This window comes from Streptomyces sp. NPDC006923 (assembly GCF_040635655.1).
Taxonomy (GTDB): Bacteria; Actinomycetota; Actinomycetes; order Streptomycetales; family Streptomycetaceae; genus Streptomyces.
In genome coordinates, this window is the sequence record NZ_JBEYIF010000002.1 from 1 (window position 1) to 57,671 (window position 57,671).

The 57,671-nt window shown below is 70.5% G+C and carries 48 protein-coding genes and 1 pseudogene (1 of these 49 running past the window's edge); 17 read left to right on the forward strand and 32 right to left on the reverse strand.

Annotation, left to right across the window (positions count from 1 at the left end; all coding sequences use genetic code 11):
• From ABZ707_RS03425 to ABZ707_RS03495, 15 genes are all read right to left on the reverse strand, one after another.
• On the reverse strand, positions 1-176 hold a 176-nt coding region (locus ABZ707_RS03425), incomplete at its 3' end, for a flavodoxin-dependent (E)-4-hydroxy-3-methylbut-2-enyl-diphosphate synthase (protein ID WP_360168390.1).
• A gap of 4 nt (positions 177-180) precedes the next feature.
• The gene (hpnH, locus tag ABZ707_RS03430; RefSeq protein ID WP_360167014.1) at positions 181-1,200 is read right to left on the reverse strand and encodes an adenosyl-hopene transferase HpnH; all 1,020 of its coding nucleotides are present in this window, start codon (positions 1,198-1,200) and stop codon (positions 181-183) included.
• A gap of 5 nt (positions 1,201-1,205) precedes the next feature.
• Positions 1,206-1,859 (reverse strand): 1-hydroxy-2-methyl-2-butenyl 4-diphosphate reductase, encoded by a 654-nt coding sequence (locus ABZ707_RS03435; RefSeq protein ID WP_360167017.1) that lies wholly within the window; start codon positions 1,857-1,859, stop codon positions 1,206-1,208.
• Positions 1,859-3,862 carry a squalene--hopene cyclase gene (gene shc, locus ABZ707_RS03440; protein ID WP_360167020.1) on the reverse strand — a complete coding sequence of 668 codons (2,004 nt, stop codon included), beginning with the start codon at positions 3,860-3,862 and terminating at the stop codon, positions 1,859-1,861. Before shc ends, ABZ707_RS03435 begins: the two co-directional genes overlap by 1 nt.
• A gap of 130 nt (positions 3,863-3,992) precedes the next feature.
• A complete protein-coding gene (locus tag ABZ707_RS03445; RefSeq protein WP_360167023.1) occupies positions 3,993-5,108 on the reverse strand; it encodes a polyprenyl synthetase family protein in 1,116 nt (371 codons plus the stop codon).
• On the reverse strand, positions 5,105-6,493 hold the full coding sequence (gene hpnE, locus ABZ707_RS03450; protein WP_360167026.1) for a hydroxysqualene dehydroxylase HpnE: 1,389 nt from the start codon (positions 6,491-6,493) through the stop codon (positions 5,105-5,107). Before hpnE ends, ABZ707_RS03445 begins: the two co-directional genes overlap by 4 nt.
• Before the next feature lie 184 nt (positions 6,494-6,677).
• Positions 6,678-7,598: a presqualene diphosphate synthase HpnD gene (gene hpnD / locus ABZ707_RS03455; RefSeq protein ID WP_360167029.1), complete on the reverse strand. Its 921-nt coding sequence runs from the start codon at positions 7,596-7,598 to the stop codon at positions 6,678-6,680.
• A 26-nt stretch (positions 7,599-7,624) separates the two neighbouring features.
• Positions 7,625-8,545: a squalene synthase HpnC gene (gene hpnC, locus ABZ707_RS03460; RefSeq protein ID WP_360167032.1), complete on the reverse strand. Its 921-nt coding sequence runs from the start codon at positions 8,543-8,545 to the stop codon at positions 7,625-7,627.
• 414 nt (positions 8,546-8,959) lie between these two features.
• The gene (locus ABZ707_RS03465; protein WP_360167035.1) at positions 8,960-9,745 is read right to left on the reverse strand and encodes an ABC transporter ATP-binding protein; all 786 of its coding nucleotides are present in this window, start codon (positions 9,743-9,745) and stop codon (positions 8,960-8,962) included.
• A complete protein-coding gene (locus ABZ707_RS03470) occupies positions 9,738-10,667 on the reverse strand; it encodes an ABC transporter permease (protein WP_360167038.1) in 930 nt (309 codons plus the stop codon). The genes ABZ707_RS03465 and ABZ707_RS03470 overlap by 8 nt, the downstream gene beginning before the upstream one ends.
• Before the next feature lie 98 nt (positions 10,668-10,765).
• Positions 10,766-11,638 carry a glycosyltransferase gene (locus ABZ707_RS03475; protein ID WP_360167041.1) on the reverse strand — a complete coding sequence of 291 codons (873 nt, stop codon included), beginning with the start codon at positions 11,636-11,638 and terminating at the stop codon, positions 10,766-10,768.
• Between the two features lie 5 nt (positions 11,639-11,643).
• Positions 11,644-12,429: a CDP-alcohol phosphatidyltransferase family protein gene (locus ABZ707_RS03480; protein WP_360167044.1), complete on the reverse strand. Its 786-nt coding sequence runs from the start codon at positions 12,427-12,429 to the stop codon at positions 11,644-11,646.
• A complete protein-coding gene (locus ABZ707_RS03485) occupies positions 12,407-13,468 on the reverse strand; it encodes an iron-containing alcohol dehydrogenase family protein (protein ID WP_360167047.1) in 1,062 nt (353 codons plus the stop codon). The genes ABZ707_RS03480 and ABZ707_RS03485 overlap by 23 nt, the downstream gene beginning before the upstream one ends.
• Entirely contained in the window at positions 13,456-14,205 is a 750-nt protein-coding gene (locus ABZ707_RS03490; RefSeq protein ID WP_360167050.1) for a phosphocholine cytidylyltransferase family protein, read from the reverse strand. The genes ABZ707_RS03485 and ABZ707_RS03490 overlap by 13 nt, the downstream gene beginning before the upstream one ends.
• Positions 14,202-16,112 (reverse strand): DUF5941 domain-containing protein, encoded by a 1,911-nt coding sequence (locus ABZ707_RS03495; RefSeq protein ID WP_360168393.1) that lies wholly within the window; start codon positions 16,110-16,112, stop codon positions 14,202-14,204. Before ABZ707_RS03495 ends, ABZ707_RS03490 begins: the two co-directional genes overlap by 4 nt.
• Before the next feature lie 222 nt (positions 16,113-16,334).
• On the opposite strand from ABZ707_RS03495, the gene galE reads away from it, so the two are divergent.
• The 3 genes from galE (at position 16,335) to idi (ending at position 19,098) form a co-directional block, all read left to right on the forward strand.
• Complete coding sequence (gene galE / locus ABZ707_RS03500; protein ID WP_360167053.1) at positions 16,335-17,315, forward strand: UDP-glucose 4-epimerase GalE; 981 nt, start codon at positions 16,335-16,337, stop codon at positions 17,313-17,315.
• A 144-nt stretch (positions 17,316-17,459) separates the two neighbouring features.
• Positions 17,460-18,398, forward strand: a complete 939-nt coding sequence (locus ABZ707_RS03505; protein ID WP_360167056.1) for a cation diffusion facilitator family transporter — start codon at positions 17,460-17,462, stop codon at positions 18,396-18,398.
• Between the two features lie 106 nt (positions 18,399-18,504).
• Positions 18,505-19,098, forward strand: coding sequence for an isopentenyl-diphosphate Delta-isomerase (idi, locus tag ABZ707_RS03510; RefSeq protein WP_360167059.1), 594 nt, complete (start codon positions 18,505-18,507; stop codon positions 19,096-19,098).
• Here idi and ABZ707_RS03515 read toward each other — a convergent pair.
• Positions 19,073-19,579: an ATP-binding protein gene (locus ABZ707_RS03515; protein WP_360168396.1), complete on the reverse strand. Its 507-nt coding sequence runs from the start codon at positions 19,577-19,579 to the stop codon at positions 19,073-19,075. The genes idi and ABZ707_RS03515 overlap by 26 nt on opposite strands.
• A gap of 268 nt (positions 19,580-19,847) precedes the next feature.
• On the opposite strand from ABZ707_RS03515, the gene ABZ707_RS03520 reads away from it, so the two are divergent.
• Positions 19,848-20,597, forward strand: a complete 750-nt coding sequence (locus ABZ707_RS03520; RefSeq protein WP_360167062.1) for an enoyl-CoA hydratase/isomerase family protein — start codon at positions 19,848-19,850, stop codon at positions 20,595-20,597.
• Here the strand turns inward: ABZ707_RS03520 and ABZ707_RS03525 are convergent.
• Both ABZ707_RS03525 and ABZ707_RS03530 read right to left on the reverse strand, forming a co-directional pair.
• Positions 20,575-21,219, reverse strand: a complete 645-nt coding sequence (locus ABZ707_RS03525; RefSeq protein ID WP_360167065.1) for a DJ-1/PfpI family protein — start codon at positions 21,217-21,219, stop codon at positions 20,575-20,577. The genes ABZ707_RS03520 and ABZ707_RS03525 overlap by 23 nt on opposite strands.
• A 79-nt stretch (positions 21,220-21,298) precedes the next feature.
• Positions 21,299-22,282, reverse strand: coding sequence for a GlxA family transcriptional regulator (locus ABZ707_RS03530; protein WP_360167068.1), 984 nt, complete (start codon positions 22,280-22,282; stop codon positions 21,299-21,301).
• Between the two features lie 98 nt (positions 22,283-22,380).
• Here ABZ707_RS03530 and ABZ707_RS03535 point away from each other — a divergent pair, with 98 nt between their 5' ends.
• From ABZ707_RS03535 to ABZ707_RS03550, 4 genes are all read left to right on the forward strand, one after another.
• Positions 22,381-23,244, forward strand: coding sequence for a hypothetical protein (locus ABZ707_RS03535; RefSeq protein WP_360167071.1), 864 nt, complete (start codon positions 22,381-22,383; stop codon positions 23,242-23,244).
• Between the two features lie 202 nt (positions 23,245-23,446).
• Positions 23,447-23,560: an LPFR motif small protein gene (locus tag ABZ707_RS03540; RefSeq protein ID WP_360167074.1), complete on the forward strand. Its 114-nt coding sequence runs from the start codon at positions 23,447-23,449 to the stop codon at positions 23,558-23,560.
• Positions 23,561-23,803: 243 nt separating this feature from the next.
• A complete protein-coding gene (locus ABZ707_RS03545) occupies positions 23,804-26,182 on the forward strand; it encodes a Tex family protein (protein WP_360167077.1) in 2,379 nt (792 codons plus the stop codon).
• A gap of 199 nt (positions 26,183-26,381) precedes the next feature.
• Entirely contained in the window at positions 26,382-27,581 is a 1,200-nt protein-coding gene (locus ABZ707_RS03550) for a phospholipase D-like domain-containing protein (protein ID WP_360167080.1), read from the forward strand.
• Between the two features lie 9 nt (positions 27,582-27,590).
• Here the strand turns inward: ABZ707_RS03550 and ABZ707_RS03555 are convergent, their stop codons facing one another.
• From ABZ707_RS03555 to ABZ707_RS03565, 3 genes are all read right to left on the reverse strand, one after another.
• Positions 27,591-29,228, reverse strand: coding sequence for an ABC-F family ATP-binding cassette domain-containing protein (locus ABZ707_RS03555; protein WP_360167083.1), 1,638 nt, complete (start codon positions 29,226-29,228; stop codon positions 27,591-27,593).
• A 394-nt stretch (positions 29,229-29,622) separates the two neighbouring features.
• Entirely contained in the window at positions 29,623-30,948 is a 1,326-nt protein-coding gene (locus tag ABZ707_RS03560; RefSeq protein ID WP_360167086.1) for a M14 family metallocarboxypeptidase, read from the reverse strand.
• Complete coding sequence (locus ABZ707_RS03565; protein WP_360167089.1) at positions 30,945-32,945, reverse strand: Xaa-Pro dipeptidyl-peptidase; 2,001 nt, start codon at positions 32,943-32,945, stop codon at positions 30,945-30,947. Before ABZ707_RS03565 ends, ABZ707_RS03560 begins: the two co-directional genes overlap by 4 nt.
• A 250-nt stretch (positions 32,946-33,195) precedes the next feature.
• Between ABZ707_RS03565 and ABZ707_RS03570 the strand changes: the two genes are divergently transcribed.
• Together ABZ707_RS03570 and ABZ707_RS03575 are read left to right on the forward strand one after the other, a co-directional pair.
• Positions 33,196-34,236, forward strand: coding sequence for a LacI family DNA-binding transcriptional regulator (locus ABZ707_RS03570; RefSeq protein WP_360167092.1), 1,041 nt, complete (start codon positions 33,196-33,198; stop codon positions 34,234-34,236).
• A gap of 101 nt (positions 34,237-34,337) precedes the next feature.
• Positions 34,338-35,066, forward strand: a pseudogene (locus ABZ707_RS03575) (MerR family transcriptional regulator).
• A gap of 47 nt (positions 35,067-35,113) precedes the next feature.
• On the opposite strand, the gene ABZ707_RS03580 reads toward ABZ707_RS03575, so the two are convergent.
• The 4 genes from ABZ707_RS03580 to ABZ707_RS03595 form a co-directional block, all read right to left on the reverse strand.
• Positions 35,114-37,294: a 3-hydroxyacyl-CoA dehydrogenase NAD-binding domain-containing protein gene (locus tag ABZ707_RS03580; RefSeq protein ID WP_360167095.1), complete on the reverse strand. Its 2,181-nt coding sequence runs from the start codon at positions 37,292-37,294 to the stop codon at positions 35,114-35,116.
• Positions 37,295-37,342: 48 nt separating this feature from the next.
• Positions 37,343-38,557 (reverse strand): acetyl-CoA C-acetyltransferase, encoded by a 1,215-nt coding sequence (locus ABZ707_RS03585; RefSeq protein ID WP_360167098.1) that lies wholly within the window; start codon positions 38,555-38,557, stop codon positions 37,343-37,345.
• A 76-nt stretch (positions 38,558-38,633) separates the two neighbouring features.
• Complete coding sequence (locus ABZ707_RS03590; protein ID WP_360167101.1) at positions 38,634-39,788, reverse strand: CaiB/BaiF CoA-transferase family protein; 1,155 nt, start codon at positions 39,786-39,788, stop codon at positions 38,634-38,636.
• Positions 39,789-40,121: 333 nt separating this feature from the next.
• Positions 40,122-40,808, reverse strand: a complete 687-nt coding sequence (locus ABZ707_RS03595; protein ID WP_360167104.1) for an endonuclease V — start codon at positions 40,806-40,808, stop codon at positions 40,122-40,124.
• An 83-nt stretch (positions 40,809-40,891) separates the two neighbouring features.
• Between ABZ707_RS03595 and ABZ707_RS03600 the strand changes: the two genes are divergently transcribed.
• The 4 genes from ABZ707_RS03600 to ABZ707_RS03615 all read left to right on the forward strand — a co-directional run bounded on the left by ABZ707_RS03600 (position 40,892) and on the right by ABZ707_RS03615 (position 44,150).
• On the forward strand, positions 40,892-41,191 hold the full coding sequence (locus tag ABZ707_RS03600; RefSeq protein WP_360167107.1) for a YciI family protein: 300 nt from the start codon (positions 40,892-40,894) through the stop codon (positions 41,189-41,191).
• Positions 41,192-41,452: 261 nt separating this feature from the next.
• Positions 41,453-41,872 (forward strand): SsgA family sporulation/cell division regulator, encoded by a 420-nt coding sequence (locus tag ABZ707_RS03605; protein WP_360167110.1) that lies wholly within the window; start codon positions 41,453-41,455, stop codon positions 41,870-41,872.
• Positions 41,873-42,150: 278 nt separating this feature from the next.
• On the forward strand, positions 42,151-43,125 hold the full coding sequence (locus tag ABZ707_RS03610) for an acyl-ACP desaturase (protein ID WP_360167113.1): 975 nt from the start codon (positions 42,151-42,153) through the stop codon (positions 43,123-43,125).
• A gap of 107 nt (positions 43,126-43,232) precedes the next feature.
• The gene (locus ABZ707_RS03615; protein WP_360167116.1) at positions 43,233-44,150 is read left to right on the forward strand and encodes a chitosanase; all 918 of its coding nucleotides are present in this window, start codon (positions 43,233-43,235) and stop codon (positions 44,148-44,150) included.
• A gap of 46 nt (positions 44,151-44,196) precedes the next feature.
• On the opposite strand, the gene ABZ707_RS03620 is transcribed toward ABZ707_RS03615, so the two are convergent.
• From ABZ707_RS03620 to ABZ707_RS03635, 4 genes are all read right to left on the reverse strand, one after another.
• Positions 44,197-44,478: a WhiB family transcriptional regulator gene (locus tag ABZ707_RS03620; RefSeq protein WP_360167119.1), complete on the reverse strand. Its 282-nt coding sequence runs from the start codon at positions 44,476-44,478 to the stop codon at positions 44,197-44,199.
• Positions 44,479-44,568: 90 nt separating this feature from the next.
• Entirely contained in the window at positions 44,569-45,369 is an 801-nt protein-coding gene (locus ABZ707_RS03625; protein ID WP_360167122.1) for a VOC family protein, read from the reverse strand.
• A gap of 319 nt (positions 45,370-45,688) precedes the next feature.
• On the reverse strand, positions 45,689-47,851 hold the full coding sequence (locus ABZ707_RS03630) for a discoidin domain-containing protein (RefSeq protein WP_360167125.1): 2,163 nt from the start codon (positions 47,849-47,851) through the stop codon (positions 45,689-45,691).
• A gap of 254 nt (positions 47,852-48,105) precedes the next feature.
• Entirely contained in the window at positions 48,106-49,149 is a 1,044-nt protein-coding gene (locus ABZ707_RS03635) for a multicopper oxidase domain-containing protein (RefSeq protein ID WP_360168399.1), read from the reverse strand.
• A 217-nt stretch (positions 49,150-49,366) separates the two neighbouring features.
• On the opposite strand from ABZ707_RS03635, the gene ABZ707_RS03640 reads away from it, so the two are divergent.
• Positions 49,367-51,847: a ThuA domain-containing protein gene (locus ABZ707_RS03640; protein ID WP_360167128.1), complete on the forward strand. Its 2,481-nt coding sequence runs from the start codon at positions 49,367-49,369 to the stop codon at positions 51,845-51,847.
• A gap of 47 nt (positions 51,848-51,894) precedes the next feature.
• Complete coding sequence (locus ABZ707_RS03645) at positions 51,895-54,057, forward strand: family 16 glycoside hydrolase (RefSeq protein ID WP_360168402.1); 2,163 nt, start codon at positions 51,895-51,897, stop codon at positions 54,055-54,057.
• A gap of 88 nt (positions 54,058-54,145) precedes the next feature.
• Here the strand turns inward: ABZ707_RS03645 and ligD are convergent, their stop codons facing one another.
• Positions 54,146-55,162, reverse strand: coding sequence for a non-homologous end-joining DNA ligase (gene ligD, locus ABZ707_RS03650; RefSeq protein ID WP_360167131.1), 1,017 nt, complete (start codon positions 55,160-55,162; stop codon positions 54,146-54,148).
• A gap of 74 nt (positions 55,163-55,236) precedes the next feature.
• Between ligD and ABZ707_RS03655 the strand changes: the two genes are divergently transcribed.
• Positions 55,237-56,319: an ATP-dependent DNA ligase gene (locus ABZ707_RS03655; RefSeq protein WP_360167134.1), complete on the forward strand. Its 1,083-nt coding sequence runs from the start codon at positions 55,237-55,239 to the stop codon at positions 56,317-56,319.
• Positions 56,320-56,386: 67 nt separating this feature from the next.
• Here ABZ707_RS03655 and ABZ707_RS03660 read toward each other — a convergent pair whose 3' ends face one another.
• Both ABZ707_RS03660 and ABZ707_RS03665 read right to left on the reverse strand, forming a co-directional pair.
• Complete coding sequence (locus tag ABZ707_RS03660; protein ID WP_360167137.1) at positions 56,387-56,830, reverse strand: YchJ family protein; 444 nt, start codon at positions 56,828-56,830, stop codon at positions 56,387-56,389.
• A 237-nt stretch (positions 56,831-57,067) separates the two neighbouring features.
• Positions 57,068-57,671, reverse strand: the 3' portion of a protein-coding gene (locus tag ABZ707_RS03665; protein WP_360167140.1) for a helix-turn-helix domain-containing protein. Its footprint extends 329 nt past the window's final position; the window shows 604 of its 933 coding nt (coding positions 330-933); its start codon lies beyond the right edge, outside the window; the stop codon is at positions 57,068-57,070.

Genomic DNA, 57,671 nt, shown 5'->3' on the forward strand with positions numbered 1-57,671 from the left:
TGCAACGTCGCCCCGATGTCCGACGTACGCGTCGTCGTCATCGACTGCACCGACACCGGCGCATCCCCACCAACCGCCACCGACCCGACCTGGATACGCCGCGAAACGCGGCGCGTCGCGATCGGCCGGGCCGGCAGCTCGGGGAGCCCCAGTGCGACAGGCTCTCCAGTGGTCATACCGTCACCGCGTCCCGGCGACGGTCTCGCGCACGGCGCGCAGCGACTCCTTGAGGGAGCCCATGGTCGCGAGGACGGCGGTCGGTTCGTAACCGCAGTGCGCCATGCAGTTGGCGCAGCGCGCGTCCTTGCCCCGGCCGTACTTGTCCCAGTCGGTCTCCTCGATGAGCTGCCGGTACGTGGGTACGTATCCGTCACTCATCAGATAGCAGGGCCGCTGCCAGCCGAACAGGGAGTAGTTCGGAATGGCCCACGCCGTGCACGGGAAGTCGGCCTTCCCTTCGAGGAAGTCCAGGAAGAGCGGCGAGTGATTGAGGCGCCAGCGGGCCCGGTTGCCTCCGGAAAACGCCTTCTTGAACAGCTCCCGCGTCTGCTCCACACCCAGGAAGTGCTCCTGGTCGGGGGCCTTCTCATAGGCATAGGCCGGCGAGATCATCATCTCGTCCACCTTCAGGTCGTCATTGAGGTAATTGAGCACCTCGACGATGGTCTGCGGGGTGTCCGTGTTGAAGAAGGTGGAATTGGTGGTCACCCGGAAGCCGCGCCTCTTGGCCTCCTTGATGGCCTCCACGGCCTCGTCGAACACTCCCTCCTTCGCCACGGACTCGTCGTGGCGCTCACGCAGCCCGTCGATGTGTACGGCGAAGGCGAAATACGGCGAAGGGGTGAATTTCTCGATCTTCTTGCGCAGCAGCATCGCGTTGGTGCACAGGAAGACGTACTTCCTCTTGGCCACAAGCTGCCGGACGATCTCATCGATCTGCGGATGCATCAGCGGCTCACCGCCGGCGATGGAGACCATCGGCGCCCCGGACTCCAGCACCGCTCCGACCGCCTGGGCAACGGGCATGCGCTGCTTCAGGACACCCGCCGGATGCTGGATCTTGCCGCAGCCCTCACATTTCAGATTGCAGGCGAAGAGGGGTTCCAGCTCGACGATGAGTGGAAACTTCTCTCGCTTCCGGAGCTTCTGTTCAAAGAGGTACGTCCCGACCCTGATGGTCTGACGAAGCGGCATGGCCATCTAGCTCACCTCCTGGGGAGCAGCAAAGAACGGTGCCATTCATAGAAAGCTGGAAGGACGGCACGGAGAACGCGGAAGGCCGATATTCCACCGCGCACTGTGCCAATACGGACGAGCTCATGCTCTGGAGCGTCCACGACCACCCGGACAGCCGCAACCGGGCGGGGCCCGGCGCTCAGCGCACTTCGGAGCGTGGCGGCGGACTCCATGTCCACCGCGACCGCCCCCGTGGCGCGCAGCTCGGCCCGCTCGTGGCCGCGCACCACATGGCCGGAGCCGGTGAGCGGACCCGTGTGGACCGTGTGGCCGGGCACGGCCCGGTTCAGCGCGTCGACAAGCAGCCCGGTACCCGTACAGCGGGTGGAGCCGTACGGGTCACGGGTCTCGTCGGCGACAATCAGATCACCCGGGTTCATCCCCGGGACGAGCCCCGCACAGAAGCCGGACGCGATGACGGCCGCCTCCCTGGTGCGGGGCTCTCCGAGCGCGCGTGTCATGGCGCGCTCGGCGTTCTTGGGCCCCATGCCGGTACGGAGGACGTTCACCGGCCCCGGTGCCTCGTCGTGGCCCGCGCCTCGCAGAGCGAATCGCTCGATGCCGAGCGCGCAGGCGATCAGCATCGGCACCGGCGGACCGGCCGGCTCCGGGGACCGATTCATCAGCCCCCCTTGCGGCTGCCCGCGCGGGCCGCCGCGGGCTCTCCGTGGACATAGCGGCCGAGCGCCGTGAGCGGGAACACCGCCCGATAGAGGTGGTAGTTGATGGAGAAGTCCCAGGGGAAACCGGTACCGGTGAAGTGCGGCTCGTCCCAGGAGCCGTCCGGCCGCTGGGTCTCGGTGAGCCAGGTGACGCCCCGCTCGGCGGCCTTGCTCTCCCGTCCCCCGGCCGCCAGGAGTGCGAGCAGCGCCCAGGCGGTCTGGGAGGCGGTCGACACGCCGTGGCCGATCCACTCCTCCTGGCGGTAGGAGCGGAGGTCCTCGCCCCAGCCGCCGTCCTCGTTCTGTACGGATTCGAGCCAGGAGACCGCGCGGCGGATCGCGGGGTGTGAGGGGGACAGCCCGGCGGCGGTCAGGGCCGGCACCACCGAGCCAGTGCCGTACACGTAGTTGACCCCCCACCGTCCGAACCAGGCTCCGTTGGTCTCCTGTTCGGCGAGAAGCCACTCCACAGCGCGCCGGGCGCCCGGGAGATGGGCCTTTCCCTCGTAGGCGAGCATCTCCAGCACATGCGCGGTGACGTCCGCGGACGGCGGGTCGATGACCTCGCCGAAGTCGCAGAAGGGCAGCCGGTTGGGGAGCGGACTGGTGTTGTCGGCGTCGAAGGCGGCCCAGGCGCCGTTCCTCGACTGCATGCCCATGTTCCACCGGGCACCGCGTTCGACGGCCGCGTCGAGCCGCTCGGGGTCGGGGTGGCTGACCCGGCGCAGCGCGAGGACCACCTCGGCGGTGTCGTCGATGTCGGGGTAGTTGTCGTTGTGGAACTCGAACGCCCAGCCGCCCGGGGTCAGTCCGGGCCTGCGTACGGACCAGTCGCCGGGGCGGACGATCTGCTCGCCGATCATCCAGTCGGCGGCCTTGACGAGCGCCGGATGGTCCGGGCTCAGGCCCGCGTCGGCCAGCGCGATGGTGGCGAGGCAGGTGTCCCAGACCGGCGACTGGCATGCCTCGATCATCCGGGCGCCGTCCTCGCGCCGGACGGCGAACCGGTCGAGCGATTCGAGACCGGCGCGCATGACCGGGTGGTCGAGGTCGTAACCGAGCAGATGGAGCGCGATCAGCGAGTAGACGGCGGGCGGCTGGATCCCGCCCCAGCAGCCGTCGCTCTCCTGCCGCTCAATGATCCAGCGCGCGGCCGCGTTCATCGCGGTGCGGCGCAGCGCGCGGGGCGCGACCTTGTGGTAAGCGTGCAGGAACTTGTCGAGGCGCTGGAACACTCCGTCCCAACTGGCCACCGGCGCGAGGGACTTGACCGGATTCGGATGGGCCGGGTCGGAGTGCAGCTCGTCCAGAGCGAAGGGGGCGGGCCGTACGGGCCGCTTCGCGGAGACGATGGTGAGCGGCACGATCGTCTGCCGTGCCCAGCAGCCGAAGTCATAGATGTTGAGCGGGAACCACCTGGGAAGAAACACCATTTCGGGAGGGAGTTCGGGGAGGTCGTCCCACTTCCACCAGCCGAAGAGCGCGAGCCAGATCCGGGTGAAGACCCGGCTCCCGGCGATACCGCCGTTCTCCCGGACCCACTGGGAGGCGCGTGCCATGTGCGGGTCTTCGGGACGGTCTCCGGCGAGCCGGAGGGCGACATACGCCTCGATGGTGGCGGAGAGTTCGGCGGGGCCGCCGAAGAAGGTGGCCCAGGTGCCGTCCGCGCGCTGTTCGCCGCGGATGAAGAGGGCGGCGGCCTCGGTGGTGTCCGCGTCCTGGACACCAAGGAACTGACGGAGCATCAGGTCTTCGGCGTCCATGGTCACATTGGTTTCCAGGTCGCCCTTCCACCAGCCCTGGGCGTCCTGCAGGCCGAGCAGATGCTCGACGGATCGTGCGGTGGCCCGCTCGGCGGCGGCCAGGAGGTCACCGTCCGCGGCGGACGTGGTATCGGTCGGTTCGCTGGCCGAGGCTGCGCGGGGTCCCACGGCCCCGGGGCTTCCGTCGGTCGTCGCTGTCATGGCTTCCCCTTCGTGCAGTGGTCTTCTGCTGTGCTGGGGTCTCCGTCGTCCGGCGCCGTGCGGCGCCGGACGGCGACTGCTTCTGGGGTCCGGGGCTATCCCCCGGATGGGGCGGATATGGGAATGGTGATCATCTCTTCCGTACGACGACGAAGTCCGCCAGCGCGATGAGCTGCGCCCGGACCTCTTCCGGCATGTCCACACCATCCAGGGCCTCGATGGCGACCGTGTGCTGCCGGCGGGCCTCCTGAGAGGTCCACTCCCGGCCGCCCGCCTCCTCGATCAGCGCCGCCCTGGTGGCGAATTCCGCCTCCGAGAAACTCTCGAAGTCATTGCTCTTGGCATCGGCGGCGAGCAGCTCCGCGAGCCGTCCCGACGCCGGGCCGCCGGCCGCGAGCGCGGCGACCACCGGCAGGGACTTCTTGCGCTGGCGCAGATCGCTCCAGGTCTGCTTGCCCGTGGCCCCCGGGTCGCCCCAGATACCGAGCAGATCGTCAACGGCCTGGAAGGCGAGCCCGAGGTGGTAGCCGTACGCCTCCAGCGTGTCGGCCGTCCTGTCGTCGGCGCCGCCGAGCACCGCGCCGATGGAGACGGCGCAGGCCAGCAGCGCGCCGGTCTTGTTGCCCTCCATCTCCAGACACTCCTCGACGGTGACCCGTTCGCGGTGCTCGTAGGAGATGTCCTGCGCCTGACCGTCGATCAGCTTGCGGGTGGCGGTGGTCAGCCGGCGGGTCGCGCGGCCCGCCTCCACGGTGCCGATCTCCAGCAGCACCTCATTGGCGAGTGCGAAGAGAGCGTCGCCGACGAGGATCGCCTGGGCCGGACCGTGCACCTTCCAGACCGTGTCCCGGTGGCGTCGCTGCTCGTCGCCGTCCATCAGATCGTCGTGCAGCAGCGAGAAGTTGTGGACCAGCTCGACGGCGACCGCGCCGGGAATGCCCGTCTCGGGAGCCGCGCCGGCCGCCTCGGCGGAGAGCAGCGCGAGCGCCGGCCGCACCGCCTTGCCGCCGTCACCGTCGGCGGGCCGGCCCTCGGCGTCGATCCAGCCGAAGTGGTAGGCGGCGACAGTGTCCATCGGTGCGGCGAGCCTGTCGACCGCGGCGCGCAGCACCGGCGTCGACATCTGCCGCCCGCGCTCCAGCAGCGCGAAGACGCCCGCTGTGTCGGCAGCCGAATTCGCCGGGGGCACAGTCGGCACGGTCTCTCCTCTTGTTCCAGTACTCGTAGGTGCGGTGCTCGGGCTCATGCCGCCTCCTGCAGGGGGTGTTCATGGCGGCGGCCGAGCTCGGAGAGTACGGCGCCGGCGGCGTTGAAGCCGCTCCGCACCGCGCTCTCCATGGTCGCGGGCCAGCCGGTGGCGGTCCACGCGCCGGCCAGGAAGAGACCGGGCACGCGCGTACGGGCCGCGGGGCGCAGCCGTCCCACGCCGGGTGTCGGCGCGAAGGTCGCCGTCCGCTCCCGGGTGACGAAGAAGTCCCGCACCTCCGCGCCCCGGCTCGCGGGCAGCAGGCGCTCCAGCTCGGGGAGGTAGCGCGCGCGCAGCTCGGAGACGGGCGTGTCGATCTCGTCCTCGGCGGCCGACTGGGACACCGCCAGATACTGGCCCTCCTTGAGACCCGAACTCTCGGTGCGGTCGAAGACCCACTGGACCGGGCTGCCGAGTGCCGCGAAGAACGGGCGGCGCAGCACGGCGCGGTCGTACACGACATGCATGTTGAGGATCGGCGCGGTGCCGATGTCCAGCAGCCGGTCGGGGGCGTCGAGCGCGCCGTCCGGCAGCAGGCCATGGGCCTCCTGCTGGGCCACGGCGAGGACGACGGCGTCCGCGTCGAGCCGCTCACCGTCCACCTCGACGTGCCAGCCGCCCTCCGCCACGCGGGAGACCGCGCTCACGCGGACGCGGGTCTCGGTCCGCACACCGGCGGAGTCGAGGGCCTTGCGCGCCAGTGTGTCGTGCAGCTCACCGAGCGGGACACGGGCCCAGCCGATGTCGGCGGCGCCCGCCTCGGACAGCAGACCGGTCTTGAAGACCATCGCGGCGAGCCCCATGGAGGCGTGCGCCGCGGTGGCGTTGAGCGTGGCCACACCGACCAGGTCCCAGAGGGCCTCGATGGTCCGGTCCGACTGCCCGTGCAGGCCCAGCCAGGTGGCGAAGTCGATGCCGTCCAGCGCGGGATCGGCCGGGTCCAGCCGCTTGAGGGCGAGCGCGGCACGCCCGACCGAGAGGCGCTCGGCGACGGAGAGATGCGGATACGCCGCCAGTCCGGCGGCGAGATGCAGCGGTACGGGCAGGGCGTTGCGGCGCAGCCGTCCGAGCCGCGGCCCGCCCGCGCGCCCGACATCGAGAACCGGCACGTCCAGCCGGTCCTGCAGCGGCGCGAGCGCCGCGCCGTCCACCCGGTCGAGGAACCACCGGTACGCCGTGCAGCAGCGCAGATACACATGCTGGCCGTTGTCGACGGTGAGGTCGCCGCGCCGGAACGAGAAGGCGAGACCGCCGAGGCGCGGACGCCCCTCGAGAAGGGTCACCCGCACCCCCGCGTCGGCGAGCTGAAGAGCGGCGGTGATCCCGGCGAGTCCCGCGCCGACCACAACGGCGTGGCGGGGGCGCGAGTCGTCGGCAGTCGTCATGCGTGCCCTCCTTGGACCGTTGCAGTCAGGGACGCGTCAAACGGGTGCGGGGTTGCGAGCAGCCGGCGCGTGGGCGTGTGCGGAGAAAAGGGCGCGTGCGCGACCGTCCCCCGCAGACCTCGCGGACTCACGCCACCCGGCACCACACCCCGCCCGCGCACCCCTCCTGGGCCGCCGGGCCGCATCAGCCCCGCCTCCTGACGGTCTGCCGGGAGATGTTCCGGGCGTCGAGCCCGGAGAGCCCGCGCACCGCGACATACGCCTTCTCGCGTCCGGGCAGCGAGACCCGGCCGCGCAGGACGGCCTCGGGGTCGCGTTCGATGCGGTCGAGGAGACGGCGGTAGATGCCGGCCATGGCGGCGACACACGCGCCGCTGCGCCGGTCGAGCATGGGCAGCAGACGGTAGCCCTCGGCGAACAGCGCGCGGGCCCGCCGGACCTCGAAGTGCACCAGGCCCGCGAAGTCGGACCCGGCGGGCGGGGTCGCGCTGTCGAAGCCGGTGGAGCAGCCGAACTTGGCGAGGTCGTCGGCCGGGAGATACGTACGGCCGTCGCCGGCGTCCTCGCGTACATCGCGGAGGATGTTGGTGAGCTGCAGAGCGAGCCCCAGGGTGTCGGCGTACTCGGAGGCACGCTCGGCCCCGGGCGCGCCCGGCCCGGTGCCGAACACACCGAGCGAGAGCCGCCCAATGGCACCCGCGACACACCGGCAGTACACCTTGAGGTCGTCCCAGGTCTCGTACGTGTCGCCGCGGACGTCCATCAGGACACCGTCGATCAGCTCGTCGAGCCCGCCGAGCGGGATGGGGAAACGGCGGGCCGCGTCCGTCAGCGCCACCGCGACCGGGTCGGTGTCGTCCTCCTCCACAGCGCCCTCGCGGATCCGGCCCAGCAGGGCACGTGTCTCCTCGAGCCGCGCCTGCTTGGTCTCCGGCGCGAGCGCGCCGTCACCGATGTCGTCCACCCGGCGGGAGAAGGCGTACAGCGCGGACATGGCCTGCCGCTTGTCGGTCGGCAGCAGCCTGATGCCATAGGCGAAATTACGGGCCTGCTGCCCGGTGACGGCCTCGCAATAGCTGTAGGCCGCCAGTACCGGCGCGGACATGGGCGTCTGTCCCTCCACGTTCCGGCTCACCCCTCTCTGTGCGCTCTTCGCAAGACAGCTCCCACTTCGCGCAGCAGACGCGGCTTGGTGGGCTTGGGCGGTCCGGGGAGCACATCGTGCCCGGCGGCCGCGATCGAAGCGAGGGCGGCGCGCCCTCCGGCCACGAATCCGGCGAGCAGCAGCCGGAGCCTGCCATGGACGCTACCCACCAAGGGGGTGCCTTCATTCAGCAGCTCACGGGCGCGCTCGGCTTCGTACGCGATCAGCGCGCGCACCGAGGCGTTCCCGGTGGGCGCGGCCAGATCCGCTGCGGAGACATGGAACCGCTTCATGTCCTCGGCGGGCAGATAGATACGGTCGCGGCCCAGGTCCTCGGTCACGTCCTGGAGGTGTTCGATGATCTGCAGTGCCGTGCACACGGCGTCGGAGTGACGGACGCGCTCCGGGCTCGCGGTGCCGGTGATGCCGAGAACGAGACGGCCGACCGGATTCGCGGAGAGCTCGCAGTAGGCGAGGAGATCGTCATAGGTCTCGTAACGGCGGACCTGCTGGTCCTGGCGGTTGGCCGCGATCAGGCCGAGAAACGGCTCGGGCGTGAGCGAGCCGCGCCGTACAGTCGGTCCGAGGGCGCGCAGCAGCGGGTGGCCCGGGGCCCGGCCGGCGGGCTCGAAGACACGCCGCAGATCGGCCTCGAAGGCGTCCAGCACGGCCAGTCTGTCCTCGGCGCGCGCCGGGTCGACTCCCAGATGCCGGGCGTCCGCCCCGCCGGGAGCGAGATCGCCGTCGCCGATGTCGTCGACGAGCCTGGCGTAGCCGTACACGGCCATCAGGTCGTCGCGCCAGGCGCGTGGCAGAAAGAAGGGGGCCACGGGGAAGTTCTCGTCCGAGGCCTTGTCCAGAGTCGCGCGCGCGGAGGCGTCGGAGCGCACCTGCGGTGTGCCCGTCACCGTGGACTTCCTGGTACAGGGACGGCGGAATCCACGCGGAGCTGGAGATTTTCCGTCATTGCCGTCACATCTCCCGTTCTACACTGCCGACCCAATACATCCTATTTCGGACACGCCGCCCGTCTTCTTGAGTACATAAGGCTGCTTGGCAGGTGGGACGCCCAGGGGGTATCACCCCACTTGCCGTGAATCAGCACCAGCACAGCTTACGTTGTACAACCATGAGAATCGCGCCGGGGTACAACGCACATGACAAGAACACTGCGATACCGGCCAACCTTCCCCGGCGCCACGGTACTTGACTGATCTTTGACGATCCGCGGACGCCGGTGGACCCGGCGCACGGCGCGGCCCCCACCGGATCGTCCGGCGGGGGCCGCGTCGAGAGGCGACGACCGCGAGCGGTGGACCGGGCTACTTGCCGGTCTCCTTCTCGTACGCCTTGATGACCTCGTCGGTCGGACCGTCCATCAGCAGCTCACCCTTCTCCAGCCACAGCACCCGGTCGCAGGTGTCCCTGATCGACTTGTTGCTGTGGCTGACGAGGAACACCGTGCCCGCTTCCTTACGCAGCTCCCGGATCCGCTGCTCGGAACGGATCTGGAACTTGCGGTCCCCGGTCGCCAGCGCCTCGTCGATCATCAGGACGTCGTGGTCCTTGGCGGCGGCGATGGAGAACCGGAGCCTGGCCGCCATGCCCGAGGAGTAGGTCCGCATCGGGAGGGTGATGAAGTCGCCCTTCTCGTTGATGCCGGAGAAGTCGACGATCGACTGGTACCGGTCGCGGATCTGCTCGCGTGTCATTCCCATGGCCAGGCCGCCGAGGATGACGTTCCGCTCGCCGGTCAGGTCGTTCATCAGCGCGGCGTTGACGCCCAGCAGGGAGGGCTGGCCGTCGGTGTAGACCTTGCCGCTCTCCGTCGGCAGCAGACCGGCGATGGCACGGAGCAGTGTCGACTTGCCGGAGCCGTTGGTACCGATCAGGCCGATGGCCTCGCCGCGGTACGCGGTGAAGGTGACCCCGCGGACGGCGTGGACCTTGCGGACGCCCCGCGCCTCTCCCTTGCCGCGGCGGAGCATACGGCTCAGAGCCGCGGTGGCGCTGCCCTTGCCTCCGCCGCCGCCGTTGACGCGGTACACGATGTGCACCTCGTCGGCGATGACGGTCGGAACACGTCCCTGCTTGTTGTCGTCAGCCACGGCCGTACCGTTCCTCAGCCTTCCAGAAGTACACGAAGCCGACGACGCCCAGGATCACGGCCCACAGCAGCGCGGCGAACCAGACGTGCGCGGGCAGATTCGACGCGCCGTAGCCGTCGATCAGCGCGTACCGGACGAGGTCCATGTAGATGGCCGCCGGGTTGTACTGGAGGACGTCGGCGATCCAGGACGGCTTGTCCTTGAGCATCAGCGGGATGGAGAACATCACGCCCGACGCGTACATCCAGGTACGCATCACGAACGGCATGAGCTGGGCCAGGTCGGGCGTCTTGCTGCCCAGCCTGGCCATGATCAGCGCGAGACCGGTGTTGAACAGGAACTGGAGCGCCAGCGCGGGCACCACCAGCAGCCAGCTCAGCCTCGGGTAGCTGCCGAAGGCCACCGCCACCGCGACCAGCACGATCATGGAGAACAGCAGTTGCTGGAGCTGCTGGAGCGAGAACGAGACCGGCAGCGACGCCCGGGGGAAGTGCAGGGCCCGGACGAGCCCCAGATTCCCGGAGATGGCGCGGACACCGGCCATCACCGAACTCTGGGTGAAGGTAAAGACAAACACCCCGGTGACCAGGAACGGGACGAAGACCTCCTGCGGGATGCCCTTCTTGGTGCCCAGGATCAGGCCGAAGATCAAGTAGTAGACAAAAGCGTTCAGCAGGGGCGTCGCGACCTGCCAGAGCTGGCCGAGCTTCGCCTGGCTGTACTGGGCCGTGAGCTTCGCCTGGGAAAAGGCCAGGATGAAGTGGCGCCGGCCCCACAGCTGCCGGACGTAGTCGGCCAGGCCGGGCCTGGCACCGCTCACCGCCAGGCCGTATTTGGCGGCGAGAGCCGCGGGGGTCAGACCGTCGTCGGGCGACGGCGGGGCGCTCACAGCGATCGCGCCCTCATGGGTTGTGTCACTCACAAGTTGAAACTTTCGTGTTCAAGATGCGCAGCCGGTCGGGCGCAGGCGCGGACGGCCAGGACCCGGAAGTATGCCCGATGCTCTCAGAACCGAGCTTGTCAGATGACAGGCGGTCGGCCCAGCCGGGTCAGCCGCCATACCGTACGCCACTTCATGGGACGGCGCGGACCGCACGGTGTCGCCCAGCCCTCGCGGAATCCGCCGAGCCAGGCCCGGAGAGCCGCCGGGTGGGGGCGCCGCACAAGGGTGAGCAGCAGCCACACCCCGAGATAGAGCGGGACGACGGGCGCGGGCAGATTGCGGCGGGCCAGCCAGACCCGGTTGCGTGCCACCATGCGGTGGTAGACCGCGTGCCGGGACGGCGCCGTCGTCGGATGGTTGAGCACCATGTCCGCGCGGTAGTCGATCATCCAGCCGGCGTCCAGCGCCCGCCAGGCGAGATCGGTCTCCTCGTGGGCGTAGAAGAATTCGCCCGGCAGGGCGCCGACCTCGGCGAGGACCTTCGTCCGTACCGCGCTGGCGCCGCCGAGGAAGGTCGTCACCCGGGACGAGCGCAGCGGATCCGAGGCGCGCAGCCTCGGGACGTGCCGGCGCTGGGTGAGGCCGGTCTCGGGATCGGCGATCCGGAAGCTGACGATGCCGAGCTCGGGATCGGCGCCGAACGCCTCCCGGATCAGCTCGGCGGTGTCGGTGTTCGGCAGCAGTCCGTCGTCGTCCAGGAAAAGCAGGGCGTCCACGTCCGAGCCGGCCGGCCCGAACGCCTCGATGCCGACATTGCGGCCGCCCGGGATGCCGAGATTCGCGGGCAGCTCGACCGTCCGTACGCCGGCGGGAACGGCGCCCACCGGGGCGCCGTTCCCCACCACGACGACCTCGACCGGGTCGCCCTTCTGCCGGGCGACCGAGTCGAGAAGCGCACGCAGCTCGTCGGGGCGTTCGCCCATGGTGATGATCACCGCGCCGAGCCGCATGCGGCTCACCTCAGCCTGCTGGACGCCAGGATGGAGACCAGGTGGAGCAGTGTCTGGACCAGGGCGATACCGGCGAGGACCACGATACCGAGCCGGGTGAAGAAGAGATCGCCGCGTACCGTGTCGAGGACGGCCACCACCAGGATGAAGAGGCTGGCCTCGATGCCGCCGACGAGCCGGTGGAACTTGAGCGCGGCAGCCGCCCGGCGGGCCAGTGCCAGCCCGGAGGAGCGCGGCGCGGACGCCTCGTCCTTGACCGCGGGCAGGCCACTGCGCTGCCTGGCCACATCGACCAGGTCCGTCTCGGCCTTGATCAGGATGGCGCCGAGCGCGGCGAGCGTGCCGAGGAAGGCCCACAGCCAGTTCGAGGAATGGCCGTTCTGGTGGAAGACGTCGGCGCCACGTATGCCGAAGCCGACCAGCAGCGCGGCCTCGCAGAGATAGTGGCCGATCCGGTCGAGGTAGACCCCGGTGATGGAGGTCTGCTTGCGCCAGCGGGCCACCTCGCCGTCGACACAGTCGAGCAGCAGGTAGATCTGGAACAGCACGACGGCGAGGATGGCGCCGGTGAGTCCGGGCAGCAGGAGCGCGGCACCGCCGACGACACCCACCACCACCATGAGGTAGGTGAGCTGGTTGGGCGAGATCCTGGTGTTCACCAGGTACGGGTCGATGTGCAGCGAGATCTCCCGCATGTACAGGCGCCCGGCCCAGTGCTCTCCGCTGCGTCGGTCCTTCACTCCCTCCGGGTGGACGACCGGACGGAGTTCAGCTACTGATGGTCTTGGCATAGTCGGCGTACGCGTCCCTGATCTGGTCGGTGGACAGGTCGAGGTGCTCGAGAACGGTGAAGCGGCCCGGCCGGGTCTGTGGCGCGTAGGCCACGGCCCGGACGAATTCGTCCGCGGTGAAGCCGATCTCCTCGGGCAGCACGGGCAGTCCGTGCCGGCGCAGCACCTCGGTGAAAAGCTCTGACTGCTCGTGGGCGCCGCGCAGATGCATGGCGAAGGCGGCGCCGAGGCCGACCTGCTCGCCGTGGAGCGCGGAGCGCCTGGGATGGAGCAGGTCGAAGGCGTGGCTGATCTCGTGGCAGGCGCCGGACGAGGGTCGGGTGTCCCCGCTGATCGACATGGCGACGCCGGAGAGCACCAGGGCCTCGGCGAGTACGGTGAGGAACTCGTCGTCACCGACCCCGCCGGGGTGGCGCAGCACGGCCTCGCCCGCCGTGCGGGCCATGGCGGCGGCCAGGCCGTCGACCGGCTCACCGGTGATCTGGTGGGACAGCTCCCAGTCCGCGATGGCGGAGATGTTGGAGACGGCGTCACCGATGCCGGAGCGCACGAAGCGGATCGGCGCGTCCCTGATGACATCGAGGTCGACGACGATCGCGATGGGTGTCGGGACGCCGTAGGAACCGCGGCCGTTGTCGTTGTCCAGGGTGGACACCGGCGAGCAGATCCCGTCGTGCGCGAGATTGGTGGCGACGGCCACCATCGGCAGCCCGACCCGGGCCGCCGCGTACTTCGTGACATCGATGATCTTGCCGCCGCCGAGCCCCACCACCGCGTCGTAGCGCTTGCCCTTGATGTCGTCCGCCAGTTTCACGGCGGAGTCGATCGTGCCGTCGGCGACGGCGTACCAGTCGGCCTCGGGCAGTACCGGCGAGAGCTTCTCGCGCAGCGCCTGTCCCGAGCCGCCGCTGACGGCGACGGACAGCCTGCCGGAGCTGGAGATCCGCTGGTCGGCGAGGAGACCGGCGAGATCGTCCATGGCGCCCCGGCTGATGTCGACGACGACCGGGGACGGGATGAGCCGGGTCAGTACTGGCACGCGATCTCACGGCCCTTCGCGAGGTCGTCGTGGTTGTCGATCTCCACCCAGGGGATGTCGCCGATCGGGGCCACGTCGATGACCAGGCCGCGGTCGACCATCTCCTGGTAGCCGTCCTCGTAGTAGAGGTCGGGGTCGCGCTCGAAGGTGGTCCTGAGCGCGTCGGCGAGGTCGCCGGCCGCCTCCGGCTCGATCAGTGTGACGCCGATGTACTCGCCGGTGGCCAGGGCCGGATCCATCAGCTTCGTGATCCGGCGTACGCCTTTGGCGCCGTCCGTGACGACCTTCATCTCCTCGTCCGCCAGCCGCTTCACCGTGTCGAGGGCGAGGATGATCCGCCGGCCCTCGCCACGCGCGGCGAGCAGGGTCTTCTCGACGGAGACCGGGTGCACGGTGTCGCCGTTGGCGAGGATCACGCCCTGGGCCAGGACGTCACGGGCGCACCAGAGGGAGTAGGCGTTGTTCCACTCCTCGGCCTTGTCGTTGTCGATGAGGGTGAGCTTGAGACCGTACGCCGCCTCCAGGGCCGCCTTGCGTGCGTACAGGGCCTCCTTGCGGTAGCCGACGACGATGGCGGCCTCGGTCAGGCCGACCTCGGCGAAGTTGCCCAGCGTGAGGTCGAGGACCGTGCTGGTCCCCTCGCCCGCCGGGTCCACGGGCACGAGGGCCTTCGGAAGCGTGTCGGTGTAGGGACGCAGACGCCGTCCGGCACCGGCGGCGAGTACGAGGCCGATCATGCGGCTTCTCCTTCGTCATGTACGGCGGGGGCACCGGAGGACACCCAGAACCGGATGGACTCCGTGAGCACGACGAGCGCCACGGCGACCGCCAGTACCGTGAGGGCCAGGGGGAAAGCGGTGTCCCGCGTCACGAGGACGGCGGCGAGCGCCGTCACCACCAGCGTGCGGCCCTCGTGGCCGCCCGCCGTCCGGACGAGCCAGCGGGGCGGCGCACCGGTGCCGCCGCGAATGCGGTAGACCGTGTCGTAGTGATGGTAGGCGACGGCCGCCACCAGCCCGAAAGCCGCGGGCAAGGCTCCGTTCACCTCGGAGCGGGCCGCGAGGAGCAGCACGGTGCCGTACTCGGCCGCTCTGAACACCGGCGGTACGAGCCAGTCGAGCGCGCCGCTCAGCGGGCGGGCGACCGCGAGTCCCGAGGTCAGGACGTACACCAGGGCCGCGACGACGGGCCAGGGGCCGTCCAGGGGAGCGAAGGCGGCCGTGGCGACGACCGCGGCGCCGCCGGCGAACGCCGCCGCGAACGGCAGGAGGCCGGGAAGCCTCCGGGCGGGCCGGCGCAGCAGCGCGGCGACGCCTTCCGCTGCCGGTCCCGAGTCGGTGAGGTCCGCCAGGGCCCGGGCGGCCCGTTCGGTGCGGTTGGCCCGGCGGGTCACCGAGCGCAGGACCCGGCCCGCGGTGGTGTAGCAGGCGGCGAAGGCGCAGCCGATGAGCAGCGCGTAGAAGACGATCCGGGGCGTGGTCAGCGCCGTCAGTACGGCGATCATGGCCCAGCGTTCACCGATGGGGAGCACGATCATCCGGCGCGCCCACACCGTCCAGCCGACACTGTCGAGCCGGCTGGAGAGCGCGGCCGTGGGGGTGCCGACGACGGTCTTTCCGGTGGCCGTCGCCGCCGTGGCGTCCGCGTTGGCCTCGTTGAAGGAGAAGTCGACGACATGGCGGCAGGTCTGGAGGACCATCGCGCCGAGGGCCAGCGCCCACACGTCGTCACCGCCGCGGGCGGCGCCGAGCGCGAGACCCGCGTAGTAGGCGTACTCCTTGGCCCGGTCGAAGGTGGCGTCGAGCCACGCGCCCATCGTGGAGTACTGGAGGGAGTAGCGGGCGAGCTGCCCGTCGGTGCAGTCCAGGACGAAGGAGAAGAGCAGCAGCACACCCGCGGCGACATAGCCGCCGCGGGTGCCGGTGGCCGCGCACGCCGCCGCGATCAGCGCGGTGAGCAGCGAGGCGGTGGTGACCTGGTTCGGGGTCAGGCCGCGGCGCGCGCACCAGCGGGCGAGATAGCGGGAGTAGGGGCTGACGCAGAAGGTCGTGAAGAAACCGTCGCGGGCCTTGACCGCGGAGCGCAGCCGTACGGCCTCGTCGTCGACGGCCGCGACGGCGGCCTCGGCCCGCTGCCGGGCGCCGGGGTCCGCCGGTACGGCGGCGACGAGCGAGCCCAGCTCGGGCCGCTGGACGGCGTCGCCGTCGGCGTCGAGCGCGGCGGCGGCCCGGTCGGCGAGGGGTTCGCCGGCGGCCACGGCGGTGGCGGAGGCGGGACGGGGCACGGCCGCCCCGGGACCGGAGAGCTCGCCGGCCGCCGGTGTCCCGGCATCCGCACCGGGGGCCCCGGCGACGGCGGTCACGGCGCGCACCAGCGCGGCGCGGGCGCCGGGCTGGGCCGTGAGCGCTCCGGGCACCGCGGCCGCCGGGAACCGCGGGTCGGTCAGCGCCAGACGCAGCGCGTGGACATGGCCGACGAAGCGGGAGTCGACGAGGGCGACCCGGTCCGCCGCCGGGGCCGAGGCGAGGAGGCGTGCGGCCGCCACGTCGTCGGAGACGGTATGTACGTCAAAACCCAGCGCCCGCAGATGGCCTTCGAGTGGCGATCCGGGTACCGCGGGACCGGTGAGGATGGCGGTCGGCAGACGAACTCACTCCTTGGCACTTACAGGGCTGGGTGCGCGGCGGCATGACCCGGGATCCGGGTGGCGGCACGTCGGCAGAGGCTATCGGATGAACGGAAGGTTGAGTTCACCGACCGTTTACGTCCCGGACGCCACGGTCTGAGTCGGGAACGGTTCACCTGGAGATCATCGTTGTCGATCGCCGCCCCGGCGCCGGACACATGCGGTCAGTAGGGTGTCCGCATGACATGGCTGATCACGGGCGGGGCGGGCTATATCGGGGCGCATGTGGTGCGGTCCATGACCGGGGCGGGTGAACGGGTCGTCGTCCTGGACGATCTGTCGACCGGCGTCGCCGAGCGGCTGCCCGAAGGGGTTCCGCTGGTGCGGGGCTCGCTGCTGGACCGGGATCTCGTCGACCGTACGCTCGGCGGGTACCAGGTCACCGGTGTGGTGCATCTCGCCGCGAAGAAGCAGGTGGGCGAGTCCGTGGAGCGGCCGCTGACGTACTACCGGGAGAATCTGCACGGGCTCACCGTGCTGCTGGACGCCGTGGTCGCCGCCGGGGTGCGGCGCTTCCTCTTCTCCTCCTCGGCCGCCGTGTACGGGGTGCCGGATGTGGAGTTGATCACGGAGCGGACCCCGGCCGTGCCGATCAGTCCGTACGGCGAGACAAAGCTCGCGGGTGAGTGGCTGGTGCGGGCGACCGGACGGGCGCATTCGATCGCCACGGGCTGTCTGCGCTACTTCAATGTCGCGGGGGCGGCGCGGCCCGAGCTGTCCGACACCGGGGTGTTCAACATCATCCCGATGTTCTTCGACCGGATCAGCCGGGGTGAGGCGCCCCGGATCTTCGGCGCCGACTATCCGACGCCCGACGGCACCTGTGTCCGTGACTACATCCATGTCTCCGACCTCGCCGACGCCCATCTCGCGGCGGCACGCCGGCTGGCGGCCCAGGGGAGCGGCGGGGATCTGACGGTCAACCTCGGGCGGGGGGAAGGCGTCTCGGTCCGTGAGCTGGCCGATCTGGTCGCGGAGGTGACCGGGTACCGCGCGGCTCCGGTGATCGAGGCACGCCGCCCGGGTGACGCGGTGAGAGCGGTGGCCTCGGTGGAGCTGGCCACCGGCGAACTGGGCTGGACGGCCCGCCACGGCATGCGCGAGATGGTCGAGTCGGCCTGGGAGGGCTGGCAGCGGCACCACGCGGCGGCCCCGGCCTGATCGCCTTGCCACCATCTGACCTGTGATTATTTCCCCAGGTCAGAGCTGCTGACAACGGTGTTCAGTCCCGTGTTGCCGGGTACCCCCCACCCGTAGTTCACTGGCGTGGTCGGCAGGTCATCGAAACGATCGGGAGGCGTCCCCATGGGGGCAGGGCACGATCACGGACATACGCACGGAGCGCCCCCGCCGGGGACCGCGACCGCCGCCTACCGGGGCCGGCTGAGGATCGCGCTGTGCATCACGCTGTCCGTGATGGTGGTGGAGGTCATCGGCGGTCTCGCCGCCGACTCCCTGGCCCTGATCGCGGACGCGGCGCACATGGCGACGGACGCGGTCGGCCTCGGGATGGCCCTGCTGGCCATCCATTTCTCGGCCCGTCCGGCTGACGCGAGCCGCACCTTCGGCTACGCCCGCGCCGAGATCCTCGCCGCGCTGGCCAACTGTCTGCTGCTGCTCGGGGTCGGCGGCTATCTGCTGTACGAGGCGATCGAGCGCTTTGTCGCGCCGCCGGAGACCAGGGGCGGGCTGACCATCATCTTCGCCCTCATCGGTATGTTCGCGAACCTGGTCTCCCTCTCCCTGCTGGTGCGGGGCCAGAAGGACAGTCTCAATGTGCGCGGGGCGTATCTGGAGGTCCTGGCCGACACGCTGGGCTCGCTCGCGGTGCTGGTCTCCGCCGGGATCATCCTGGCCACGGGCTGGCAGACGGCCGACCCGATCGCGGGCCTGGTGATCGGGCTCATGATCGTCCCGCGTACGGTGAAACTGCTGCGGGAGACGCTGAACGTACTGCTGGAGTCGGCCCCCAAGGGCGTGGACATGACTGAGGTGCGGACACATATGCTCGCGCTGCCCGGAGTGGCCGACGTACATGACCTCCATGCCTGGACGATCACTTCCGGTATGCCGGTGCTCTCCGCACATGTGGTGGTGGACCAGTACGCGCTCGACGCGGTGGGCCACGAGAAGATGCTGCATGATCTGCAGGCATGCCTGGGGCACCATTTCGATGTGGAGCACTGCACCTTCCAGCTCGAACCCAGGGGCCATGCCGAGCACGAGGCGAAGCTCTGCAGGTGACCCGGGCGGGCGCCGAGGGGAACGGACATGCCCACACTCCCGAAGTGCGGACACGGGGCTTTTGTACGGCAGACTTGGGGGTCGAGGCCCGAAGCGAAGGATGGTTATGCCGACCACACCAGTCACCGCGGCGAACAGCTCGTCGAACAGCGCGCAAGAAGCGATCATGCTGGAGCTGGTCGACGAGAACGGCAATACCGTCGGCACCGCCGAAAAGCTCTCCGCCCATCAGGCGCCCGGTCGGCTGCACCGGGCGTTCTCCGTTTTCCTCTTCGACGAAAAGGGCCGTCTGCTGATCCAGCGCCGGGCGCTGGGCAAGTACCACTCCCCCGGTGTCTGGTCGAACACCTGCTGCGGGCATCCGTACCCGGGCGAGGCGCCGTTCGCCGCGGCCGCCCGCCGCACCCATGAGGAGCTGGGTATCTCGCCCTCGCTGCTCGCGGAGGCGGGCACGGTGCGCTACAACCACCCGGACCCGGATTCGGGGCTCGTCGAGCAGGAGTACAACCACCTCTATGTGGGACTGGCGCAGTCCCCGCCGGACCCGGACCCGGCGGAGGTCGGGGAGACGGTCTTCGTCACTCCGGCGGAGCTGAGCAGGCGGCACGGCGAGGCGCAGTTCTCCGTCTGGTTCACGACCGTGCTGGACGCCGCGCGCCCGGCGATCAGGGAGCTCACCGGACCGGCCGGGGGCTGGTGACACCTTCCCGCTGCGGCGGCCCGCCGAGCGGGGTGACGAACGGCAGTTCAGCCCAGACGATCTTCCCCCCGCCGGCGGTGTGGTCGACATCGCAGCCGCCGCCGGCCTCGCGGAGGATCTCCCGCACCAGCAGCAGCCCGCGTCCGCCCGTCTGTCCGGCGTCCGGCGTCTCCAGCGCCTTGGGCCGGTACGGATGGCCGTCCTCGACCGACACCCGGATCCGCTCCGCTCCGACGGCGACCTCGACGGCCACCTCGGGCGAGAGCACCGCGGCGTGCAGCACGGCATTGGTGACCAGCTCGGAGATGATCAGAAGCACCGCCTGGGCGGCCTCCTCCCTGATCGGTACGCGCTGACGTGCGAGCAAGTCACGTACGGCGTGTCTGATCTGCGGCACCGACACCTCGACGGCGGGAGCGGTGAACCGCCAGACCCCCTCGTACCACCGTGGCCGGTCCGGAAGACTCCCGCTGCTCTCCATCACTGAGGCACCCACCTTGACTCGACCGTCGTTGTCCATCGGCTGTCGAGTCTGGGAACGGACCGGCCCCTACCGGGCCGCTGGACATAAGTCAGCCGTTATTGGCGGAACGCGACCGCGATCGAGCAGCACCGCAAGGGAAAAGACCGTGCTTGATCGCCCGTTGACCATCAAAGATCGGTTCGGTGCACCCGGCATATGCGGGCGGCGTAGCCGGCCGGCAGCTCCCGCCCCGTTCCTCGCGTCGCCGCCCGGATAGCATCCGGCCATGGAGCCGCAGTTGCTGCACACCGTCGCGGACGGCATCGCGACCGTTGTCATCCACCATCCGGCCAAGCGCAACGCGATGACGGCGCGGATGTGGCGGGAACTGCCGCCGCTGCTGGAGCGGCTCGGCGCCGACCCCGCCGTCCGGGCTCTGGTGCTGACCGGCGAGGGCGCCACCTTCTGCGCAGGCGCCGACATCTCCTCACTGCGGGAGCCGGACGAGGATCCGGGGACCCTGGCGGTGGCGGCCGAGGAGGCGCTGGCCGCCTTCCCCCGGCCGACGCTCGCCGCCGTACGCGGTCACTGTGTGGGCGGCGGCTGCCAGTTGGCGGCGGCGTGCGATCTGCGGTTCGCGGAGGAGGGCGCGCTGTTCGGGGTCACTCCGGCGCGGCTCGGGATCGTCTATCCGGCGTCGTCCACCCGGCGGCTGGTCGCTCTGGTGGGGCCCGCGACCGCCAAATACCTGCTGTTCTCGGCCGAGTTGATCGGTACGGACCGGGCGCTGCGGACCGGGCTGGTGGACGAGGTGCTCCCGGCCGGGGAGCTGGCCGGCCGGGTGGCGGAGTTCGGGCGCGTCCTGGTCTCCCGCGCGTGGCTGACCCAGGCGGCCGCCAAGGAGTTCGCCTCGGGCCGTACCGACCGGGCCGCGTACTGGGCGGAACGGGCGACCGCCACCGGCGACACCGCCGAGGGGGTCGCCGCCTTCCTGGAGCGCCGCGAGCCGAGGTTCAGCCGGCCCCGCGGAGAATGAAGCGGCTCTTGTCCCGCAGTTCCTCGACGAGATCCGAGGGCGCCTTGTCCGGCGATCCGGCGTCGTAGGGAGGCTGCGGGTCGTACTCGGTCAGAAGCTGTACGGACTGGGCGAACCGCTCCCCCGCGAGCCTCCCGGCCAGGGTGAGACCCATGTCGATGCCGGAGGAGACGCCGGCCGCGGTGATGTATTTGCCGTCGGTCACGACCCGCTCGCCGGTCGGCTCGACGCCGAACTCCCGGAGCGTGTCCAGCGCCAGCCAGTGGGACGTGGCGCGCCGTCCCGTGAGCAGACCGGCGGCGGCGAGCAGCAGCGACCCGGTGCAGACGGAGGCGGTCCAGAGGGTCGTCGCGTCCACCGCGCGCAGCCAGTCGAGAAGCACCTCGTTCTCCATCTGGCGGCTCTGCCCCGGACCGCCGGGCACCACCACGATGCCCGGCTCGGTGACCTGGCCGAGCGTCTTCTCCGCCAGGAGCGAGAGACTCCCGCGGTCGTCGAGGACGGGGCCGGTCCGTTCCGCGACGAAGAAGGTCTCCGCGCCGGGAAGGCGGGAGAGGACCTGGTAGGGGCCTACGGCGTCGAGCGCGGTGAAGCCTTCGAAGAGCGGGATCGCGATCCGCATGGCGGGCCTTTCCATCGGTGTGTCGGTGTGCGGGGCGGGTCGGTGTGCAGGGCGGACCGTGTTCAGGCCGGACCGGTGTTCAGGCCGGACCGGGAGATGGCACGGCCGGCGGCCGGAAGCGGCGCCGGTACTCGGCGGGCGCCGTCCCGAGGGCTTTGACAAAGGCGCGGCGCATCGCCTCCGGTGTGCCGTACCCGGAGGCACGCGAGATCTCCTCGATCCCGTCGGCGCTGTCCTCCAGCAACCGCCTGGCGTGTTCGAGCCGCACCCGCTCCACATAACGGCCCGGGGTGATGCCGGTCTCCGAGCGGAAGGCGCGGGCGAAGTGGCGCGGCGACAGACAGGCGCGGCCGGCCAGGGACTCGACCGAGAGATCACCGCCGGGATGCTCGCTGATCCAGCTCTGCACCTCACGCAGCGGTTCGCGCTCCGCCGTCTGAGCGGCGAGCTGAGCGCTGAACTGCGCCTGGTTGCCGGGACGTCGCAGGAAGACCACGAGATGGCGGGCGACGGCGAGGGCCACCTCCCGGCCGAGGTCCTCCTCGACCAGCGTGAGGGCGAGATCGATCCCGGAGGTGACGCCGGCGGAGGTGGCGACATCACCGTCCCTCACGAAGATCGGATCCGGGTCGACATCGACGGCCGGATGGTCCCTGGCCAGCAGGTCCGCGGCCACCCAGTGTGTCGTCGCCCGGCGGCCGTCGAGCAGTCCGGCCTCGGCGAGCAGCAGGGCACCGGTGCAGATCGAGACCAGCCGCCCGGCGGCGGGCGCGCACGCGCGGAGCCAGTCGACCAGCCGGGGGTCGGGGGCACGGGTGCCGGCGCCGCCGGGCACAAGAAGCGTGTGCGGGGCCGGCGGAGCGTCGGTGAGCGCGATGTCCGGGACGATGGTGAGCCCGCTGGTGGTCCGTACGGGACCGCCGTCGAGCGAGGCGGTGCGGATCCGGTAGGCGTCCGGGTCGCCGGCCTGGCGGGCGGCTCCGGCGAACACCTCCACCGGGCCCGTCACATCGAGGCTCTGCAGCTCGTCGAAGAGGACAACCAGGACGGATCGCACTGTCATGGTCCTCATCCTTCGGCCACCGGCCGATGGCCGCAATGACGAACACCCCTCCTTTCCTGCCACAACAGCTGTACCGACCAGTCGGTAACATGGCGCTCATGACCAGTCTGCCCGAGCGCGCCGCGCGACGCTGTTACTCCGCCGTCAACCCGATCCACTCCGCCCTCTACTTCTCGCCCGACCTCGAACGCGAGTTCGCGCGCGCAGGGCTGGACCACCCGAGAGCGGCCTATTTCGCGGCTCGCTCGGCGCCGCTCGGCCGGGTCGGTCCAGGCGCCGTGACGGCGACCTTCTTCAACTTCAAGCACGAGCTCGTGGCCCGGCACATCCCCCAGGCGTGGGACAGCGTGTCGCCCGAGGGCGCGCTCGACGCCCGGCTGCGCGCGACCGACACGCTGCTGCGGCGGCTGCTGGGCGAGGAGACGGTGGCCTCGAAGGAACTCGCCGAGGCCGCGGAACTGGCGCTGCGCGCAGCCGAGGCGTGCACCCGCCCGGGGCGTCCGCTCTACGCGGCCAACGCCGATCTGCCCGTGCCGGACGCGCCGCATCTCGCCTACTGGCACGCCTCGACCCTGCTGCGCGAACACCGGGGCGACGGTCATCTCGTCGCTCTCATGGCCATCGGCCTGGACCCGGTGGAGTCACTGGTCAGCCACACCGCCGGCGGCCGGGGCATGACACCGAAGTGGAACCTCGCCAGCCGGGGCTGGACGGCCGAGGAGTGGGAGGCGGCCAAGGAGCGGCTGCGCGCTCGCGGACTTCTGGACGCCGAGGGCGAGTTGACCCCGGCCGGTACGGAACTGCGCACCGGCTTGGAGGACGAGACCGACCGGCTGGACAGGGCACCGTACGAGCATCTCGGGGCGGCGGGCGTCGCCCGGCTGACCGAGCTGGCCGGCGGATTCACCCGGGCGGCGCAGGCGGCCGGGGCGTTTCCCGCCGACCTCATCGGCAAGCGGTGACCCCCCGGCGAGCACGGCGGATGTCCGGCGGCGGTTTACGGACGGGCTGACCGGATACTCGACTGTGTAGGTGGTAGGCCACGGTTCCCACAGTTCGAAGGGCGCCACAGCGCGTGCCGTGTACGCAGGCACCGGCCCGTGCGCCGTGTGCGTGGAGCGCCCGACGCGGCCGAAGACCCGACAGCCACCTCTGGGAGGTTCCGTGTTCCGTGCCATCGCCGATGTGCTGCGCGCCATCGGCTCGACGCTCGCCTCCGTGGTGACCCTGCCGTTCCGTGCGCTGGCCCGCCTCTTCGGCGGGGCCGCGCACAGTTAGGGCCTACACGCGCGGGCCTCTCGTCTGGATCTTGCCGGGCTCGTGTGCTCCGGCCGGATCCGGGCGAAAGCCCCGGGGTCACCCGTAGCGAGCAGTCCGGTCAGTCCACCGGCCCGGTCCCCGATCCGCTCGGGACCGGGCCGACGGCTGCCGTGTCCGAGGAGCCCAGCCGGTCGCACCCGCTGATGTCGGCGCCACCTGCCACAATGCAGACGGCGGACCACAGAACAGCGGAGCGTGATCGTGACGACGTCCATCGAAGGCAGGATCGCCGGGGAACTCGGCGTACGGGAGCGGCAGGTGAAGGCAGCCGTCGAGCTGCTCGACGGCGGATCGACCGTGCCGTTCATCGCGCGCTACCGCAAGGAAGCGACCGAGATGCTCGACGACGCGCAGCTACGCACCCTGGAGGAGCGGCTGCGCTATCTGAGGGAGCTCGAGGACAGGCGGACCGCGATCCTGGAGTCCGTCCGTGAGCAGGGCAAGCTCGACGACGCCCTGGAGACGCAGATCCGGGCCGCCGACACCAAGGCGCGGCTGGAGGACATCTATCTGCCGTTCAAGCCGAAGCGGCGAACCAAGGCGCAGATCGCCCGCGAGGCCGGTCTGGAGCCGCTCGCCGAAGGGCTGCTGAACGACCCGTCGGTGGAGCCGCTCGCGGCGGCCTCGGCGTTCGTGGACACGGACAGGGGCGTGGCGGATCCCGCCGCGGCGCTGGAAGGCGCGCGCGCCATCCTCACCGAGCGGTTCTCCGAGGACGCCGACCTCATCGGCGAGTTGCGCGAACGGATGTGGACGAAGGGCCGGCTGGCCGCGAAGGTACGGGACGGCAAGGAGGAGACCGGCGCCAAATTCGCCGACTACTTCGACTTCGCGGAGGCGTTCCCCGCGCTGCCCTCGCACCGTGTGCTCGCCATCCTGCGCGGTGAGAAGGAGGACGTTCTCGATCTGGTCCTGGAGCCCGAGGAGCCGTCGGAGCAGCCGGGGCCGACGATGTACGAGAACATGATCGCGCGGCGCTTCGGGGTCGCCGACCGCGGCCGTCCCGGCGACACATGGCTCGCGGACACGGTCCGATGGGCATGGCGGACCCGGATCCTGGTCCATCTCGGGATCGATCTGCGGCTGCGGCTGCGCACGGCCGCCGAGGACGAGGCGGTGCGGGTCTTCGCGACGAACCTGCGCGACCTGCTGCTGGCCGCGCCGGCCGGCACCCGCGCCACGCTGGGGCTCGACCCCGGATTCCGTACGGGCGTGAAGGTCGCCGTGGTCGACGCGACCGGCAAGGTCGTCGCCACCGACACGATCTATCCGCATGTCCCCGCCAACAAGTGGGACGAGTCGCTCGCGAAGCTGGCGCGGCTCGCCAAGGAACACGCCGTCGATCTGATCGCCATCGGCAACGGCACGGCCTCCCGCGAGACCGACAAGCTCGCCGGTGAGCTGTGCGAGAAGCACCCGGAGCTGAAGCTCACCAAGGTGATGGTCTCGGAGGCGGGCGCCTCCGTGTACTCGGCCTCGGCCTTCGCCTCCCAGGAACTGCCCGGACTGGACGTGTCGATCCGGGGCGCGGTCTCGATCGCCCGCAGGCTTCAGGACCCGCTCGCCGAACTGGTGAAGATCGACCCGAAGTCGATCGGCGTGGGCCAGTACCAGCACGACCTGTCCGAGGTGAAGCTGTCCCGCTCGCTGGACGCGGTGGTCGAGGACTGTGTGAACGGCGTAGGGGTCGACGTCAACACCGCGTCCGCGCCGCTGCTGTCGCGCGTGTCGGGCATCGGTGCGGGACTCGCCGAGAACATCGTCGCGCACCGCGACACCAACGGTCCCTTCCGTTCGCGCAAGGCGCTCAAGGCTGTGGCCCGGCTCGGCCCGAAGGCGTACGAACAGTGCGCGGGCTTCCTCCGTATCCGTGGCGGGGACGACCCGCTGGACGCGTCGAGCGTGCACCCCGAGGCGTATCCGGTGGTGCGGGCCATGGTGAAGACGACCGGCACCGAGGTCGCGTCGCTCATCGGTAACTCATCGGTGCTGCGCTCGCTGAAGCCCGGTGACTTCGTCAGTGACTCCTTCGGGCTGCCGACCGTGACGGACATCCTGCGCGAGCTGGAGAAGCCGGGCCGGGACCCGCGTCCGGCGTTCAAGACGGCCACCTTCAAGGACGGCGTGGAGAAGATCGGTGATCTGGCACCCGGAATGCTGCTGGAGGGCGTCGTGACCAATGTGGCGGCGTTCGGGGCGTTCGTCGACATCGGCGTGCACCAGGACGGCCTGGTCCATGTCTCCGCCATGTCCCGGTCGTTCGTCAAGGACCCGCGGGAAGTGGTCAAGCCGGGCGATGTGGTGCGGGTGAAGGTGATGGACGTCGACATCCCCCGGAAGCGGATCTCCCTGACGCTCCGTCTGGACGACGAGGCATCGGCCAAACCCGAGCGCGACCGGTCCGGAGAGGGCGGCCGGCCGCCGGGGCCGCGGCAGGGCGGTCGCGGCCGGGGTGGTGGCGGTAACGGCGGCGGGAACGGTGGCGGGGCCCGGCGCCAGGCGGCGCCGCCGCCGTCGAACAGTGCGATGGCGGACGCGTTGCGGCGGGCGGGGCTGACGGACGGGGGCGGGCGGGGGTAGCGGGGGCGCCGCCCGTGGGATCGCCGTCCGGCGCGGCGCCGCCCGGCGGGGGTTGCGGGCGGGGTGGGGGGCCGGCCGGCCGGAGGGGGAATGGCGGGTGGGGTTGGGGGCATGGGGGTTGTGCCGGTACGTACAGTCGTTCGCCTTCGCGGTTGCCGGAAGCGCGGAGGCTCGGCCCTTTCCCGCGAGGTAGGAAGTGATGACGAGCACATGCAGTGAGCCCGAACGGACCGCGGACGTCCTGGTGGAGCGCAAGCAGCGGATGAGACGCCGCCTGGAGCGGCTGATCGGAATCGCCGCCACGGAGGGAAACGCGCTGCTTCCCCTGCGCAACGGGGACGAGATCTTCGCGGCGATGCTGGAGAGCATCCGCAGCGCCACGTACACGGTCGACATGATGACGTTTGTGTACTGGCGCGGTGACATAGCCCGTCAGTTCGCGGAGGCGCTGGCCGACCGGGCCCGCGAAGGGGTGCGCGTTCGGCTTCTGCTGGACGGCTTCGGCAGCAGGCTGATCGAAAAGGATCTGCTCGAATTGATGGAAGGGGCCGGCGCCGAAGTGGCCTGGTTCCGCAAGCCGTTGTACCTCTCGCCGCTCAAGCAGAACCATCGTTGTCACCGCAAGGTGCTGGTCGTGGACGAGCGTGTCGCTTATACCGGTGGCGTCGGCATCGCCGAGGAGTGGTGCGGCGACGCCCGCAACGCGAATGAGTGGCGCGACACCCATGTCCAGGTACATGGCCCGGCGGTGGACGGCATCGCCGCCGCCTTCGCCCAGAATTGGGCCGAGTGCCACACCACTCTCTTCGACTCACGCGACCGCTTCACCGGCCACGAGCCGCAGGGGAACGCCGTGGTCCAGGTCGTCCGCGGTTCGGCCAGCTTCGGCTGGCAGGACATGCAGACCCTCCTGCGGGTCATGATCGAATCCGCGCAGGAGCGGTTCCGCCTGGCCACCGCGTACTTCGCCCCCGACGCCTACTTCATCGAGTTGCTGTGCGCGGCGGCCCGGCGCGGCGTCGAGGTGGAGATCCTGCTGCCCGGCCCGCACACCGACAAGCGGGTCTGCCAGCTCGCCGGCCAGAACTACTACGAAGACCTCCTCGTCTGCGGCGTGAAGATCTTTCAGTACCAGCCGACGATGATGCACGCCAAGGTCATCACCATCGACCAGATCGCCACCCTGGTCGGCTCCACCAACTTCAACCGCCGTTCCCTGGACCACGACGAAGAAGTGATGCTCGCCGTCCTGGACGAGGACTTCACCGCCACCCTCGACCGGCACTTCGACGAAGACCTGGAGGTCAGCGAGCGCATCGAGGAAGGGCGCTGGAAGACACGCCCCGCTCCCCAGCGGCTGCTGGAGGCGGCTGTCACCCCCATCCGTCGCTTCCTCTGAGGCGACGCGTCAGAGCTCCGTCACCTTGCCCGCCGATACGTCCAGGCTGCGTGTCGTCCGGACCGCGTCCAGCATCCGGCGGTCGTGGGTGACCAGCAGCAGCGTGCCGTCGTACGACTCCAGCGCCGATTCGAGCTGTTCGATGGCGGGCAGGTCCAGGTGGTTGGTCGGCTCGTCCAGGACCAGGAGATTGACGCCCCGGCCCTGGAGGAGCGCCAGTCCGGCGCGGGTCCTTTCGCCCGGCGACAGGGTCGTCGCGGGCCGCAGCAGGTGGTGCGACTTCAGGCCGAACTTGGCGAGCAGGGTACGGATCTCGGCGGGTTCGGTGTCGGGAACAGCGGCGCGGAAGGCGTCCAGGAGTGTCTCGGGGCCGTGGAAGATCGCGCGCGCCTGGTCGACCTCGCCCACGACCACACCCGAGCCGAGCGACGCGTGTCCGGCCTCCAGCGGGAGGCGGCCCAGCAGCGCGGCCAGCAGGGTGGACTTGCCCGAGCCATTGGCCCCGGTGATGGCGACCCGGTCGGCGCGGTCGATCTGGAGCGAGACGGGCCCGAAATGGAAGTCGCCGCGGGTCGCTTCGGCGGCGCGCAGGGTCGCCACGACGGCTCCCGAGCGATCCGCCGCGGCGATCTCCATCCGCAGTTCCCACTCCTTGCGGGGCTCCTCGACAACATCGAGGCGCTCGATCATGCGCTGGGTCTGGCGTGCCTTGGCCGCCTGTTTCTCGGTCGACTCGGTGCGGAGGTTCCGGCCGATCTTGTCGTTGTCGGGCGCCTTGCGCCGGGCGTTCTTGACGCCCTTCTCCATCCAGGCCCGCTGCATCTGCCCGCGCGCCTCCAGGGACGACTTCCGGTCCGCGTACTCCTCGTACTCCTCGCGGGCGTGGCGGCGCGCGGTCTCGCGCTCCTCCAGATATCCCGCGTAGCCGCCGCCGAAGAGCGTGATCTTCTGCTGGGCCAGGTCGAGTTCGAGCACCTTGGTGACGGTGCGCAGCAGGAATTCGCGGTCGTGGCTGACGACGACGGTGCCGGCGCGCAGGCCGGTCACAAAGGTCTCCAGGCGTTCGAGGCCGTCGAGGTCCAGGTCATTGGTCGGTTCGTCGAGCAGGAAGACGTCGTACCGCGAGAGGAGGAGCGAGGCGAGGCTCGCGCGGGCGGCCTGGCCGCCGGAGAGTGTGGTCATCGGCTGGTCGAGCCCGATGGTCAGACCGAGTGAGGCGGCGACTTCCTCGGCCCGTTCGTCGAGGTCGGCGCCGCCGAGGCTCAGCCAGCGCTCCAGACCGGCGGCGTAGGCGTCGTCGGCACCCGGCGCGCCGTCGACAAGCGCCTGGGTGGCTTCGTCGAGCGCGGTCTGTGCGTCGGTGACCCCGGTGCGGCGGCCCAGGAAGGCCCGTACGGTCTCCCCCGCGCGCCGCTCGGGCTCCTGGGGCAGGTGGCCGACGGCGGCGGTGGGCGGGGAGAGTCTGAGCACCCCGTCCTCGGGGGTGTCGAGTCCGGCGAGCAGCCGGAGCAGGGTGGACTTCCCGGCGCCGTTGGCGCCCACGAGTCCGATCACATCGCCGGGCGCGATCACCAGGTCGAGGCCGGTGAAGAGCGAGCGGTCGCCGTGTCCTGCGGCGAGATCCTTGGCTACGAGCGTGGCAGTCATCAGGTCTTTGATCCTAAGGGCTGTGCCGTGATCCCCGGCGGGCGCGCGACGACAGCCCACGGCACCTCGCCGGGCCGGTGCGCCGCGCCGGTGCGGGGCACGAGCAAGGATCCCCTCCCGGCCGGCTGCCCGTCCAGTGGGATTCCCCGGTCCTGCCACCGGGATTCCGCTACGGTCCGGGCCTGACCGGGAGCTGGTGCCGGACACGTCGGTGTATCCGGTGCGGGGCCGGCCGGTGATCGTGGAAAAGCCGGGCACCGACGAATGGTCGTGTCGGCGATGCCCGGCTCCACGGACACGACGCAGGTGATGCCGCAGCCGTACACCAGGACCCGGGGCTGCGTGGAGGAAGCGGCCCGGCCGGCGACGGCCCGACCGGGCGCTTCCTCCGTGATCAGCAGCGGGCTTCGGGCTGTCCGGCGGTCAGGTGGTACTGGGCCCGCTCGTCGAGGAGCAGCGGTACCAGATTGCGCTGGGACTGGCGGAGCGGCACGAAGGCCCCCTTCCCGAGCGGCACGGATAGCACACCGTGCAGCGCGAGTTCGTCCTTGACGTCCGCGTACTGGGCCGCGTCGAGCCGGTAACCGCACGGCGGGTCCTGGAGGGTCTCCTCGGGGGTCGCCGGTTCGTTGTCCGCGCCGCCGAGGTAGACCGGGCCCCGGTCCGTCAGTCCGGTCAGCCGCGCGACGGCCGTGGCGGTCACGATCCGGGCCCTGCGCTCGTCGGTGAAGGAGAACAGGCCCTTCAGCGAGTCGAGTTGGCTCTTCACCCGGCGCCGGTTGTTCAGCGACTCGTCTGCCTTCTCTGCCTCGGTCACCGGGTCGACCCGGCTCTCGATGAGCAGGCCGAGCGAGTGTTTGACGCCCGCGGCGTTGCGCAGAATGCGTTCCTGGCCGTCGCCGGCGGTCTGCCGGATGGGATCGCCGGTCACCGGGTCGGTCCAGATGCCGTAGGTGCCGATGGTGTTTCCGCCGGCGCGCGCGGCGGGCCGTACGTACTGTTCGGACAGGGTCTCCGACTCGTCGTGGATCCGGGGGTCGGTGTTGAGATTGCGGGGCCAGAGGTCGAACAGGTCCTTGTCGTAGTACGGCGGAGTGGCGCCATACTCGTGCAGGTCGTAGATCACGTCCGGGCGCCGGTCGCGGATGAGGGCGGCCATGGTGCGGCCCTCGGCGGTCTTGAGCGCGATGTGATCGCGGTTGATGTCAATGCCGTCGGAGTTGCCCCTGGTGTCCGCGGCCCGGCCGTCGGGGTTGGCGGTGGGGACGACGAGCACGCTCGTACGGGACAGGAAGCGCTTGGTTTCGCGGTCCTTGGTGTAGGCGAGATCGCGGACGGTGCTGAGACACGCCTCGCGTCCGGAGGGCTCGTCGCCGTGCTGGCTGCACACCAGCAGCACGGTGGCGGCGGCGTGCCTGGCGCCGATCTCGACCAGTTGGAGCGGGCGGCCCTGCTTGGTGGTGCCGATGGTGGTGAGGGAGGCGAGGTCGCTTCCCCGGTCGACGGCCGACAGGAACTCCTGTTCCTGGGGCTGGCTGGTCCAGTCCGCGCCATTTCCTGCCTCGAACCCGGTCTGCGGCGGGGTGGCGGCCGCCTGGGCGGGGACGCTGGTCAGCGGCATGACAAGCGCCGCGGCGGTCGCCGCCAGGACGACGGTGCGGACACGGGGCGGTATTCGGCGGGACGTCGTCGGGCGGGGCGTTTCCTGACGGGCTGTCATCGGCTGCGGTCTCCCGGGATCGGAGGTGTCCGGCGCGGCTCGGCCACGCCGTCGGGACGGGACTCACGGGGTGCGCTGTGCGGCGGGGCGGTGCCGGTGGTGGCGCGGTGGAACGCCTCGGCGCCGCCGGTGATCGGAAGCCTGGCGGCCGTACGGTTCAGATCGAGGGTCAGGGTGGGTGTGGTCGACGGAGGATCGATGAGTCCCCGGTCCGTACCGGCGATGACCAGGGCGAGCCGGTGGCCCGCCGGGACGACATGGTCGCTCGCGGCGAGATCGACGGTGAGCGTGTACGGCTTGCCGGGTGTGAGCGGACGGCCGTGACCGGCCGACGCGTAGGTGCCGAGGTCGGCCCAGCCGCGGCTGAAGACGGTGTGGTCCACCTGTGCGGTGCGGGCCGCGGTCTCCAGGTAGCAGGAGCTGTCCGCGGTGGTGCTCGGGCCCCAGCAGGTGCGTTCGGTGAGGGTGGTGATGCCCTCGCCCGCCGCGCTGTAGTCGCGGATGGTGTCGGGGCCGAGGTCGATGAGGACGGCGGAGAGATGGGCGGTCGCGGTGGACGGTGTGGCGGTGACAGTCACCGTGGCGGAGCCGGACAGCCGCAGGTCACGGCTGAGCGGCCGGGTGATGAAGCCGGACTTGGCGGGCGTGGACCGGTCGATGTCGGCGGCCCAGTCCGTCTCGTCGAGGCGGGGGTCGTCGGTGAAGGTCTCGGTGCTGCCGGGCCCGGCGGGGGTCCGGCCGAGGGTGCCGACGCCAGGGACCGTGCCGGAGGCGGGGCGCAGGGTGGTCGGCTCGGTGCCGCGCGGGGGCCAGACCCGGTCGGTGGACCACTGGTCCGGGGCGCGCTCGATGTCGGCCATGGGTTCGCGGTCGATGCCGTTGTCGTAGCCGAGCAGGTAGTGGTCGAACCAGCGGTGCAGGGTCGGGACCCAGGCGGCACGCCGGAAGTCGAACGGGTCGACGTGGCCGGTCTGGGAGAGCCAGATCTTGCGCTCCACGCCCGCGTCGGCGAGGGCGTCCCACCACTGGCCGAGGTGCTTGGTGCGGACGTTGAGGTCCTGCATGCCGTGGACGGCGAAGACGCTGGCCCTGACCTTGTCCGCGTTCCGCACATAGTCGCGTTCGGTCCACAGCCGGGTCAGGTCGCCGGTGCGCGGGGCCTCGTCGATCAGGCGCTGCCGGACGGCCTGGCAGCGGTCACTGGCCTCGGGGCTCTCCACATATCCGGCGAGCCAGTCGGGTCCGGAGTCGTAGAGCGGCGCGCCCTGCTGGAAGTAGTAGTCGTACCAGGAGGAGATCGCGCTGATCGGGACGATGGTCTTGAGTCCTTCGACACCGGTGGCCGCGACACCGTTGGCGATGGTGCCGTCGTAGCTCTTGCCGATCATGCCGGTGGCGCCGGTGGTCCAGTCGGCCCGTACGCGATCGGTGCCGGTGCGGCTGCCGTACGCGCGGGCGCGGCCGTTCAGCCAGTCGACGACGGCCTTGGCGGACTGGATGTCGGACCGTCCGCCGACGTCGACGCAGCCGTCGGAGCGGTTGGTGCCCGCCAGGTCGACGGCGACGAAGGCGTAACCGCGCGGGACGAAGTAGTTGTCGTAGTGCAGCGGGAAGCCGACCGGATCGCCGGCCGCGTCATAGGTCTTCTTCTGGCTCTCGTTGCCACGTCCGCAGCAGGAGTAGTAGGGACTCGCGTCCATGATCACGGGGATCTTCCGGCCCTGCCTGGCCGGTTCCCGGGGCCGTATGACATCGACGGCGACCCGGTCGCTCCCGCCGTCCTTGTCACTGTCGAGTCCGGTGTCCACCCAGACGGACTCGCGGATGGCGCCCTCGTAGGAGTAGACGGGCCGGCTCTCCTGGGCGGCCGCTCCGGCCGCCGGTGGCTGCGCGCCCCGGGCCGCCGTAGGGATGAGCAGCACTCCGAGCAGCGCGGCGGCGGCCGTCGCGACAATCGATCTGCTTGACCAGCGCGTTCCCCGCGCACGGATCTCCATGGGGCGGAAGGTACCCCGGTCAACTCCCGTGTGAAAGAGGGCGATCGAGAGATCGTGGTGGCGCACGGGACGGCGATGGTGTGACATGTGGCGCCATGCTCACTGTGCTCGTCACGCCGACCGGAAGCCGTCCGGAGGCGCGCGCGGGGACGGTACGGAGGGCCGGCGGAGGCCCTGGGGAAGCGCTCTCTACCAGATCCGCGGCCGGATACGCTGTGGGCTGTCCGTCCGCCGACAAGGAGCACCCATCTTGCCCGAGCCGTCCATGGGGTCCCGGCCCACGCTGGAAGCCGTCGCGGCGCACGCCGGTGTCTCCCGGGCCACGGCCTCGCGGGTCGTCAACGGCGGAGCGGGCGTACGGGAACAACTGGCCGACCGGGTACGGCGGGCCGTCGAAGAGCTGGGGTACGTGCCGAATCACGCGGCCCGCACACTGGTCACCCGGCGCACCGGCGCCGTCGCCGTGATCATCGCCGAGCCGGAGGTCCGGATCTTCTCCGATCCGTTCTTCTCCCAGCAGATCCGGGGCATCAGCAAGGAACTGACCGCGCACGACACGCAGTTGGTGCTGCTGCTGCTCGAAGGTCCGGGCGACTACGACCGGATCGCGCGCTATCTGGCGGGCGGCCATGTCGACGGCGCGCTCGCGTTCTCGCTGCACACCGACGACCCGATCCCGGCGATCACCCGGCGGGCCGGGATGCCGACGGTCTACGGAGGCCGGCCGAGCTGGACGGCGGCGCCGGAGCACCGGGCGGTGCCGTATGTGGACGCCGACAACCGCGGCGGCGCCCGCGCGGCCGTACGGTATCTGCGCGACCTCGGCCGCGGGCGGATCGCGCACATCGCGGGCCCGCGCGACCAGACCTCGGCCACCGACCGGCTCGACGGCTATCTGGACGAACTCCCGGACGGCGACCCGGCGCTGATCGCCGAGGGCGCGTTCACGCGGGAGAGCGGGGCGCGGGCGATGGCGGAGCTGCTGGAGCGCTGCCCCGGCCTGGACGCGGTGTTCGCCGCCAACGACCTGATGGCCTCGGGCGCCCTGCGGGTGCTGAAGGAGCGCGGACGCTCGGTGCCCGGCGATGTGGCGCTGGTCGGCTTCGACGACATGGATCCGGTCGCCGAGGCCACCGACCCGCCGCTGACGACCGTCCAGCAGGACATCGAGGGCCAGGGCCGGCTGATGGCGCGGCTGCTGCTGCGCGGCCTCGACCGGGAGCGGGAGGGAGCGCCGCCGCCGGCATCGGTGATCACTCCGACCGTGCTGGTGCGGCGCGCGTCGGCCTGAACGCTAACCGGCCCGAGGGGGCCGACAGCCCCGTCCGCGCTTTCACCACGGTGGTGGCACAGCAATACTGTTGCACCGAGTCCCAGAAGCGAGGTACGGGCATGGCCGCCGAGACCGAGGAGCCGACACTCACCGTCGACGAGCTGGCCGCACGGGCCGGCGTCACCGTCCGGACCATCCGCTTCTACAGCACCCGCGGACTGCTGCCGCCGCCGGTGATCGGCCCACGCCGGGTCGGCCACTACGGCCGTGACCACCTCTCCCGGCTGGCGCTCATCGAGGAGCTCCAGCACCAGGGCATGACCCTCGCGGCCGTCGAGCGTTATCTGGAGCAGCTTCCGGCGGGGCTCAGCGCGCACGATCTGGCGATCCACCGGGCGCTGGTGGCCTCCTGGGCACCGGACTCGGCGGAGGACGCGACGCGGGCGGAGCTGGAGCGGCGCGCCGGGCGGGCGCTGGCCGAGTAGGACATCGACCGGCTGACCGCCATGGGGGTTCTGGTCCGGGCCGACGCGCCGGACACCTACCGGCTCGATCCCGGGCTGCTGCGCCTCGGGGTCGAGCTGCTGGAGGTGCCGGTCGCGCACGAGACGATCCTCGCGGCCCGGACGGTCCTGCTGGAGCACACCCGCGAAGCCGCGCACGAGCTGACCCGGCTGTTCCGGGACGAGGTGTGGACGCCGTACCGGGAGCGCGAGTCCGACCCGGGACAGGTGGCGGCGATGAGGTCGCTGTCGGCCCACCTCCAGCCGCTGGTGGTGCAGGCCCTGGTGACGGCGTTCCAGCGGTCGCTGAAGGAAGAGCTGCGGGCCGCTTTCCAGGCGGAGTGAGCGCGCAGTGAGCGCGCCGCGGCCCGCGCCGTCCCTGTCTCAGGGTCTCAGGCGTCGCTGAACGTCTCGCCGTTCTCCGCCTTGCGGACCAGCAGCGCGGGGGGCTCGAACCGCTCTCCGTACCGCTCCGCCAGTTCGCGGGCGCGCGCGACAAAGCCGGGCAGCCCGCCCTCGTAGCCGTTGATGTACTGGAGCACACCGCCCGTCCAGGGCGGGAAGCCGATGCCCATGAGCGAACCGACATTGGCGTCGGCGACCGAGGTCAGGACGTTCTCCTCCAGGCACCGGACGGAGTCCAGCGCCTCGGAGAAGAGCATCCGCTCCTTCATGTCGCGGAACGGGACGGGGGCTTCCGTGTCCGGGGTGCCGAAGTGCCGGCGCAGCCCCGGCCACAGACGCGTGCGGGTGCCGTCCTCGTCGTACTCGTAGAAACCCGCGCCGCCGCCGCGTCCCGGGCGGCCGAACTCGTCGACCATCCGGTCGACGACCAGGTCGGCGGGGTGTGGCGTCCAGGTGCCGCCGGTCTCCTCGACCGCGCGCCTCGTCTCCTCGCGGATCTTCCGCAGGAGGGTGAGCGTCAGCTCGTCCATCAGCGCGAGCACCCTGGCCGGATAACCGGCCTGGGCGGCGGCCTGTTCCACCGAGGCCGGCTCGACACCCTCGCCGACCATCGCGGCACCTTCGTTGATGAACTGCCCGATGACGCGCGAGGTGAAGAAGCCGCGCGAGTCATTGACGACGATCGGTGTCTTCCTGATCCGGCGCACCAGGTCGAAGGCGCGGGCCAGCGCCTCGTCACCGGTCCGCTCGCCCTTGATGATCTCGACGAGCGGCATCTTGTCGACGGGCGAGAAGAAGTGCAGCCCGATGAAGTCCGCGGGCCGGGACACACCCTCGGCCAGCATGGTGATGGGGAGCGTGGAGGTGTTGGAGCAGAGCAGCGCGCCGGGCTCGACGATGTCCTGGATCTCCTGGAACACCTTGCGCTTGAGCGCCGGGTCCTCGAAGACCGCCTCGATCACCGCGTCGCAGCCGGCGAGAGCGGCCGGGTCGGTGACCGGGGTGATACGGGCGAGGACCGCGTCCCGCTCGGCCTCGGTCGTACGGCCCCGGGAGAGCGCCGTGGCGAGCAGCGTCGCGGCGTGCGCCTTGCCCTTCTCCGCGGCTTCCCGCGTCACGTCCTTGAGGACGACGTCGAGTCCGGCGCGGGCGCAGGAGTACGCGATCCCCGCGCCCATCGTCCCCGCGCCGAGGACGGCGACCCTGCGGACCTCGCGCGGGGCGGCGCCCCCGGGCCGGCCGGCGCCGGAGTTGACGGCCTGGAGATCGAAGAAGAACGCCTGGATCATGTTCTTGGCGGTCTGACCGGTGACCAGCTCGGTGAAGTAGCGGGCCTCGATGGTCTGCGCGGTCTCGAAGTCGACCTGGGAGCCCTCGACCGCGGTCGCGAGGATGGCGCGCGGCGCCGGGTAGGGGGCGCCCGCGAGCTGCTTCCTGAGGTTGGCCGGGAAGGCGGGCAGTTCGGCGGCGAGGCGCGGACTGGCCGGCGTGCCGCCGGGGATCCGGTAGCCCTTGACGTCCCACGGCTGCCACGACTCGGGGTGGGCGTCGATGAAGGCGCGGGCGCGGTCGAGCATCTCCTTGGTGGTGGCGGTGACTTCATGGACGAGTCCGTTGTCCAGCGCGCGTTCCGGCGAGTACTGGGTGCCCTGGAGCAGCACCGTGAGCAGCGCGTCGGTGATGCCCATCAGCCGTACGGCGCGGGTGACTCCGCCGCCGCCGGGCAGCAGTCCCAGGGTGACCTCCGGCAGGCCGATCCTGGACCCCGGCGCGTCGAGGGCGACACGGTGATGGCAGGCCAGAGCGATCTCGTAACCGCCGCCGAGGGCCGCTCCGTTGATGGCCGCGACCACGGGCCTGCCGAGGGTCTCGATCCGGCGCAGGGCGTGCTTGACGGCCATGCCGCTGTCGAAGATCTGCTGGGCGTCCGCCGGTCCGGCCTTGATCATGTCCCTGAGGTCGCCGCCCGCGAAGAAGGTCTTCTTGGCGGAGGTGACGATGATGCCGCGGATGCTGTCCCGCTCCGCCTCCGCGCGTTCCGCGACCGCCGTGAGGGACTGCCGGAACGCCCGGTTCATGGTGTTGGCGGACTGGTCCGGGTCGTCCAGGACGAGCGTGACGACGCCGGTCCCGTCCCGCTCCCAGCGGATGGTGGTGGACTCACTCATGCTGCTGCTCCGTACGGGGGGTGGCGACGGGATGGGGGGACGGGCTGGTCAGAGACGCTCGACGACGGTGGCGACACCCATGCCGCCGCCGACGCAGAGCGTGGCGAGGCCGTATCGCTTGTCCCGGCGCTCCAGTTCGTCGATGAGGGTGCCGAGGATCATCGCTCCGGTGGCCCCGAGCGGATGGCCGAGCGCGATGGCGCCGCCGTTGACATTGACCTTGTCCAGGGAGAGGCCCATGTCCTCGACAAAGCGCAGGACGACCGCCGCGAAGGCTTCGTTGATCTCGACCAGATCGATGTCGTCGATGGCGAGTCCCGCTTTGGCGAGGGCCTTGCGGGTGGCGGGCGCCGGCCCGGTCAGCATGATGGTCGGGTCGGATCCGGTGACGGCGGCGGAGACGACGCGTGCGCGGGGCCTGAGCCCGAAGCGCTCGCCGATCTCCGCGGAGCCGACGGCGACGAGGGCGGCGCCGTCCACGATGCCGGAGGAGTTGCCCGCGTGGTGGACATGGTCGATCTTCTCGACCCAGTGGTACTTCTGCAGGGCGACGGCGTCGAAGCCGCCCAGGTCGCCGATCCCGGCGAACGACGGCTTCAGCGAAGCCAGCGAGTCCGCGGTGGTGCCGGGGCGCATGTGCTCGTCGTGGTCGAGGACGGTGAGCCCGTTGCGGTCACGGACCGGCACGACGGACCGGTCGAAACGGCCGTCCTTCCAGGCCGCGGCGGCCCGCTCCTGGGACAGCGCCGCGAATTCGTCCACATCGCGGCGGCTGAAGCCGCCGAGGGTGGCGATCAGGTCCGCGCCGATGCCCTGAGGGGCGAATCCGGTCGCGAAGCTGGTCATCGGGTCCATCGCCCAGGCACCGCCGTCGGAGCCCATCGGCACGCGTGACATCGACTCGACGCCACCCGCGAGGATCAGGTCCTCCCAGCCGGAGCGGACCTTCGCGGCGGCCAGATTGACGGCCTCCAGCCCGGAGGCGCAGAAGCGGTTCTCCTGTACGCCCGCGACGGTGTCGGGCAGACCCGCCGCGACGGCGGCGATCCGGGCGATGTCCGAGCCCTGGTCACCCAGCGGGCTCACCACTCCGAGCACGATGTCGTCGATCGCCGCCGGGTCCAGTGCCGGGAAGCGGCGGCGCAGCTCATGGATCAGGCCGACGACAAGATCGATGGGCTTGGTGCCGTGCAGGGCGCCACTGGCCTTGCCACGACCGCGCGGGGTGCGGATCGCGTCGTAGACGAACGCTTCGGTACTCACGGCGGCTGCCTTTCGGAGTGCGGTACGGAACGGGTCGGGTGGACGGTCCGGACGGCGGTGCGACGGCGTTCCGCGGCTACGGCATCGGATCCGGGCCGGGCGCGCCGGGCTCCCAGTGTGGTCCCGACAGCTCCCAGTCGCGGGTCACCTCGGCGGTGTCCGCCCCCGGCCTCGCGGGCGGTCGGCGCACGGAGCCGGGGGTGACGGAGAACCGGGGGGCGGGCGCGGGCTGGGTGACGCCCGCGTGGGAGGTGAAGGTCGCTCGGGCCGCGAGATGCGGATGGGCGGGTGCCTCGCGCAGCGAGAGGACCGGCGCGACACAGGCGTCGGAGCCGTCGAAGATCTCCGTCCACTCCTGGCGGGTCTTGGTCCTGAACCGCGCGGCCACGGCGTCGCGCAGTTCCTCCCAGCGGTCGAAGTCCTTACGGGCGGGGACCTCGTCCGCGATGCCGAGCAGGTCGATGAACTCGTCGTAGAACCGCCGCTCCAGCGCGCCCACCGCCATGTACTGGCCGTCGGAGGTCTCGTACGAACCGTAGAAGGGAGCGCCGCCGTCCAGCAGGTTGGAGCCGCGCCTGTCCTGCCAGCCGCCCGCGGCCATCATCGCGTGGATCATGGTGGTCAGATGGGCGGTGCCGTCGACGATGGCGGCGTCGACGACCTGGCCGGTGCCGCCGGGGGTACGGGCGTGCTGGAGCGCCGCGAGCACCCCGATGACGAGATAGAGCGAGCCTCCGGCGTAGTCACCGAGCAGGTTCGCCGGCAGCGCGGGTGGCTCCTCGGCCTTGCCGATCATGGAGAGCGCGCCGGTCACCGCGACATAGCCGATGTCGTGGCCCGCGCGCTCGGCCAGCGGTCCCTCCTGGCCCCAGCCGGTCATCCGCCCGTACACCAGGCGGGGGTTGCGGCCGAGGCACTCCTCCGGGCCGAGACCGAGCCGTTCGGCGACACCCGGCCGGTATCCCTCGATGAGTACGTCGGCGCGCTCGACCAGATCGAGGACGCGGGCCGCGCCGTCCGCCGTCTTGAGGTCGATGAGTACGGAGCGCTTGTTGCGGTTGGTGAGATCGTGCGCCGGATCGATGCCGAGCCCGGCACCGCCCGGGCGGTCGACCCGTACGACGTCCGCGCCGAGGTCGGCGAGGGTCATGGCGGCGAACGGGCCCGGCCCGATGCCGGCCAGCTCGACCACCCGTACACCGGTCAGCGGACCGTTTCCTGTCGCTGCCATCTGGCCCCCAGCACTGTGACACAACTGATGTAACAGCAATGATGCCAGGAACGCGCCCCGCTCGGCACAGGCGCTCGGCGCGGGCCGACTGAACGTGCCGGGCTCGTTGTCCACCCTTCCTCCCACCGCGGGCGCCGGCCACCGGCGACGACGCCGGGCATCCGGCGGGCGCGGCGTCCGGCCGCGCGGCACGGGCCCCGGCGGCCGTACGGTGTCGCGTTCCCGGCCCGAGGGGCTCCGCCGGTCCGCGCGTCGCGAGGCGTCCCGCCACGCTGCTCCGGACGAGTGCCCCGGCTCCGGCCGTACGGTCGCGGGCCGGGCGGTCCCGGCCGGCTACCGCTTGCCGGTGGCCTCGCGCAGCGCCCGGCGGCAGAGCGCGTCGGCGCGTCGTGTGGACTCGGGCAGGCGGTAGTCGCGGGCCAGCCGCAGTGTGTGGGCGCAGGCGTTCGCCAGGCCGACACGGTGGCCGACCGAGACAAACACCGGCTTGACGCCGTCCTGGGTGCGCAGCGCCCGGCCCACGTCCTCGCCGTTGTCGGCCATCAGTGGCGAGGAGTCGCCACGCCGGGTGCCCGGCTGCTCGTAGGAGAAGGTGAACGGGTTCTTCGCCACGCCCATGACCGGGAGCCCGGTGAGAACTCCGAGATGGGCGGCGAGCCCGAAGCGGCGCGGATGGGCCCGGCCGTAGCCGTCGCAGACGACGAGTCCGGGGTCCGATGTGAGCGATTCCAGAGCGGCCAGGACGGTCGGGATCTCCCGGAAGGCCAGCAGCCCCGGGACGTACGGGAACGCGACACGGCCGACGGCGGTGGCCTCGGCGACCACGGCGAGGGTGGCGGCGTCCAGCACGACGGCCGCGGCGGCGACTACGTCGCGCTCGTCGTCGTAGGCCACATCGACGCCGGTGACCAGCCCGGTGCCGGGCGGCGGTCCCGGTTCGTCGAGCACGACGCGGCGGCGCAGCTCGTCCTGGACGGCACGCGCCTCGGCCTCGTCCGCGGGCATCCTGATCGTCGTCATGGTGACCACGACCCTACGGCCGCGCACCCGGCGCGGATCCCCCGAGCCCGGAGATCGACCGGACACGTCCTAATGTGACGATCATGTTTGTACTTGAATTGACCTATACCGCGCCCGTCGAGCAGGTCGACGCGTTCCTCGACGCCCATGTCGCCTGGCTGGACACGGAGTACGAGTCCGGTGTCTTCATCGCCTCGGGCCGCAAGAACCCCCGCGACGGCGGGGTGATTCTGGCGCTCGGGGACGACCGCGCCGAGATCGAGCGGATCACCGCGGCCGATCCCTTTGTGACCGGCGGGGTCTGCGCCTACCGGATCACGGAGTTCACCGCGACGAAGACGGCGCCCGCGCTCGCGGCGTACCGCGAGCCGCTTCCGCACTGAGCCCGTTGCCCCGATGCCCCGATGAGGGGGGGCGCCGCCCAGGACGCGTGGTGAGTCCCGGGCGGCGCCCCCGCCCCAGATGAGCGGCGTAAAATCCCTCATACCTGGACCATTCGGTCCATCGTCATGGGGCTGAGCCCGACCGCACGGTGACGCAAGTCACTCCCCATCCGGAGCACGGATCGGCACGCTCAGCCGTCTTCCTCCATAGGAGAAGAACGCGTCCCACTCCATCTCCCGTCCGTCGAAGGGGAGCAGGCCATGCCACCCGTCATCGAACAGGCCGTAGAGGCCCGCCTGGTAGCGGCCGTCCCCAGGACGGAGACCGTCCCCGCGACGCTGCGCTACGACCGGGGGGAACCCTTCGCCGTATGCATGGCGTTCCCTCCCCCGGCGACCCTTGAGGGCACCGAGGTGACCTGGGAGTTCTCCCGCGAGCTGCTCGCCAGGGGGATGACCGAGCCCGCCGGTGTCGGCGATGTACGGGTGCGGCCCTTCGGGTACGGCCGTACGGTCCTGGAGTTCCACGCCCCCGAGGGCACCGCGATGGTGCATCTGCGCACCTCCGAGCTGCGCCGCTTCCTCGAACGTTCCCAGGGGCTGGTGCCCGCCGGCCGCGAGCACCTCTATCTCGACCTGGATCACGACCTGACCGAGCTGCTGCGGCGCGACGCGAGCTGACCGCCGCGCCCGCCCCCGGCTGCGGCCGGACCGCCCCGATCCGTACCGCGCCGAGCCGGCGCGGGCGTCCGCGCTGACCCATTCCGGTACCTCTTGGTGCCGTCCCGGCGGAGAATCCCCAGGGGAATGTTCTCCTCCATACCCGCGTGACCTGCGCGTCTCACCGGGTGTCACAAGCTTTCGACGTCGCGGGATTGGCCTTCGGCTTACCGCGGCTTTAACCTACGGTGTCGTAACCTACGAACCCGTAGGTACATCTCCCGTCCCCAGGAGCACCCGTGACGATCACCTCTCCCCACCTCGGCAGTTCGGACGCGTGGACCGACGCGCGACTACTGTTCGCGCTGGAAGAGGTGGTGGAGAAGGAACTCAACCGCCATCTCAAGGTCGCCAAGGACTGGATGCCGCACGAGTACGTCCCCTGGTCCGACGCCCGGAACTTCCCCGGGATATTCGAAGACGGCGAGGCATGGGACCCCGAGCAGTCCAAGGTCACCGACATCGGCAAGATCGCGCTCGTGGTCAATCTGCTGACCGAGGACAATCTCCCCAGCTATCACCACGAGATCGCCAGTCTCTTCGGCCGCGACGGCGCCTGGGGCACCTGGGTGCACCGCTGGACCGCGGAGGAGGGCCGGCACGGCATCGTGATGCGCGACTATCTGCTCGCCTCACGCGCCGTCGACCCGGACAAGCTGGAGCAGTTCCGGATGGCGCACATGTCGGAGGGCTTCGAGTCCGACAACCGGCACTCGATGCTGCACTCGGTCGCCTATGTCGCCTTCCAGGAGCTGGCCACCCGTGTGTCGCACCGCAACACCGGACATCAGTCCGGCGATCCGGTCTGCGACCGGATGCTGGCGCGGATCGCCACCGACGAGAACCTGCACATGGTGTTCTACCGGAATCTGCTGGGCGCGGCCTTCGAGATCGCACCCGATCTGACCATGCAGGCCGTACGTGACGTGGTCGTGCAGTTCCGGATGCCCGGACACGGCATGCCCGGCTTCGAGCGCGCCGCCGCCCAGATGGCCATCGGCGAGATCTACAACATGCGGATCCACCACGACGATGTGCTCCAGCCGGTCCTGCGCTATCTCAAGGTCCTCGACATCGACGGACTGGGCCCCGAGGGGCTCAAGGCACAGGATGAGCTGGGCCTGTACATGAACGGCCTGGACGTCGAGGCGAGTAAGTTCGACGAGAAGCTGGCCGCGCGCAAGGCACGGATGGCGGCGCGCGCCGCAGGCTGACGGGCCGTCAGCACACCGGCCACAAGGGGCCGTTCGCGTGAGGGCCGGAGCCGGCCGACGGGGAGGCCCCACCCCGCCGCGCGCGAGCGGGTCGTACGCTGTGCCGGATGAAGCCTGTCACGCGCCTCTTCCTCATAGGCGCTCCCATTGTCGTCGCCGCCGCCGTCATCTTCGGCGGCGGCGACGACTCGGGTGTGCTCGCCGACAATCCGCCGGCCTATCCGGGCCAGAGCGCTCCCAATCCGCTGACGTCCGGGGAGCCGGACGACCAGGCGGCGCTGGAGGAGCGGATCGACAGGATGCCGCCCGGCCTCGCCGCTCCCGGGAAGAAGGAGATCGCCGCCAGGCTCGTGGCCAGCGCGGAGAACTCCACGCTCGACTGGCGCGGCCAGTACGGCGCCATCGAGGACATCGGTGACGGCAACGGCTACACGGCCGGCGTCATCGGATTCTGCTCCGGTACGAACGACATGCTGCAACTGGTCGAGTCGTACACGAAGAGCCATCCCGCCAATCCGCTGGCCCGGTATCTCCCGGCGCTGCGCGAGGTGGACGGCACCGACTCGCACGAGGGCCTGGATCCCGGCTTCCGCGACGCCTGGGCGGAGGCCGCCGAGTCACCCGACTTCCGCACGGCGCAGGACCGGACCCGCGACCGGATCTACTTCAACCCCGCCGTGCGGCTCGCCAAGATGGACGGCCTCGGGACACTCGGGCAGTTCGTCTACTACGACGCGATGGTGCTGCACGGCCCCGGGCTCGACGCGGAGGGCTTCTACGGAATCCGCCAGGCGGCGATGAAGAAGGCGAAGCCGGCCGCGGAGGGCGGCGACGAGAAGACCTATCTCAACGCCTTCCTGGACCAGAGCCGGGCCGTGATGAAGGCGAAGCTCATCACGTCACAGCGCGACTCGTCGCGGATCGACACCGCCCAGCGGGTGTTCCTGCGGGACGGCAACATGAATCTCGATCCGCCGCTGACCTGGCAGATGTACGGGGAGACCTTCCGGATCGACGGGCGCTGAGGCCCGGCGCGGGGTCGCTCGCCCCCGCGCGGCCGACGGAGCCGTCTCAGCCGCCATTGCGCCGGAGCCGCTGGCGCTCCTTCTCGGAGAGCCCGCCCCACACCCCGAAACGCTCGTCGTGGGTGAGCGCGTACTGAAGGCAGGCCACTCGGCCCTCACAGGCGCCACAGACCTGTTTGGCCTCGCGGGTGGAGGAGCCGGGAGCGGGGAAGAAGAAGTCCGCCCCGGTCTGAGCGCACAACGCGCTCTCCTGCCAGGAGAGTTCGTGCTTCGGGCGGTCGGTCCTGGCGCCAGTGCTGGTGGAACCGGTGGTGATGTTGATCGGCATGCCTGACAGGCTGCCCCGCCGCGATAAACATCCGCTTGACGAACACTTAATGGCCGCCGGACCGGCGGCCCCGGGGCCCGGCCGAGGCGGTCAGACCGCCGGCGCCGCCTGGAGGACGGCGAACCGCGCCCCGTAGGGATCGGCGAGCCGGGCGAAACGGCCCACGCCCTTCAGCTCGACGGGCGGCATCAGGACCGTACCGCCCAGTGCTCGCGCGACCGCTACCGTAGCGTCGCACTCCGTGACCGCGAAGTACAGCAGCCAGTGCGGCCCGCTGTCGGCCTCGACCGGATCTGAGCCGAGAGGCACGAGCCCTCCGAAGACGGAGTCCGAGCCCTGACCGGCCGGGTTGATCATCCGGTAGGTGCCGCTGCCGTCCGGCATCGGGATACTGACGACCTCCCAGCAGAAGACCGAGTTGTAGAAGGCGAACGCGCCGTCCGCGTCCGGCGTGTACAGCTCGCACCAGCAGAGGCTGCCCGGCTCATTGACCACGCCCAGGCCCTTGTTCCGGCCCGGCTGCCAGACCGAGAAGGCGGCGCCCGCCTCGTCGGTGAAGACCGCCGTCGTGCCGAGCCCCATGATGTCCATCGGCTTGAAGACGACACAACCGCCGCTCTGCTCCACGGACTTGGCCGTGGCCTCGGCGTCGGGCGTCCGGAAATACGGCGACCAGGACGGCGGCCCCTGGTCCGGTGGGACGATCATGACACCGGCAGCGGTCCGGCCTCCCGGGTTCCGCTGAAATATGCCGTAGCCGCCCGCCTCGGGCCCCGCCGAGCGGTAGTCCCAGCCGAAGAGACCGTGGTAGAAGACGGTCGCTCCCTCGATGTCGGGAGTGCCGAGGTCGACCCAGTCCGGCGAGCCGGCCACAAACGGGGTGATGAGCATGGCGCGCTCCTTCGGGAATCCCGTCCCTCTGCCTCCGAGTCTCCCTCCGATGCCGCGCCGCCGCACGCACGGAGCGCGCGGCCCGTCCGGCGTCCGGGGCGGCTGAATGGTTGTGCGCCACTCCGCATCCTTCCCGGGTGCTTGGAAACGGGCTCCCGGGAACCTTGCCGCCGCCCGTGGAAACGCCCATGGGCGGCGACAGGGATCCGTCCGCGCGGACCGGAGCCGGGTGCGATGCCGCCGGGCGATCGCGAGGTCACATGCCCTTTGGCAGTGCGGTCGCGTTCACTTCTTGACGGCACCGGCACCCGGCCGCCGGCTACTGCGAAACCCGCACGTAGTCGATCAGCATCTTCTGCGGGAGGGTGGTCGAGGCGTCCGGCGGCCCCGGGAAGTCACCACCGATCGCGTTGTTGAGGATGATGAAGAACGGGTGGTCGTACACCCAGGGACCCCTCGTCTGCTCCAGCGTGGAGCGCTCCACGGTGAAGAAGGCGTTGCCGTCGACCGTGAAGGTCATCCGGCTGGAGTTCCAGTCCACGGCGTAGGTGTGGAAGGCGGACGCGAAGTCCGACCCGGGCACGGTGTACGGGGCGCCGTACCCCCCGCCGCCGTTGTAGGCCGGCGCGTGGAGGGTCGAGTAGACGGTGTCAGCCGTCTTGCCGACATGCTCCATGATGTCGATCTCACCGCTGTTGGGCCACGGTGTGCCGGTCTTGAAGTTCGATCCGAGCAGCCAGAACGCCGGCCACAGGCCCTTGGTGCCGGACACCTTGATCCGTGCCTCGACATGTCCGTAGGTGAAGTTGAAGTGGTCCGCCGTGTTGAGCCGGCCCGAGGTGTACTGGCAGGTGGTGCTGCCGCTCAGCGGATCGCGCGGGCAGGAGGAACCGGGAGTGACCTCCTTGCGGACCTCGATGCCGAGGTTGCCGTTGCCGTCCATCGTGGCGTTCCGGTTGTTGGTGTAGTACTCCAGTTCGTTGTTGACGCCGGGGCCGGTCTCGGCCGTCCACTTCGCCGGGTCGGGCGTGCTGCCCGCCGGGCCGTTGAACTCGTCGCTCCACACCAGGCGTGGCGGGTTGGCCGGGTCCGGCGGCTGGGGCGGCGGGGCGGTCGGGCTGCCGCCGGTGCCGTACACGTCGAAGTCCCACAGTGAGTAGCCGTACGCGCCGACACGCGCCGTGCCGTACATCCGGACGTAACGGCCGGTGCCGGTGACGTTCAGGGTCTCCTTGAAGCCCTTGCCCGTGGTGGTGGAGTAGATGCTGGTCCAGTTGGTGCCGTCGGGCGACGTCTGGATCTGGTACGAGGTCGCGTACGCCGGGTCCCACTGGAGGACGACCTTGTTGATCTGGGCGGTCGCGCCGAGGTCCACCCGGATCCAGCCCGGGTCGACCCAGCCGTTGGTGTCACTGGTCGCCCAGCGGGTGGCCGGGTCGTGGTCCAGCGCCTTGGCCGGGGTGCAGCCGGAGCAGTTGGGGCTGTCCTGGTAGGTCGAGGCCGTCGCCGGCTTGTTGTAGGAAAGCAGGGTCGAGCCGCCGGTGGGCGGCGGTGTGGTGCCGCCACCGCTGGTGAAGACCTGGAATTCCCAGAGCGAGTAGCCGTACGGGGTGGCCCGCTGGGTGCCGTACACCCGCACATAACGGCCGGAGCCGGTGAGTGTGATCACCTCGGTGGCGCCGGGGCCGGTGGTGGTGGAGTGGACGGTCGTCCAGTTGGTGCCGTCCGTCGACGTCTGGATCTGGTACGCCTTGGCATACGCGGCCTCCCAGCTCAACTGCGCTCCGCAGATGGACTGTACGGAGCCGAGGTCGACCCGGAGCCACTGCGGATCAGCGGCCGCGCTGGACCAGCGGGTCCCGGCGTCACCGTCGACCGCGGCGGAGGCCGGACCGGCCGCGTTCTCGGTCGAGGAGGCGGTGGCCGGCTGGTTGAGCGCCGCGTTGGTCTGGCTGCAGCCCGTGCCGGAGGACCCGCTGCTGCCGTACACCTGGAATTCCCAGAGCGAGTAGCCGTACGGGGTCGCGCGCTGCGTGCCGTACACCCGCACATAACGGCCGGAGCCGGTGACATCGAGCGTCTGGTCGCCACCGGTGGCGGTGGTGGTGGAGTAGACGCTCGTCCAGTTGGTGCCGTCGGGCGAGGTCTGGATCTGGTAGGCCCTGGCGTACGCCGCCTCCCAGTCGAGGGTGACCCGGGTGATGGAAGCGGTCGCGCCGAGGTCGATCTGGAGCCACTGCGGATCGGCGGCGGCGCTGGACCAGCGGGTGCCCGCGCTGCCGTCGACCGCCGCGGAGGCGGGGGTGCCGGCGTTCTCCGTGGAGGACGCTGTCGCCGTCCTGCCCTGCGAGAGCAGGGTGTCCGCGGCCTTGGCCGGCGTGCCGGTGAAGGCCAGCGCCAGACTCGCGACAAGAGCGGTGACAAGGGAGATAACGAGGGCGTGTCTGTGACGTGATACGGAGAGGGTGGCACTGCCTGTCATGGCGTCTCCTCATGGTCGCCAGTCCCGAGAGAGCGCTCTCTGGATGAGGTGATGATTACGGCGTTGTTGCCGACGCGTCAATAAGTTGAACGAGTTCCGGCACACACGGTCTTCAATTGATTAATCAATTGTCGTGTGTTGATGGTTTGTCAGGTTGACATTCCTCCGGCGACCTGTCAGGGGACGGCGGGCCACAGCGAAAGGCCGCCGCCTCTCACGAGGCGGCGGCCTGCCGGGTGGTCGCGGGACAGCCCTCAATGGCCCGAGTGGTCGGTCATGCCCTTCATTCCGGTCGCGCCCGCCGTGCCCTTCTTCGGCTTCGCCGCGCCCATCGGGTGGTCGGGGCCGTGTGGCTCGTAGCCCGGGACCGTGCCGTCCGGCTTCGCCACCAGCAGCAGTCCGGCCATGCCCATGTCGGAGTGGCTCTGCACATGGCAGTGGTACATCCAGGCGCCGGCGCCCACGTGTTCGCCCGCGATGATCTGGAATCCGAACGACTCAGCGGGGCCGGTGATCCGGGTGTCCACGACCCGGCTGGGATCGTCGGGGCCCGTGAGCAGGCCCGTCCTGTTGTCCGCCCAGCGGTGACCGTGAATGTGGAAGGTGTGGTAGAACTCGCCGTGCGTGATCATGATGATCTCCACCCGGTCCCCCACCGTGGCCTCGAAGTTGGGGGACTCGGCGGCGGGCTTGTTGTTGATCGTCATGTCGTTGAAGACGATCGTGAACTGCTTGTCCGGCAGGATGTCGCCCCTCCTGCGGACGATCAGCGGACCGTAGAGGCCCTTGCGGATGCCGCCGGTGCCGTGGTCCGTACCGACGACGTGATCGTGGTAGTGCCAGTAACCCGCGCTGCCCGCCTGCCAGGTGCCGTCCTTGCGCTTGCCGGGGGCATGCGTGCGCCAGGTGTAGGTCCGCGTACCACCGGGCTCGACGTGACTCCTGGTCATCCGTGTGCCGTCGCTGGCGATGTCGTAGTCCACGCCGTGGACATGGAGGCTGGCCGCCACGTCCGACGCGTTCTCGAACTCGATGTGCAGGGTGTCTCCCTCCACCAGCTCGATCAGCGGGCCCGGGACGGTCGCCTTGCCCTTCTCCAGGCCGTAGCCGAGCTGACCGTCCGGCAGTGTCTCGGCGTAGAGCTTGAGGTGGCGTACCTGCCCGCCCGCGGGCGCCGTCCTGGGCGGCGGTTCCGCCGAGGTCGCCGACGGGGCGGTGGCGACCGACAACGATGTCACCCCTGTCGCCGCCACCGCGCCACCCGCCAACAGGCGCCGACTGAAGGTCCGTCTGTCCATGGCCATACCGAACTCCCCAGTGCCGTATGGAGGTTGCGGGGCCCAAGAGGCCCCGGGGACGGCCACACGGTAGACCAGTGATCTTCGTTTATCCACACTCAGGACAAAGTTGGTGGGATTACGGTTCAACCTATTGGCGAGTCACCGAAAGAGGTCTAGCTTCAGGCGCTGTTGCTATGACCCAAAGAGGTGTGACCTAAGAGGGGTGGGTGAACACATGCAGCGCGCACCACATCACCGGTCAAGATCCAGGCGCGGAATGGCCGCGGCCCTGGTGGCCGGCACGATGGCGGCGTCTCTGCTCGGCGGCACCGCCGCGACCGCAAGACCGTACCCGGAAGCGCCGTCGACAACGTTGTCCCTTCCGTCGCCTCCCGGCGGCAAGAACGTCAAGGTCCTCGTCTTCCACGCGTCGGCCACCGAGGAGACACCGGCCGTCGACGCGGGTATCGAGGCCATCGAGGCGATAGGTCTCTCGGGAACCGCTGCCCAGCGCTTCAAGACCGAGGCCACGGACGACGGTTCGGTCTTCACCAAGGCCAAGAAGCTCGGTACGTACAACGCGGTCGTCTTCCTCACCGGAGGCGGCGATGTGCTCGATCCCGAGCAGGAGGCGGGCCTGGAGGCCTATGTGGAGGCCGGTGGCGGCTTCCTCGGCATCCATGACGCGGCCCGTACGGAGCCGTACTCCGACTGGTTCACCGGACTGATCGGTGCCCGGCCGGCCGCCACGAGTCCCACCACTGTCCAGCGCGCGACCGTCGAGGTCGGCGACCGGGTCAACCCGGCCACAAAGGACCTTCCGCTGGAGTGGAAGCGCCCGGACAAGTGGATCAACTGGGCGAGCAACCCGACCGGCAAGGTGCACACCGTGGCCCGGGTCAGGGAGAGCACGTACCAGCCCGGCGCCGGTGCCAACGGCTCCGACCACCCGGTCTCCTGGTGCCGTGACTACGACGGCGGCCGGTCCTTCTACACCGGCATGGGCGGTACGGCCGAGTCGTTCGCCGAGACCGACTTCCGCGACCATCTGCGCGGCGCGCTCCTGTGGACGACGCGGCTCTCCCGCGCCGACTGCAAGGCGACGATCGACGCCAACTACACGGCGGAGCGCGTCACCCAGCCGAACCAGCCGGGTCAGCAGGACCAGATCGGCGAGCCGCACGGCATGGTCGTCGCGCCCGACGGTCGTGTGCTGTACATCGGCCGCGGTGGCGGTACCGGCAGCGACCCCGTCGTGACCGACTGGAACAACCCGGACGTCGGCAAGGGCAAGGGCGACATCCACGTCTACGACCCGGTGACGAAGAAGGTGACCCTCGCGGGCTCACTGACCATCTTCGGCAACAAGGGCGGCGGCGACGAGCTGCAGAAGGTCGAGGAGGGGCTGCTGGGCATTGTGCTCGACCCCGACTTCGAGACCAACGGCTGGGTGTATCTGCACTACTCGCCGCACTCCGAGATCAACCGTGACACCCAGATGGGCAAGCGGCGGGTCGCCCGCTTCACCCTGGATCTGACGACCAACAAGCTGGACCTCGCCTCCGAGAAGGTCCTGCTGCAGTGGCCGGTGCAGATCCACAGCTGCTGCCACGCGGGCGGCGGTATGGCCTTCGACTCGAAGGGCAATCTGTACATCGCGGTCGGCGACAACAACTCGTCCGGCTTCAGCGACGGTTACTCGGGCAACAACCCGCAGCCCAACTACAAGGGTGTGTCCTTCGCGGACGCACGCCGCACCGCGGGCAACACCAACAACCTCAACGGGAAGATCCTGCGTATCCACCCGGAGGACAACGGGACGTACACCCTGCCCGAGGGGAACCTCTTCACGGGCAAGGAGACGGCCGAGGGCGGCGGCAAGACCCGCGGCGAGATCTATGTGATGGGCGTGCGCAACCCGGCACGTATCTCCATCGACACCAAGACCGATGTGCTGTACGCGGGATGGGTCGGCCCGGACGCGAACGCGCCGAGCACCACCTGGGGCCCGGCGAAGTACGACACCTTCTCCGTCATCACCCACGCCAGCAACCGCGGCTGGCCGTACTGCATGGGCAACAAGCAGCCCTACCGCGACCGCAATCTGCCCGACCCGAGCAAGCCGCTCGGCTGGTACGACTGCGACAACCTGAAGAACGAGTCGCCCAACAACGACGGCCTGGTGAACATCCCGCCGGCCGAGTCCAACACCATCTGGTACTCGCCCCAGGGCGGTGCCCCCGACTACCCGCGTGACGCGAACGGCGTTCCCAGCTACAAGGCGTCCGAGGCGAAGTTCCTGCTGCCGTGGCTCAAGGGCGGCGGCCAGGCGACCATGGACGGCCCGGTCTACCGGTACGACGCGACAACCGACAGCGCCGTCAAGTGGCCCGAGTACTGGGACGGCAAGTGGTTCGTCGGTGACTTCTACGACGCGGACAACCCGCGCCACGCGGTGCTGACCGACCCCAAGACCGCCGGTCAGGGCGGACTGCCCGTGTCCGCCGAGTCCCTGAAGAAGATCATCCCGGTCGGTGAGGGCGGTATCCGCAACCTCATGGACTGGAAGTTCGCCCCGGACGGGTCGCTCTACGTCCTGGACTACGGGCGTGGCTTCTTCACCTCCGATGCCCAGTCCGCGCTCTGGCGTGTGACGTACAAGGGCGGCGCGCCGACACCGGCCGCCGATGATCTGGCCAGGAAGGCGGCGCAGTGAGACACCGACCTCTACGCCTGTGGACGGCGCTCGTGGGCGCCCTGCTGATGGTGCTCGGGCTCACCACGACGGCGGCGTACGGACGCCCCGACGACCGTGCGGACAACCCCGCGGTGGCGGCCCAGGTGCTCACCTGGACGGCCGGCGACCCCATCGACCACTACCTCACGTTCCCGACCACCGCGGTGGCCGGACCGACCACGATCGTCTTCGAGAACAGCGCGGCCACCGGCAACACCACCGGGATGCCGCACACGCTGACGTTCGACGTGTCCAATTCGGACTACAACAACGACGTCCCGCTGAACATCCTGGCCAACCCCAGTGATGCCAATGGCGGCAAATACACCGCCGAGGTCGATCTCAGCCCCGGCACGTACCGCTTCTTCTGCTCCATGCCCGGCCACAACATGATGACCGGCATCCTCACCGTGACCGAGGGCGGCGGTGGCGAGGACACCACCGCTCCCGTGACCGCGGCCGAGGTCACGGGCCAGCAGAACGCCGACGGCGCGTACGTCGGTTCCGCGACGGTCTCGGTGACGGCGACCGACGAAGGCTCCGGCGTGGCGACGACCGAGTACGCGGTCGGGGCCGACGGGCCGTGGCAGGCCTACACCGCCCCGGTGGTCGTCGACCAGGTCGGCGCCCAGACGATCCGCTACCGGGCGACCGACAAGGCGGGCAACGCGGCGGCCGAGAAGTCCGTGGACTTCACCGTCGTGGCCCCGCCGACCGACGACACGGCGGCGCCGGAGACCTCGGCGACCGTGAGCGGCGAGAAGGACGAGGCGGGCAACTACCTGACGATGGCCACGGTCACCGTCACCGCCTCGGACACCGGCTCGGGCGTCAACACCATCGAGTACGCGATCGGCGCGGACGGCGCCTGGCAGCCGTACACCGCTCCGGTGATGGTGCACGAGGTCGGCACCCACACGGTCCGCTACCGCGCCACCGACAAGGCGGGCAACGCGGCGGCCGAGAAGTCCGTCGGGTTCACCGTCGTGGAGGCGCCGGCGCAGGACACCACCGCGCCGGCGACCTCGGCAGCGGTGGCCGGTGACAAGAACGCCAACGGCGCCTACATCACCAGCGCCAAGGTGACGGTCACCGCGACCGACGCCGAGTCGGGCGTGGACAAGGTCGAGTACTCGCTCGACGGCGGCCCGTACCTCGCGTACAGCGCGCCCGTCATCGTCGACCCGGTCGGCTATCACGTGTTCGCGTACCGCGCGACCGACAAGGCGGGCAACACCGCACCGGCCAAGCAGGTGACCTTCACCATCGCGCAGGGCGGCGGTGTCCCGGCTCCCAACTGCCCCGAGTACGACGAGCGGTTGACGGTCATCGTCGGCACGGTCGACACGGGCGTGCCGAACCGGCTCACCCGTAACCGGTGCACGGTCAACGAGCTGATCGAGGACGAGCGGGAGTGGACCTCCCAGGCCCTCTTCCTCAAGCACGTCGACGGTGTGCTCGACAAGCTGCTGACCGACAACGTCATCGACCAGCGCGAGTTCAAGAAGATCACCAAGGCTGCCAAGCAGTCCAAGATCGGGAAGCCCGGCCAGACCACCGGCTACCGCGATCTCTTCGACGGCACGGCGGCCTCCCTCGCGAAGTGGGAGCAGGTGGGCGGCGGCAAGTTCGCGCTGACCGACGACGGTGCCATCAAGAGCAGCACCACGGTCGACGGCATGGGCATGCTGTGGTTCCCGGAGCGCAAGTACGGCGACTTCTCGCTGAAGCTCCAGTTCCGCGACGACGCCCCGGGCACGGGCAACGCCAACGGCGGTGTCTTCGTCCGCTTCCCGAACGTGCACGGGCACCCGGAGGAGTCCCGCCCCGAGTGGGTCGCCATCAACTACGGCCATGAGATCCAGATTCTCGACAGGCCGGACGGCGACATGTACAAGACCGGCTCGATCTACGGCTTCGACCGTGTGGGCCTGGGCGGCGCGGGTGTCACTCCGAAGGGCACCTGGAACGACTACGAGATCCGTGTGGTCGGCCAGCACTTCACGATTCTGCGCAACGGGGTCCTGATCAACGAGTTCGACAACATCGGCGGTCAGACATTCACCCCAGAGCGCGCCGGTGACCCGGGCACGGACGGCCGGCGGTACGCCACCGGCTATGTCGGGCTCCAGGTCCACAGCACGACGGATGTGATCTCCTACCGCAACATCCGCATCAAGGAGCTGTAGCAGGACCGGCTCCGGTTCGTTCGCCGAGGTGCCCCCTCCCGCGCGGGAGGGGGCACCTCCGTCTGCGGGGGCCTGGCGGAGGTGACCGCTACCCGCCGCTGTCGCGTCGGGCCCGGCTCGGCTGGACCCGCTTCGGCTCGCCCGGCATCTTCGGATAGTCCGGCGGATACGGCATGTCCCCGAGCCCGTGGTCCCGTTCGTACCGGTCGGCCAGTTCCAGCAGCCCTTCGAGGCTGTGTGCCTCGTCGTCCATCCCCGCGTGCACATCGCCCAGTTCGGCGAAGCGCACCGGCATGGTCGCCAGATCGAAATCGCGCGGCGCGACCTCGTCCAGCTCCGACCAGCGCAGCGGCGCGGAGACCGGTGCGTGCGGCCGGGGGCGCACGGAGTAGGCGGAGGCGATGGTGCGGTCGCGCGCGGTCTGGTTGTAGTCGACGAAGATCCGCTCGCCGCGTTCCTCCTTCCACCAGGCGGTGGTCACCCGGCCCGGCATCCGCCGCTCCAGCTCGTGGCCCACGGCGATGGCGCACCGGCGTACCTCGGTGAAGGTCCAGCGCGGTTCGATCGGTACGAAGACATGGATGCCCCGGCCGCCGGACGTCTTGGGCCAGCCGTGCAGTCCCTGCTCGTCGAGGAACGCGTGCAGTTCGTGGGCGGCCCGGACCGCGTCGTCGAAGTCGGTGCCGGGCTGCGGGTCCAGGTCGATCCGCAGCTCGTCCGGGTGGTCGGCGCGACCCCTGCGTACCGGCCAGGGGTGGAAGGTGAGACAGCCGAGGTTCGCCGCCCAGAGCACGGCGGCCACCTCCGTCGGGCAGATCTCGTCGGCCGAGCGCCCGCTGGGAAAGTCGATCCGGGCGGTGGGGATCCAGTCGGGCAGATTCTTGGGCGCGCGTTTCTGGTAGAAGGACTCGCCCTCGACGCCCTCCGGGAAGCGCTCCAGTGTCGTCGGCCGGTCGCGCAGGGCCCGCAGCACACCCGGCCCCACGGCCAGGTAGTAGCGGGCGACATCCAGCTTCGTAAAGCCTCGCTCAGGGAAATAGATCTTGTCCGGGCTGGACAGCCGTACGCTCCGGCCGCCCGCCTCCAGCTCCACCGCTGCACCCATGTGCGCCACCGTAGGCCGGGCGCACCCGGACCGCATATCGGGCGGAGCGCGATGTTCCCCAGCACAATCGGGGCATGGATCTGCCGGTGATGCCCCCTGTGAAGCCCATGCTCGCCAAGTCCGTGGCCGGCATTCCGGCCGGTATGCAGTACGAGGCCAAATGGGACGGCTTCCGGGCGATCATCCACCGCGACGGCGACGAGGTGGTGATCGGCAGCAGGACCGGCAAGCCCCTCACCCGCTACTTTCCCGAGCTGGTCACGGCCCTGCGCGCCGAGCTGCCCGAACGGTGCGTCGTGGACGGCGAGATCGTGATCGTCCATGACGGCCGGCTGGACTTCGACCGTCTCACCGAGCGTATCCATCCGGCGAAATCACGGGTGGACACGCTCGCCGAGCGGACCCCGGCGAGCTTTGTCGCGTTCGATCTGCTGGCGCTCGGGGACGCCGCGCTGCTGACGGTCTCGCAGGCGGGGCGCCGGGAGGCGCTGGAGGCCGCCCTGGTCGGCGCCGAGCCACCAGTGCATGTCGCGCCCGCCACCACGGACATCGAGCGGGCACGGCAGTGGTTCGAGCAGTACGAGGGCGCCGGGCTCGACGGAGTGATCGCCAAGCCGCTCGATCTGCCGTACCGGCCTGACACCCGGTCGATGTTCAAGATCAAACACGAGCGGACCGCGGACGTGGTCGTCGCGGGCTACCGGCTCCACAAGAGCGGCCCGGTGGTGGGATCTCTGCTGCTCGGTCTCCATGACTCCACGGGGGCCCTCCAGCATGTCGGCGTCTGCGCCGCGTTCTCCATGAAACGCCGGGCGGAGCTGGTCGAGGAGCTCGCGCCGCTGCGGATGGAGTCGGCGGCGGGCCATCCGTGGGCCGCGTGGGCCGACGAGGCCGCGCACGACACCGCCAGGCTGCCGGGCGGGCCGAGCCGCTGGTCCGGCACGAAGGACCTGTCGTGGCTTCCGCTGCGTCCCGAGTGGGTGTGCGAGGTCGCCTACGACCATTTGGAGGGCGCCCATGAGGGCGGCAGGTTCCGGCACACGGCGCAGTTCCGCCGCTGGCGCCCGGACCGTACGCCCGCGAGCTGCACCTACGCCCAGTTGGAGGAGCCGGTGCGGTACGACCTGGGGGAGGTGCTGGCGCTTCCGCGAGGCTGAGCGGCCGTCGGCGGTGGTCCGGTCCGGTCCGGTTAAGTCCGGTCCGGTCCGGTTCGGTCCGGTCTGGTCACTCCCCGAAGACGCCGTCCGCATAGACCCAGGCACCCTCGTGACGCGCGAAACGGCTCCGCTCGCGCAGTACTCCTGGCCTGCCCTGCTGCGTGAAGCGGGCGCGGAAGGTGACGGTACCGGTGGTGTGGAACGCGCTGCCGTCAGTGGTGTCCAGGATCTCCAGGCCCGTCCACCGCATGGCGGGGTCGAGATCCACGCTCGGCGGGCGGGTGGCCGGGTCCCATGTCGTCAGGAGATACGGCTCGTCGCGCACGGCGAAGGCGCTGTAGCGGGAACGCATCAGCAGCTCGGCGGTGGGCGCGGTGGCGGGTCCCGCGTGGAACCGCCCGCAGCACGCGCCGTACGCGGCGGGCAGACCGCAGGGACACGGCGAGGCGGTGGTGACGGCGGGGAGTTCGGAACGCTTGGCGCGGGACGCACGGGCGGGTCGTCGGGACATGGCCCCATTCTGCGGCCTGCGCGGGGCGTTCTCTTGGCCGGCCCGGCCCGGCCGGGCCGTGCGCCGGAGCACCCGCCCGCCCTCGACGCACACGGCGTATGCCGCCGGCCGGAAACTCATCCCCGCCCTTCCCGCTTGGGGCCCCTCCCCCTGGGCCCGGTGGCCAGGATCCTCGCACGGCCAGGGTCTCCCGTGAACCCTGGTGCCGTGCCACGCGTCATGGCGCCGGGCAGCCTCTCACGCCGGGCCGAACCGGCGGCGGTAGGCGCTCGGCGGGAGACCCGTCCTGCGGCGGAGCTGGGCGCGCAGATTCGCCGATGTGCCCAGGCCGCTGACGCGCGCCACCCGGTCGAGCCGTACCTCGCCCTCTTCCATCAGGCGGCAGGCCAGGGCCACTCGCTGCGCGGTGAGCCAGGCCAGCGGCGTGGTGTCGAGCTGGGTGCGGAAGCGGCGGTGCAGGGTCGCCTGGCTGACGGCCGCCCGGTCCGCCAGGTCCGCCACGGTCAGCGCCGTGCCGAGCCGCTCCCCTGCCCAGGCGAGCAACGGTCCGAGCGAGGTGTCCGGGACGGCGGGCAGCGGCTGTTCGACGAACTGGCGCTGGCCGCCGTCGCGATGGAGCGCGAAGACCAGCCGGCGGCTGACGGAGACGGCGGCCCCCGCCCCGTGGTCCTGGCGGATCAGCTCCAGACAGGTGTCGAGAGCGGCCGCGCTGCCGGCGGCGGTGACGATGTCGCCGTCGTCGACGAACAGCACCTCCGGGTCGAGCCGTACGGCTGGAAAGCGGGCCGCGAAGAGCCCGGCCCAGCGCCAGTGGGTGGTGGCCCGCCGTCCGTCGAGCACT

Coding starts and splice junctions, on each gene's coding strand:
- ABZ707_RS03640 (WP_360167128.1), top strand. CDS start 49,367: ATGCAGCGCGCACCACATCACCGGTCAAGATCCAGGCGCGGAATGGCC.
- hpnH (WP_360167014.1), bottom strand. CDS start 1,200: ATGGCCATGCCGCTTCGTCAGACCATCAGGGTCGGGACGTACCTCTTT.
- ABZ707_RS03560 (WP_360167086.1), bottom strand. CDS start 30,948: ATGACAGCCCGTCAGGAAACGCCCCGCCCGACGACGTCCCGCCGAATA.
- ABZ707_RS03550 (WP_360167080.1), top strand. CDS start 26,382: ATGACGAGCACATGCAGTGAGCCCGAACGGACCGCGGACGTCCTGGTG.
- idi (WP_360167059.1), top strand. CDS start 18,505: ATGCCGACCACACCAGTCACCGCGGCGAACAGCTCGTCGAACAGCGCG.
- ABZ707_RS03590 (WP_360167101.1), bottom strand. CDS start 39,788: ATGGCAGCGACAGGAAACGGTCCGCTGACCGGTGTACGGGTGGTCGAG.
- ABZ707_RS03605 (WP_360167110.1), top strand. CDS start 41,453: ATGCCACCCGTCATCGAACAGGCCGTAGAGGCCCGCCTGGTAGCGGCC.
- ABZ707_RS03630 (WP_360167125.1), bottom strand. CDS start 47,851: ATGACAGGCAGTGCCACCCTCTCCGTATCACGTCACAGACACGCCCTC.
- ABZ707_RS03445 (WP_360167023.1), bottom strand. CDS start 5,108: ATGAGCCCGAGCACCGCACCTACGAGTACTGGAACAAGAGGAGAGACC.
- ABZ707_RS03635 (WP_360168399.1), bottom strand. CDS start 49,149: ATGGACAGACGGACCTTCAGTCGGCGCCTGTTGGCGGGTGGCGCGGTG.
- ligD (WP_360167131.1), bottom strand. CDS start 55,162: ATGGGTGCAGCGGTGGAGCTGGAGGCGGGCGGCCGGAGCGTACGGCTG.
- ABZ707_RS03620 (WP_360167119.1), bottom strand. CDS start 44,478: ATGCCGATCAACATCACCACCGGTTCCACCAGCACTGGCGCCAGGACC.
- ABZ707_RS03490 (WP_360167050.1), bottom strand. CDS start 14,205: ATGATCGGCCTCGTACTCGCCGCCGGTGCCGGACGGCGTCTGCGTCCC.
- hpnE (WP_360167026.1), bottom strand. CDS start 6,493: ATGACGACTGCCGACGACTCGCGCCCCCGCCACGCCGTTGTGGTCGGC.
- ABZ707_RS03555 (WP_360167083.1), bottom strand. CDS start 29,228: ATGACTGCCACGCTCGTAGCCAAGGATCTCGCCGCAGGACACGGCGAC.
- ABZ707_RS03580 (WP_360167095.1), bottom strand. CDS start 37,294: ATGAGTGAGTCCACCACCATCCGCTGGGAGCGGGACGGGACCGGCGTC.
- ABZ707_RS03565 (WP_360167089.1), bottom strand. CDS start 32,945: ATGGAGATCCGTGCGCGGGGAACGCGCTGGTCAAGCAGATCGATTGTC.
- ABZ707_RS03515 (WP_360168396.1), bottom strand. CDS start 19,579: ATGGAGAGCAGCGGGAGTCTTCCGGACCGGCCACGGTGGTACGAGGGG.
- ABZ707_RS03595 (WP_360167104.1), bottom strand. CDS start 40,808: ATGACGACGATCAGGATGCCCGCGGACGAGGCCGAGGCGCGTGCCGTC.
- ABZ707_RS03600 (WP_360167107.1), top strand. CDS start 40,892: ATGTTTGTACTTGAATTGACCTATACCGCGCCCGTCGAGCAGGTCGAC.
- ABZ707_RS03520 (WP_360167062.1), top strand. CDS start 19,848: ATGGAGCCGCAGTTGCTGCACACCGTCGCGGACGGCATCGCGACCGTT.
- ABZ707_RS03435 (WP_360167017.1), bottom strand. CDS start 1,859: ATGAATCGGTCCCCGGAGCCGGCCGGTCCGCCGGTGCCGATGCTGATC.
- ABZ707_RS03535 (WP_360167071.1), top strand. CDS start 22,381: ATGACCAGTCTGCCCGAGCGCGCCGCGCGACGCTGTTACTCCGCCGTC.
- ABZ707_RS03475 (WP_360167041.1), bottom strand. CDS start 11,638: ATGCGGCTCGGCGCGGTGATCATCACCATGGGCGAACGCCCCGACGAG.
- ABZ707_RS03530 (WP_360167068.1), bottom strand. CDS start 22,282: ATGACAGTGCGATCCGTCCTGGTTGTCCTCTTCGACGAGCTGCAGAGC.
- ABZ707_RS03505 (WP_360167056.1), top strand. CDS start 17,460: ATGGGGGCAGGGCACGATCACGGACATACGCACGGAGCGCCCCCGCCG.
- shc (WP_360167020.1), bottom strand. CDS start 3,862: ATGACAGCGACGACCGACGGAAGCCCCGGGGCCGTGGGACCCCGCGCA.
- ABZ707_RS03615 (WP_360167116.1), top strand. CDS start 43,233: ATGAAGCCTGTCACGCGCCTCTTCCTCATAGGCGCTCCCATTGTCGTC.
- ABZ707_RS03525 (WP_360167065.1), bottom strand. CDS start 21,219: ATGCGGATCGCGATCCCGCTCTTCGAAGGCTTCACCGCGCTCGACGCC.
- hpnD (WP_360167029.1), bottom strand. CDS start 7,598: ATGTCCGCGCCGGTACTGGCGGCCTACAGCTATTGCGAGGCCGTCACC.
- ABZ707_RS03660 (WP_360167137.1), bottom strand. CDS start 56,830: ATGTCCCGACGACCCGCCCGTGCGTCCCGCGCCAAGCGTTCCGAACTC.
- ABZ707_RS03645 (WP_360168402.1), top strand. CDS start 51,895: ATGGTGCTCGGGCTCACCACGACGGCGGCGTACGGACGCCCCGACGAC.
- galE (WP_360167053.1), top strand. CDS start 16,335: ATGACATGGCTGATCACGGGCGGGGCGGGCTATATCGGGGCGCATGTG.
- ABZ707_RS03655 (WP_360167134.1), top strand. CDS start 55,237: ATGGATCTGCCGGTGATGCCCCCTGTGAAGCCCATGCTCGCCAAGTCC.
- ABZ707_RS03625 (WP_360167122.1), bottom strand. CDS start 45,369: ATGCTCATCACCCCGTTTGTGGCCGGCTCGCCGGACTGGGTCGACCTC.
- ABZ707_RS03480 (WP_360167044.1), bottom strand. CDS start 12,429: ATGCCAAGACCATCAGTAGCTGAACTCCGTCCGGTCGTCCACCCGGAG.